Source organism: Achromobacter insuavis, from assembly GCF_902859645.1.
Lineage (GTDB): Bacteria > Pseudomonadota > Gammaproteobacteria > Burkholderiales > Burkholderiaceae_B > Achromobacter > Achromobacter insuavis.
This window is the reverse complement of sequence record NZ_CADIJR010000046.1, coordinates 1-50977: the sequence shown is the minus strand read 5'-3', so window position 1 is coordinate 50977 and position 50977 is coordinate 1. Positions and strand designations below refer to the sequence as shown.

Genomic DNA, 50977 nt, shown 5'->3' with positions numbered 1-50977 from the left:
CGCGCTGGCGCCGCTGGCCTGGCTGCTGCTGGCCGCGGCCGCGCTGGCCGGGCTGGCCTGGGGCCATCGGCTGCCGGCCATCGTGTTCGGGGCGATGCTGCTGATCCTGCTGGCCTGGTGGATCTGGGGCATGCGGCCATCCAACGACCGCGACTGGATGCCCGAGGTGGCCCGCACCACCTATGGCGAAGTGGACGGCGACCGCCTGACGCTGCACAACGTGCGCAACTTCGACTGGCGCTCGCGCAGCGACTTCGACGCGCGCTGGGAGACGCGCCGTTACGATCTGTCGAAGCTGGCCTCGGTGGACCTGGCGCTGTCGTATTGGGGACGGCCGGCGATCGCGCATGCGCTGGTGTCGTTCGGCTTCACCGACGGCCAATACGTGGTGTTCTCGGTGGAGATCCGGCGCAAGCGCAACGACACCTTCTCGGAGATCGGCGGTTTCTTCCGCCAGTACGAATTGTCGGTGCTGGCCTCGGCCGAGGAAGACAGCCTGCGGGTGCGCACCAATGTGCGCGGCGAGGACGGCTACCTGTACCGCATCCACATGCCGGCCGGCGCGCCGCGCAAGCTGCTGCTGTCGTACGTGGACACGGCCACGCGCCTGCGGCGCCAGCCGCGCTTCTACAACACGCTGACGGCCAACTGCATCACCATCGTGTACCGGCTGGCCGACAGGATCGTGCCGGGACTGCCGCTGGATTACCGCCTGCTGTTGTCGGGCTATCTGCCGGACTACCTGTACCGGCTCGGCGCCCTGGAGGGCGCCGCCAGCGTGCAGGCCTACCGCGACGCCGGCCGCTACACCGAACGGGCCCGCGCCACCCGGGACGCGGCGCAGTACTCGCGCAACATTCGGCGCGGCGTGCCGGGCGTGACGCCGCCGCCCGGCGCCGATGCGTGACCGCTCTGGGCGAGGCGCCTTGTCGTGCGAACAGGCCCTAGGTCAGGTTCAGGCCGCCGTCCGACAGCAGGATCTCGCCCGTCAGGTAGTCGGACTGCGCCAGCCACGCCACCGCCTGGGCGATGTCGTCCGGCTGCGCGGCGCGGCGCATCGGCGCGCGTTCGCGCCACAGTTGCTGCGCCTGGGTCCAGTCCTGCGTCAGCGGCGTGTCCACCAGCCCCGGCGCCACCGCGTTGACGCGGATATCCGGCGCCAGCGACACCGCCAGCAGGCGCGTCACATGGTTCAGCGCCGCCTTGGCGGCCGCGTACGGAATCGACGCGCCCTTGGGCCGCACGCCCGCATGCGAGCTGACGTTGACCACGCAGCCCGGCCGGCCGCGCGCCGCCGCCGCCGACAGCGCCGCCTGCGCCTCGGCCACCAGGCGGAACGGCGCGACCACGTTGACCTCGTGCATCTCGTGCCAGACCGCGGGCGTGGCCGCGGCCAGGTCGGCGTGCGCAATCACGCGGCTGATGCCGGCGTTGTTGACCAGCACGTCCAGCCGCCCCCACGCCGCCACCGCTTCGCGCACCAGGCGGACGCGGTCGGCATCGACCGCCAGATCGGCCTGCACATACACCGCCGAGCCCAGCTCGGCGGCCAGCGCCCGGCCCGCCTCGGCCGACTGGCGCGAATGCAGGACCACGGCATAGCCATCGCGCGACAGGCGCCGGGCGATGGCGGCGCCGATGCCGGAGGTGGAACCGGTCACCAGCGCAACGGGAAGGGAATCAGGCATGGAATCAGGCAATCCAGGAGAAAGGCGTCAGGGGGAAGGCGTGGCGGACGACTTGCGGGCCCGCCGGCGCGTCGCCTCGGGGCCGCCCGCCAGGCTGTCGAGATAGGCGCACAGCATGTCGGCCAGCGCGTCCGCGTAGGCCTCGATCTCGGCCTCGGTGCGCGGGCTTTCCGAGAACTGCTTGCCGACGGCGCTGAGCGTGTGGGTGATGAGATCGCCGGCCAGCGCGCGGGTGGCGTCGGACGCGTTGGGCAAGGCCTCGCCGAGGAAGGCGAGCACGATGCGGCCGCCCTCTTCTTTGGTGGCGCGCGCCTCGGGCGCATCGCGGTAGAGCGGCGCGGCGTCGTTCAGGGCCACGCGCATCACGGCTTCTTCGCATTCCGAGCGCACGAAGGCGTGCACCAGGTTGCGCAGCCGCCGGGGCGGCGTGTGGCGGGTGTCTTCGAGCAGACGCCGCAGCAGGTCGGACGTCTGCTGCCATTCCTGCGTCTGCAGCCGGTACAGGATGGCGGCCTTGTTGGGGAAGTACTGGTAGAGCGAACCGATGCTGACGCCGGCCTTCTCGGCGACCCGGGCGGTGGTGAAGCGCGTGGCGCCTTCCTGGGCCAAAACCTGAGCCCCGGCCTGCAGGATGGCCGCGACCAGCTCGGCCGAACGGCTCTGCTGCGGCTGTTTTCTCTCGGAAAGCCGGGTGCTGCGGCGTGTGGTCATGGCGGCTCGGGAAATGCGAATAGAGAAATGCGACGAATCCGTCGTATTCTAAACCCACAATTGCTACTGGAAAACCGCCTCATGGCCAATACCCTGACTTCCCCTCCCCTGGTCGCCCTGCTCGACCGCCTGTTCACCCACGCCGACGCCTCGTGGTCCCGGGCCGACCCGGCGCTGGCCAACATGTCCGACGCCGAACAGGCGCGGCTGATGCGCAGCAAGACCGACTACCGCGACTTCTACGGCCGCATGAAAGACCTGCCGCTGGCCGTGTCGCCCGAGACCGGCACGCTGCTCTACATGCTGGCGCGCAGCACGCAGGCGCGGTCCATCATCGAGTTCGGCACCTCGTTCGGCATCTCGACGCTGCACCTGGCGGCGGCGCTGCGCGACAACGGCGGCGGCCGGCTGATCACCACCGAGTTCGAACCGTCCAAGGTGGCGCGGGCCAGCGAAAACCTGGCCGAGGCCGGGCTGGCCGATCTGGTGGAACTGCGCCAGGGCGACGCCTTGCAGACGCTGGCGGCCGGCCTGCCCGAGCGCATCGACCTGGTGCTGCTCGATGGCGCCAAGGCGCTGTATTCGGACGTGCTGGCCCTGCTGGAAAGCCGCCTGCGCCCCGGCGCGCTGATCGTGGCGGACAACGCCGACTATTGCCCCGAATACCTGGCGCGGGTGCGCTCGCCGGCCTCGGGCTACCTGTCGACGCCGTTCGGCGACGATGTGGAACTGTCGATGCGGCTGGGCTAGAAAGCGCCCCGGGCCTCAGGCCCGCGCCGCCGTCGCCGGGGCCGCCGCGCGCGTCTCGGGCCGGCCCAGGAACAGGCACACCACCAGCGCGGTCAGCAGCGTGATCGCCGCCAGGATCCACAACAGCGTGGCGAAGGCGCCCGCGGAGGCCTGCGCAAGAGCCGCGCGGCCAACGCCGGGCAGGATCGCCGCCACCGCGTCGACATCGCCCGCGACCAGCCGCTGCGCGGCCTGCCCCGCCTGGGGCGCGGCGCCCGGCAGCGCCGTGGCCAGATGGCGGGTGGTCAATGCCGTCAGCAGCGCGCTGACCACGGCCAGCGCCACGCCCTCGCCCGCCACCCGGGTGGTGCTGAAGATGCCGGTGGCCATGCCGGCGCGTTCCACCGGCACCACGCTGACGGCCAGGCCGTCCATCAGGCCCCAGGGCAGGCTGATGCCGACGCCGATCAGCAGCATCGGGCCGACCAGCGCCGCCACCGGCCCCGCCGTCATCGCCAGACTGAGCCAGGCCAGGCCGGCGGCCGCCAGCAGCAGCCCGGCGCCGCAGATCCACGCCGGCGCCAGCCAGCGCGTCAGCTGGCCGGCCACGATCGGCAACAGCAGCAGGGGCGCGGACAGCGCGATCATCATGCGGCCGGCCTCGATCTCGCCCAGGCCGTCGACGGCGATGAAGCGCACCGGCAGCAGGATCAACAGCACCACGAAGGCATAGGCCGGCGCGGCCGCCAGCAGTTGCACGCCCAGGAAGCGCGGATAGCGGAACAGCGTCAGGTCCAGCATCGGCCGCGCCGCGCGCAATTCGATCAGGCCGAACACGGCGAACAGCGCCACCGCCGCCGCCAGCATCGCCAGCGTGGACGGATCGCCCCAGCCGCCTTGCGGCGCCCGCATGATGCCCCAGGTCAGCAACGCCAGGGCGGCGCTGAAGGTGGCCGCACCCGGCCAGTCCAGGCGCCCGGCCGCGGGGTCGCGCGATTCGCGCAGGCCGCGCGCGCCCAGCGCGAACGCGAGGACCGCCAGCGCGATCGCCAGCAGGAAGATGCTGCGCCAGCCGAAGCGCTCGATCAGCAGCGCCGAGGCGATCGGCCCGAACGACAGGCCGGCGCCGAAGCTGGCGCCCAGCAGGCTGAAGGCGCGCATGCGGCCGGCGCCGTCGAACTCCTGCGCCAGCGCGGCCGCGCCGCCCGAGAAGATCGCCGCGCCTCCCAGGCCCTGCGCCGCGCGCAGCAGGTCGAAGGCGACGATGCCGGGCGCGTAGACCAGGCCGATGGAGGCGGCGATGAAGATCGCGGCCCCCGCCAGGAACACGCGGCGGCGGCCGTAGCGGTCGGCCAGCGCGCCAGCCACCAGCAGCGTGCTGCCGAACACCAGCATGAAGGCGTTGGTGATCCAGTTCAGCGCCTCGGGGCTGCCGCCCAGGTCGCGCGCGATCGACGGCAGTGCGATGGCCGGGCCGGTGAAGGTGAACGGCATGGCCGCGCACGCCAGGCACACGGCGATCAGGATCAGGATCTTGCGGGCCGCGGCGGGCGGCGGGGTAACGGACGATGGCATGGACGGCATCACAAGGGAACGGGAACGGGAACGGTATTGAAGATACCGAGGCTCGCCTGGTGGATAAATAGGTTAAAAATCCACACATCACGGAATTAATTTCTTCAATGGAACCGCCATGGACCGCCTGAGCGGCTTGTTGCCCTTTGTCCGCAGCGCCGAGCTGGGCGGCTTTGCCGCCGCCGGCCGCGACCTGGACCTGTCGCCCTCGGCCGTCGGCAAGGCCGTGGCGCGGCTGGAGCAGGACCTGCACGTGCGGCTGTTCCAGCGCAGCACGCGCCGCATGCAATTGACCGAGGAAGGCCGGCTGTTCTACGAGCGCTGCAAGCGCATCCTGGAAGACCTGGACGAGGCGCACGACATGCTGTCGCAGACGCTGCGCGAACCGCGCGGCCGGCTGCGCGTCAGCGCGCCGCTGGTGAGCTACCACTTCCTGCTGCCGGTGCTGCCGGCCTTCGCCGCGCGCTATCCGGGCATCGAGCTGGACATGGATTTCAACGACCGCATCGTCGACCTGATCGGCGAGCGCGTGGACGTGGCGATCCGCAGCGGCGACCTGCCCGATTCGCGGCTGACGGCGCGGCCGCTGGGCACCTTCCGGCTGCTGCTGTGCGCCGCGCCGGACTACCTGGCGCGTCACGGCGCGCCGCAACGGCCGCGCGACCTGGAACGGCACCGGGCGGTGCGGTTCCGCTACCCCAACGCCGGCACGCTGCAGGCGTGGCCGCTGGCGCTGGCCTCTGGCGAAGCCGAGCCGCGGCTGACCGCCGCGTTCACCTGCAACAACATGGAAGCCCTGCTGGGCGCGACCATCCAGGGGTTCGGCATCGGCTGCATGCCCGATTTCCTGGCGCGCGACGCGCTCGCGGCCGGCACGCTGCGCACGGTGCTGGACGCACAAGTGCGCGGCGCGGGCCGCTTCCAGGCGTTGTGGCCGTCGAACCGCAACCTGTCGCCCAAGGTGCGCGTGTTCGTGGACTTCCTGGGCGAGCGGCTGTTCCGCGACGGCGACCGCGCCTAGCCCGGCGCAGGCCCTGGCGCCGCTCGGATCACGCCACCGGCATCCGCTCGCACAGCAGGCCGATCGCCGCCAGGTCGCCCTGCCGCGCCAGACGCTGCACTTGCTCGCTGAAATCCTTGAAGGCCGGATCGCGCGCCTGGATCGCGCGCGCCCAGTCCATCAGGTCCGAGATCCCGCCGATGTCCAGCAAGCGTTGCACCTGCTCCAGCTCGGCGCGCGACAGGCGCGGCAGCGACGCCGACGCGGGCGCCGCCTCGCTGGCGGGCTGTTGCGTCGACAGATGCAGCAGCCGGCCCAGCACGTGCCGCAGTTCGACCAGGTTGATGGGCTTGAGCAGGCTGGCGTCGTAACCGCCGCCATCCAGCGTGGGCGCCTCCTGCGGCGTCGCGGACACCGCCACCACCGGCAGGTCCGGCCAGCGCGCGCGGGCGGCCGCGAGCACCGCCGAGCCGTCGGCGCCTTCCATGCGATGGTCGGTCAGGATCAGGTCGGGGCGGCTCGCATCATCGGCCTGGATGCGCGCCAGCATGCGCAGGCCGTCGGCCTCGCTGTCGACCTGGAAGCCCAGGCTGGCCAGTTCCTCGACCAGGAATTCGCGGATTTCCGGCGTATCCTCGGCCAGCCAGATGCGCCGCCCGGTGCCGTCCAGCAGCGGCAGGACGTGCGCCGCGGCCGCGATGTAGTGATGCGACACGCGCGACTCGTCCACCTCCCTGACCGGCAGCGCCACACGGATCGTGGTGCCCTGGCCCACTTCGCTGTAGACGTGGATGCGGCCGTGCATGCGCTGCACCCATTGCTGCACGATGGCCAGGCCGAGCCCGACGCCGGGCTGGCTCTCGGCGGCCGACAGCCGCTGGAAGGGCTCGAAGATGTGCTGCCGGTCTTCCAGCGCGATGCCGCAGCCGGTATCGGCCACCGACAAGGTCAGCCAGCCGGCGCTCTCGCCCGGGGCGGGCGCGGCGTAGTCGGCGGTCAGGGTCAGCACGCCGTCGCGGGTGAACTTGGCGGCGTTATCGATGAGATTGGACAGCACCTGCCGCACGCGCTTGCCATCCATCTCCAGCACGGCCGGCACCGCGTCCGCCACCCGCAGTTCGAAGCGGTTGTCCTGCCGGGCCGCGATCGGCGCGGACTCCTTGGCGACGGTATCGAGCAAGGCATGCGCATACTCGGGCGCCAGGCGCAGGGCCTGGCCGCCGGCGCCCGCGGCGTAGTCGATCAGGTCGTTCACCATGCCCAGCATGTGGTCGGCGCTGCGGCGGATGACGGCGCCGCGCGGCGCGTCGTCGCGGCCGCCGGCCTGGATCAGGTCGGCGAAGCCGATGATCGAGGTCAGCGGCGTGCGCAGGTCGTGGCTGATGCGCGCCAGGAAGTCCTGGCGCACCCGGCCGGCTTCGTCGGCCAGGATCAGCGCCGCCTGCAGCGCCTGGGTGCGCTCGGTGACGGCCTGGTCCAGCCGCTGGTGTTCGCGTTCGCGCGCCTGCGCCAGCTCGCGCTGGGCCGCCAGCCGCTCCTGGCGATGCTGGCGCGACCGGCCATACAGCAGCACGGCCAGCATCAGCGAAATCGACAGCAGGTCCCAGGCCACTTCCGGCCCGCCCTCCCAGCGGCCCGGCAGCAGTCCGTGGATATAGGCCACCCGCAGGAACAGGCAGGCGCAATAGACGGCGAAGGACAACAGGAAGGTGCGGGCGTTGGCGTGGCCGCGGCGCCAGCCGTCGGCCATGGAGACGAGCCAGACCAGCGCCCACAGGAAGATCAGGCCGATCAGCGCCTGCGCGGCCTCGCGGTAGTCGCCCAGCGCCGCCCAGGCCGTGCCGGCGACGCCGGCGGCGATCAGCGACAGGTACACCCGGCGCCACAGCGGCACCCGGTGCAGGTCCGCGAACAGCATCGCCATGAAGGCGAACAGCGACGCCGCCAGCGTCGCCAGGACGCTGGGCGCGCGCAGCGCCATCTCGCCGCCGCCGGTCAGCACGTAGCGGTACAGCAGCCCCTGGAACGACAGGCTGTAGAGAATCTCGACAAAGATGGCGGCCGACAGCAGCAGGAACACCGGATCGCGCTGGACCACGCCGAGCAACCCGGCGCAGATGCCGACCATCGCCAGCGCGCCGACCAGCAGCGCCACGAGCAGGGTGTTGCGCTGTGTCTGGCTCACGAACGCCGCCGGCGTGCGCAAGGTGGGCTCCATGCTGATGGCCGAGCGGCTCTGCACCCGCACCAGCACCGTCATCCGCTCGCCCGGCCCGAGCCGCAGCGGCGCCACCGACACGCTGGCGGGGACCGCGCGCTGGGCCAGCGGCTCGCGGTTGCCCTGCAGCAGCACGCTGGCCGGCGTCGCACTGCCCGCCGGGAACAGGTAGAAGCGCACGTCTTCCAGGCGCGGCACGCCGAACGACAGCCAGCGTTCCTGGGTGCTGCCGGAGGTGTTACGCACTTCCAGCCGCAGCCAGAACGCCGAGGTGGAATAACCGCGGTTGAGCCAGCCGGCGGACACGGGTTGCCAGGCGTCATCCAGGATCTGGCTGGCGTCCCGGCTGGCGGTTTTGTCCTCGATGCCGCGCAGCTCGCTGTCGAGCGGCAGGCTGCCGCTCACCGCGCTCAGGTCGATGACGGGTTGGACGGCCTGCGCGCGCACGGGCAGGATCAGGCAGGACAGCACCAGCCACAGCAACCAGGCCAACACGCCCGGACGGACACTACGCATGCGGATCCCGTTCCTGGCGCAAGGCGGTCGGCGCCATGCCGAAACGCTCGCGGAAAGCGGTGGAGAAATTGCCACGGTTGCCAAAGCCCACCGCCTGCGAAATCGCCTGGATGTCCAGGCCGGTCTCGCACAGCAGGCGGCGCGCCTCGCGCATGCGCTCTTCGCGCAGGAACTCGAACACGGTGGTGCCGGCGCAGCGCCGGAAGGCCTGGTTCAGGCGCCGCGCGTTGGTGCCCAGCGCCTGGGCCAGGGCCACCAGCTCGGGCGTGTGGTCGAGCCGTTCGCGCAGCAGCTTGCGCGCGGCGCGGAACAGCACCCCGTCGAGCGAGGTGCCGGCGGCGACCGCCGAGGTGCCGTCCCCGGGCGCCGCCTCGACCGGCGCCGGCGCGGGCGCCGGGACCGGCGCCACCCGCAGGTGGATCAGCAGGCGCAGGCGCACTTCCTCGAAATCGAACGGCTTGGCGACATAGTCGACCGCGCCCGCCGACAGCCCCGCCACCCGCTCGGTGGGCAAGGCGGCGGCGGTCAGGAAGATGATGGGAATGGCGCGCGTGGCCTGGTCGGCTTTCAGCAGCCGGCAGGCCGCCAGGCCGTCGCAGACCGGCATGTTCACGTCCATCAGGATGATGTCCGGCTGCACCAGTTGCGCCTTGCGGTAGCCGTCGTTGCCATCCTCGGCCACATAGACCCGGCAGTCCTGGCTGGTCAGGAAATCCACCAGCAGCATGCGGTCCTCGGGCCGGTCCTCGACGACCAGCACGCGCAGGCCCGCAAGCTGGCCAGGAAGGAGCGGATGGGAGGCGGCGTCGTTCATGCCGCGCATTCTTTCATGCCGGTGGGGGCGCGCGTTGGTAACACGCGACGAAACCGTCGCGGGTTTATGAATATTTTTCCTTGTGGCAAACGTGCCCTGCATTCCGGCAAACCTCGCAAGCGCAATCATTGTTCACACATGATAGTGTTTGTTACATAGGGCAACTTGCCGGAAAAGGTAGCGCTTCGTCGACCCGGACCGCCGCAGCGTCTCCCGATCACAACATCCCGCAGATACCGGGACGGCACGTCCGGCAAGCCCTCTCCGTGAAGCATCCGAAAAGATGCCATTGCCCAGGCAAGAATCCCGCAGTGCCGGATAGTTGTAAAGAACTTTAGAAACTTTGTTTATTGATGTTTACGAAATATATCGAATAGTTTCGTTTAATTCTGATTGTAACGAATTATCACTTACGTATCCATGCGCCGCCTAGCCCACTCCCGCCGCCCCGCCGTTCTCCGCCAGCCTCCCTTCTCCTTGCGCGCCGGCTTTGCCGCCGTGGTGTTGGCGCTCGCCGCCGGACCAGTGGCCGCGCAGAACGTGCAGTTGCGCCTGCCGTCAGGCGCCGAACCTGGCCGCCAGCTGCCGCAACCCGTCTTGCCGGAAAGCACCCCGGCCGCGCCGTCCGTGACCGTGGAGCAAGGCGGCGCGACCGAAGCGCCCGCCGGCGCCGACAAGCTGACCTTCACGCTGACCGACATGCGCGTGGAAGGCGTGACCCGCTACCCGGCCGATTCGCTGCGCCCGCTCTACCAGGGGCTGGTCGGCAAGACCATCACCGTCGCGGACGCCTTCAAGGTGGCCAACGAGATCGAGCTGCGCTACCGCAATGACGGCTACGTCACCACGCGCGTGATCGTGCCGGCGCAGACCATCGATGATGGCCATTTCCGCATCATGGTGGTCGAGGGCTACATCGCCGACGTGAAGTACGACGGCGATATCGGCCCGGCCCAGGCGGCGGTCGAGAAGCTGGTGCAGCGCCTGCGCGGCGTGCGCCCCATCAACGTGGCGGAAGTCGAGCGCCAGCTGCTGCTGGCCAACGACCTGAACGGCCTGACCGTGCGCGCCACGCTGGAGGCCTCGCCCAAGGAAGTGGGCGGCTCGGTGCTGGTGGTGCACAGCGAACGCAAGGCGGTCGACGCGCGCCTGGGCATCGACAACCGCGCCTCGCCCTACCTGGGCTGGAGCGAAATGACCGGCCAGATCACGCTCAATTCGTTCGGCGGCCGCGCCGACAGCCTGACCCTGACCGGCCGCATGGGCTTCCCGGCCTACCGCAGCAAGGCCGTGGGCGCCAACTACAACATGCTGGTGTCCGACAGCGGCGCCACCGTCGACGTGGCCGCCAGCTACGCCAAGAGCGAGCCGGGCCGCGAACTGGCGCCGCTGAACGTCGCCAGCGACGTGCAGGCCTATTCGGCCACCGTCACCTATCCGCTGATCCGGTCGCGCCTGGAGAACCTGCGCGCCTTCGGCATGCTGGACGTGCGCAACGTCGCCACCGACATCATCGACATTCCCTTCACGCGCGACCGCCTGCGCGTGCTGCGCGCCGGCCTGAGCTATGACCGCACCGACAGTTGGAACGGCATCACCGCCGTGCGCGGCACGGTGCACCAGGGCCTGGACGCGATGGGCGCTTCCAAGGAAGGCAACGAGCTGGCCTCGCGCGCCAAGGGCCGCCCGGACTTCCTGAAACTCACCGCCGAACTGACCCGCCTGCAGCAGCTGTCCGACCGCTTCAGCCTGGTGGCCACCTTCGCCGGCCAATATAGCGCCCGCCCGCTGCTGGCCAGCGAGGAATTCGCGCTGGGCGGCCCCAACTTCGGCCGCGGCTACGACGACGGCGAAATGTCCGCCGACTCGGGCGTGGCCGCGTCGCTGGAACTGCGCTACGCCGTGTCCACCGACCGCTTCCTGCCCAGCGGCGCGCACGTCTACACGTTCGTGGACGGCGGCCACATCTGGTCGCGCAGCGAAAGCGCGCTGCTGACCCGCGCCAAGCTGTCCTCCTACGGCGCCGGCATGCGCGCCAACCTGACCAAGAACCTGTACGCCACGATCGAAGTGGCCAAGCCCATGAGCTCCGATGTCCTGACCCAGGGCAACAAAGATCCCCGCGTGTTCTTCAGCCTCTCGGCCCAGTACTAATCCGCGACAGAAAAGCGACCGACCATGAATCGTCAATCCCGCATCCTCGCCCAATCCGCCCGCCGCCCGTCCCTGAAGGCCCCGCCCCTGCCCGCGCTGACCACCATGGCCATGGTGATCGGCTCGCTGGTCTCCGGCGGCGCCCACGCCAACCCCACCGGCGGCAACGTCGTGGCCGGCGGAGCGACCATCAATGACCGCGGCAACGGCACGCTGGACATCAACCAGTCGACCGGCAAGGCGATCATCAACTGGAAGGACTTCAGCATCGGCGCCAACGAGACGGTCAATTTCCGTCAGCCGGGCAGCAACAGCATCACGCTGAACCGCGTGGTCGGCAATGATCCGTCGGCCATCTTCGGCCGCCTCAACGCCAACGGCAACGTGATCCTGGTCAACCCGAACGGCGTCCTGTTCGGTAAGGGCTCGCGCGTGGACGTGGGCGGCCTGGTCGCCACCACCGCCAACATCAGCGACAAGGACTTCCTGGCGGGCAAGTACAAGTTCGACCAGGCTTCGCCCAAGGCGAACGCCATGATCGTCAATGAGGGCACGATCAGCATCAAGGACAGCGGCCTGGCCGTGCTGGTGGCGCCCGCGGTGCGCAACTCGGGCGTGATCGAGGCCAAGCTGGGCCGCGTGGCCCTGGCCGGCGCCAAGACCGTCACGGTCGACTTCCATGGCGACGGCCTGTTGAGCTTCGACGCCACCTCGACCGTCAACGAACTGCCCAAGGACGCCGACGGCAAGCCGGTCTCGGCCCTGGTGACCAACGCCGGCGTGATCCGCGCCGACGGCGGCACGGTGCTGCTGACGGCGCGCGCCGTCAAGGGCGTGATCGACAACGTGGTCAACACCGACGGCATCATCAGCGCCAAGGCGGTGGGCACGAAGAACGGCAAGATCGTGCTGTCCGGCGGCGACGCCGGCACGGTCAATGTGGCCGGCACCGTCGACGCCACCGGCGCCGGCGCCGGCGAGCGCGGCGGCAAGGTCGTGGTGACGGGCGAACACGTCAACGTGGCGCGCGGCGCCGCGATCGACGTGTCCGGCGCGGCGGGCGGCGGCGAGATCGCGCTGGGCAGCCTGGGCGTCGCGCCCGACGACGGCTCGGCCGCGTTCAGCGGCAAGTCGTCCACCGTCAAGGTGGCGGCGGGCGCCACGCTCAAGGCCGACGCGCTCATCAATGGCAACGGCGGCAGCGTCACGATGTGGTCCAACGACGCCACCGCGTTCGCCGGCAGCCTGTCGGCGCGCGGCGGCGCCCAGGGCGGCGACGGCGGCTTCGCCGAAGTCTCCAGCAACAAGAACATCGGCCTGACCGGCTCGGCCGACCTGCGCGCGCCCAAGGGCAAGACCGGCCTGCTGCTGATCGACCCGACCGACCTGCGCATCGTCGACTCCGCCAGCGGCAGCGGCTCGCAGGACGGCAACGCCGGCGACGGCACCGTCAACGGCGGCGACGCCAACACCGCCAACAACACCGTGTCGCGCGGCCTGCTCGAAAGCCTGGCCGGCACCACCAACATCAAGCTGGAAGCCACCGGCCAGATCACCGTCGCGGACATGGCCGCGATCAATCTGAAGACCACCAGCGGCCACAGCTTCACGATGCGCTCGACCCAGACGGGCGGCATCCGCTTCGAGAATTCGAACACCGAGATCAGCACCCAGGGCGGCTCCATCACGCTGGAAGCGCTGGGCGTGGGCAGCACGCTGGACAACATCGGCAAGCTGACCAGCCGCGGCGGCGCGATCACGCTGAACGCCACCGGCGACATCAACCTGGCCAACGTCATCAACGCCGGCACCGGCGCGGCGCAAATCCGCACCAGCGCGGGCTCGATCCGCAACACCGGCGGCGCCAACCAGGTGGTGGCGGGCAACACCGTCAAGCTGGACGCCAGCGGCGGCAGCATCGGCGACCTGGCCGCCCCGGTCAACACCCAGACGGCGCTGCTGTCGCTGGCGACCGGCGGCAACCTGGCGGTGGCCAACCGTCAGACCCTGACCTCGCTGGACATCGCCAGCCGCCACGCGCAACCGGGCGCCAACAACAGCTTCCTGCTGACCTCGCCGGGCCTGGCCTTCGCGCTGCAGGACAACGGCGGCTACCAGCTGAACACGGTCAACCAGTCGGGCCTGAACTTCTCGTTCACCGGCGACCGCACCATCACCGTCGGCGACATCGGCCTGGGCGCCGGCACGCTGGCCCTGACGTCGACGGCCGGCCACATCCTCGGCACCCCGACCGGACAATTGACCGCCAGCCAGATCACCCTGAGCGCCGCCGGCGGCGACGGCCGCACGGGCGCCATCGGTTCGTCGGCGCAGGCGCTGCGCACGCAGACGGCCGCCCTGATCGCGACCAGCGGCAGCGGCGGCATCTACGTCAATAACAGCGGCACGTTGAACCTGAAGGCGATCGACACCACCGGCAGCCTGGTCGCGCAGACCTCCGCCCACCTGACGCTGGGCGACATCAAGGCGGGCTCGGCCACGCTGACCTCGCTCCTCGGCACCATCGTCGACGACGGCAACGACGCCACCAGCATCTCCACCGCCTCGCTGACGCTGTCGGCCGAGCTAGGCATCATCGGCGGCCCCGCGCGCGCCATCAAGACCAACGCCAGCACCGTGTCCGCCAACGCCGGCCTCGGCGGCGTGTACCTGGACAGCACCAGCACCAACCTGAACATCACGCAGGCGCAGGCCAACGGCGGTCCGATCGTGATCACCGGCGCGGGCAGCGTCTCGGCCAACAACGTCGGCTCCGGCGGCGGCGCCATCAACCTGACCGGCAACAGCATCGCCGCCGGCCAGATCAACGCGGGTTCGGGCAACGTCACGCTCACCGCGCGCGCCGGCAGCATCACCGGCAACGCCGCCTCGCTCATTACCGGCAACGTCGTCACCCTGCTGGCCCCGGCCTCCAACACCGCCTACACGGTGGGCACCGCCGGGATCTACCTGCGCACGGCCGCCAACGAACTGCACGCCACCGGCGGCAGCATTTACCTGAACCAGGCCCAGGGCTCCGTGCTGCTGGACGACCTGAAGGCCAGCAACGGCATCTACGTCACCGGCGTGGCCAACCTGACCGCCAACATGCTGGACGCCGGCAACGGCACGCTGTCGCTCAACGCCCAGGGCGGCAATATCCTGCGCGCCAACGCCAACAGCGCACTGGCGGGCAGCAGCATCAACCTGCAGGCCAAACAGCACATTGGCACGGCCAGCGACCACATCAATACCGCGACCACCAGCCTGACGCTGGGCAGCGGCGGCGACATCTATGTCGACAATCCCGCCAAGACGCTGACCTACCTGGCGATCAACAACTGGCACGCCGACCCCGCCCGCCGCAACACGCTGCAGGTGGCCGCGCCGTTCCTGAATTTCGACGTCAACGACGACCTGGGCAACGCCTACGAGCTCAAGCAGGTCTACAGCTCGCTGCTGAACCAGTTCTCGTTCACCGGCGACCAGAGCCTGAAGCTGGGCAATATCCGCGCCGGCAGCAACATCACGCTGACCTCCACCCAGGGCAGCATCCTGGATGACGGCATCGCCGACATGCGCGTCACCGCCAACAACGTCAGCCTGACGGCCGCCCAGGACATCGGCACCAGCGCCAATTACGTCGCGATCAACGCGCCGGGCCTGACGCTAGACACCCGTGGCAACCTCTATGCCACCGACATCGCGGACCTCAACTCGCTGACGGTATACGCGCGCCACAAGGCCGCGGACGACCGCTACACGCTGGACGTGCGCGCGCCGTCGCTGCTGTTCAACATCACCGACGACGTCGGCGGCCACACGATCCGTGAAGTGCGCGACAGCAACTGGATCAACTTCAGCTTCAACAGCGACCGCGACATCACGGTCGGCAGCATCGACGCCGGCTACAGCGGCAGCATCACGCTGAACGCCGCGGGCGACCTGCGCGACGACGGCAACAAGCAGACCCGCCTGCTGGCCAACTCGGTCAACCTGATCGCCGGCAAGGCCGTCGGCGCCACCGGCACGGGCTATCTGGACGTGCTGACCGGCTACCTGAGCGGCACGGCGAGCAATGGCGGCTTCTATGTGCAGCTGCCCAATCCGACCGGCGCCAACAATTACACCGGCATCGTCACGCTGAACAACATCACCGCCAGCGACGCCGTGCAGATCGACCTGCGCCAGGGCGACGCGCTGCTGGCCAACACGGTGCGCAGCAACAACGGCAGCGTGACGCTGAACGTGGCCAACGGCTCGCTGTACGGCAACGGCAGCGGCAGCATCTATGCGGGCGGCAACGACATCACGCTGTCGGCGGCGGGCGCGATCGGCGGCATGTACAACGGCGCCGTGCGCTACGTCGGCGTGGGCGCCGCGGGCCAGGCCAACGTGCAGGCCACCGCCGGCACCGACATCTATCTGAACGGCACCACCGGCAACATCAAGCTGACGCGCCTGGAGGCCGGCACCGGCCAGATCGGCTACACCCAGTCTTCCGGCAACACCACCCTCGGCAGCCTGCGCGCCGGCGGCGCGGCCACGCTGGCCAATACCGGCGGCTCGCTGCTGGACGACGGCGATGCCGCCACCCTGATCCGCGCCAGCAACATCGCCCTGACGGCGAGCGGTGCGATCGGCGCGGCCGGCGCGGCATTGACGCTGCAGGCGCCCGACGTCAGCCTGACCAGCGGCGGCAACATCGCCGTGGACAGCCTGACTGGCCTGACTCGGCTGAACGTCACGCGCAATGGCTCGGCCAATGGCGTGTACAGCATCACCGCGCCCAACCTGACGGCCTTCACCGTCACCGACGACGGCCTCGGCATCCACCTGGCGGACATCGCCAGCTCGACCAATCTGGACTTCGGCTTCACCGCCAACAACAAGAATCTGCTGGTCGGCAACATCGACGCGGGCGCCAACGGCAAGGTCAGCCTGGTGTCGGGCCTGAACATCGCCAACGACAATCCGGCCAGCCCCGGCGCCATCCGCGCCGCGACCGTCGCGCTGACGGCCGGCTCGAACGGCTCCATCGGCACGTCCGCCACGGGCGGCGCACTGGCGCTGACCGGCGCCTCGGCGCTCAGCCTGACGGCCGGCAACAACATGTACGTCGGCAGCGACACCGTGCTGCGCAGCCTGGCCATCAACAGCCTGAAGAACGCGGGCAGCGCCAGCACCTTCGCCATCAGCGGCGGCGCCGGCCAGGTCATCACCATCAGCGACGACGGCACCACGCAGTACCTGCAACAGGTCACGGGCGGCCTGACCGACTTCAGCTTCAGCGGCCGCAAGAACATCCAGGTCGGCACCCTCACGGCCAGCAACACGATCAGCCTGACGACCACCGGCGGCGGCGTCAATTCCAGCATCACCAGCGACGGCACCGCCGGCCGCATCACGGCCGGCAGCGTCACGCTGTCCGCCACCGGCTCGGACAGCTACACCGCGCGCGACGCCAATACCGGCGCCATCGGCACCAGCGGCCGCGCCCTGCGCCTGAGCACCAGCAACCTGGCCATCACCAACAACGGCGACATCAACCTGAACAACGGCGGGCTGGCGCTGAACAGCCTGAACCTGTACCTGTCGCGCCGCGACGCCGGCAGCGTCAACTTCGACACCAACAGCTACGCCTTCGGCGGCCTGGGCAGCCAGGTAATGAGCATCTCCGGCGGCACGAACCTGGCGATCGGCGCCAACATGAGCGGCGCCGCGCTGACGGTCAATACCGACACCTCCATCACGCTGAACACCATCAACACCGGCAGCGGTTCGGTGTCGCTGACGTCGCGCTACGCCAACAGCGACCTGGCCCCGACCATCGGCGGCTCGGGCATGGTCACCGCCAACAACGTCAGCCTGAGCGCGCTAGGCACCAACGGCAGCGTATCGGCCCAGACCAACACCGCCAACCTGGCGGTCGCCTCGGCCGGCAATGTATCCATCGCCAACAGCAAGCAGTTCGATTCGCTGTCGCTGACCGCCAACCACAGCAGCAGCAGCGGCTCGGTCAACAACACGTACAACATCAGCGCCACCGGCATGACGGCGTTCTCGTTGAGCGACTCGACCGGCACCGCGGGCCTGACGCTCAACAACATCACCAACAGCGGCAACCTGGCGCTGTCGATCTCGTCGGACCGCTCGCTGACCGTCAACAACGTCACCACCGCCGCCGGCGGCTCGGTGACGCTGGCCAGCAATGGCACCATCTACGGCAACAGCTCCAGCGCCAGCCTGCCCAACATCACCACCAGCGCGCTGACCCTGAACGCCGGTTCGGTCACGGGCACCTACGCCACCAACCAGCCGCTGTTCGTCAGCGTCGATTCGCTCTCGTCCAACATCCGCGGCAGCCTGTGGGTGTCGAACAACAAGAGCCTGACGCTGCGGGACAACAGCGCCACCAGCTCGGCCCAGGTCAACGTGACCAACGGCTCGATCACCCAGGGCGCCGGCCGCTTCGTCACGCCGGTGCTGACGCTCACGGCCACCCAGTCGATCGGCGTCGCCGGCAACGAGATCCTGACCGACACCCGCCAGCTGACCACGCAGTCGGGCCGCAACCTGTACCTCGACAACGCCAGCGACCTGTTCTCGCTGAACATCACCGCCAACCACGCCAACAGCGCCCTGGACAACGTGCTGCAGGTGGCGGCCAAGGGCCTGACGTTCAACGTCACGGACGCCGGCTCCTATGTCATGACCCAGGTCAGCGACCTGACCGGCCTGAACTTCTCGTTCAACGGCGACCGCACGCTGTACGTCGGCAACGTCGACGTCGGCCCGGCCAACACCGTGAGCCTGGGCGCCTATGGCTCAGGCGCCCACATCCTGAACCTGACGCCGACCTCGCACATCACCGGCGACGTGGTCACGCTGGGCACGAGCGGCCAGATCGGCGTGGCGTCGGGCGACAATTCGGGCTCGATCCACACCACCACCGGCGAGCTCTACCTGACGGCCGGCAGCCACGTCTACCTGGACAACGACCGCGACCTGGCCAGCCTGTCGCTGTACGCCACCGGCTCGTCGGCGGCCACCTACCAGATCCTGTCGAACGAACTGCTGTTCGATGTGGCCCATAACGGCAGCCGCCTGCAGGTCAACGAGGTGCGCGACAACACCGGGCTGAACCTGATGCTGTCGAGCAACGTCGGCCAGGACATCGGCATCATCGACACCACGCAGAACGGCACGGTGCGCCTGTCCAGCAACAACAGCATCCTGGGCAGCGCCGACGACAGCCAGCGCGTCACCGCGGCGTCGGTGCAGATCACCACCCAGGGCTCGGGCGCCATCGGCGCCGTGGGCCGCGAGATCAACCTGTCGGCGCCGCTGGTGAACATCCAGAACGTCGGCGACGTGTACATCGACTCCAACCGCCACATCGACGCGCTGACGCTGTATTCCACCGGCAACGGCGCGCGCAGCTACAGCATCAACTCGCCCACGCGCGACGGCGGCAGCATCGTGTTCCAGGCCGCGGACGGCGGCAGCGGCAGCAGCGCCGGCCTGGTCCTGACCAAGGTCGAGGACAAGGGCGGCCTGAACCTGAGCGTGACCAGCGACCGCACCATCACCGTCGGCGCGATCAACGTCGGCTACGACAGCGTGGTGCTGAACTCGCGCGGCGGCTCGCTGCTGGGCGACGGCGACGCCAACACCAAGATCGACGCGGCCGGCCTGACCCTGACGGCGGCCAACGCCATCGGCGCGGCCGGCGCCGGCAATGCCATCGACACCCGCGTTAGCACGCTGAGCGGCCGCGCCGACAACGGCGGCGCCTTCATCACGGTGGAGGGCAACACCAGCCTGCCGAGCCTGACCTCGACCGGCGCCAGCTCGGTCAGCAACACCACCGGCGACATCGAGCTGGGCACGGTCAACACCAACGGCAACACCTTCACGGTCAACAACACCGGCGGTTCGATCCTCAGCGGCACGATCAACAACGCCACCAGCGTCAACCTGACGGCCAACGGCTCGATCGGCAACAAGAGCGCCATCCGCACCAATGCCCTGAACGGCGGCACCACCACCGTCACCCTCAGCGCCACCAAGACCGACCGCGCCGATGGCAGCATCGCGCTGACCGAGACCTACGGCCTGCAGGCGACCTCGGTCACCGCGCCGGGCGACATCACCCTGACCGCCGACACCGGCAACAACGGCCGCAACCTCACCGTGGGCACCGTCACGTCCACCGACGGCGCGGTCACGCTGTCGACCGCGCGCGGCAGCATCATCGGCATCGACAACAGCAACCTGGTCACCGGCAAGAGCGTCAGCCTGACGGCCAACTACGGCACGGCCTCGAAGATCGGCACGTCCAACGCGGCTCTCCTGCATCTGAACACCGAGAAGCTGACGATGGCCACGCCCGGCAGCATCTACGTCGACAACCTGGCCGACCTGTCCGACCTGACCATCATCCGCAACAACGCGCAGGGCTCGAACCTGGGCAGCGCCGGCTTCCTGACCATCGGCGCCAAGAACCTGCTATTCAGCGGCGGCGACAGCAGCAATGCCACCGCGCTGACCATCGTGCGCGACACGACCGGCCTGAACTTCACCTACCAGGCCATCGGCGCAATCAACGTACACGACATCGACGTCACCCAGAACGGTTCGGTCAACCTGTCGACCAACCCGTACTACACCACGGGCGGCTCGATCCAGGGCATGAACGCGTCCTCGAAGATCGTCGCTGGCGACCTGACGCTGTCCACCGCCACGGGCAACACGCCCAACACCATCGGCTCTGCCGGCCTGGCCCTGAACACCCAGGTCAAGAACATCGCCGCCACCGCCTCGGGCGGCATCTGGCTCAAGCAGAACGGCTCGATCAACCTGGGCAACCTGCGCGCCGGCGGCGACCTGTCGGTCACCACCACCACCGGCGACATCCTGGTCGGCACCGTCAGCTACGGCACCGGCAACGCCCTGACCTTGAACGCCCAGACCGGCAGCATCCTGTACGGCGGCGGCACGCTCTCGGGCGCGGGCACCGGCGCCATCACGCTGACGGCGCAGAACGGCATCGGCACGCGCGACGCGGCGATCAAGATCGCCGCGCCGAACAGCCCGGTGTCGGCCACCGTCACCGGCGACGGCTCGCTCTACCTGGACAGCAGCGGCAACCTGCTGGGCGGCCTGACGACCTCGGTCGCCAACGGCGAGACCCGCATCACCGGCAACGGCAGCCTGGCGCTGACCAGCGTCACGTCGGGCACCGACGCGGCCGGCAACGACATCTCGGTCAAGACCACCTCCGGCAACATCACGGTCAAGAACGTGCAGGCCGGCGCCAACCACGGCCAGGTCACGCTCAACGCCGAGAACGGCTCGATCCTGGCCGACGCCGCCGGCGCCACCGTCAAGGCCTACGGCGTCGCCCTGAACGGCGCCAACGCCGTCGGCGCCGTCAACGGCCGCATCAACGCCACCGGCCAGCGCGTCGAAGTCACCACCAACGGCGGCATGTACCTGGCGGCGGACAACAATTCCGTCTACTCGTACCTGTCGGGCAACACCATCGACATCGCGGCCGCCGGCAATCTGCAGATCGCCAACGCCATCGCCAGCAACGGCACCATCAAGATCGTCGGCAACGGCAACAACAGCCAGCTGGTCGCGGGCAACATCGACGCCGGCGCCGGCACCGTCAACATCGACTTCAGCAAGACCGGCAGCACCATCGTCGACGACCGCGAGGAATCCACCCGCATCATCGGCAACACCGTCACGCTCAAGGCCGGCGCGGGCATCGGCGGCGCGGCCGGCTCGCCCGACAACCTGCAGACGACCGCCGCCAACATCATCGCCGAAGTCACCGGCAGCGGCTCGCTCTACCTGAACGACAACCGCGCGGCCGGCACCACGCTGGCCTCGGTCATCACCCAGGACGGCGCCATCGGCATCACCACCGCCGGCCCGACCCTGGTCACCAGCGCGGTCAGCAAGACCAGCTCGGCCAACAACGGCATCTCGATCGCCACCACCAGCGGCGACCTGTCGATCAACACGATCGACGCCAAACAGGCCGGCGACGTCACGCTGCAGGCGGCCGGTTCGATCAAGGGCGCGCTGGTGGGCAACCTGATCACGGGCAACAGCCTGACCGCCATCGCCGGCGGCAGCATCGGCTCGGCCGCCTACCTGGCCAACGGCACCGGCGGCATCGCGCTGCGCACCAACCTCGGCGCGCTGGGCAATCTGTCGACCGCCGCCGACGGCGCCGTCATCGTGCTCAACAACGTCGGCACGCGGGCGCTCACCGCCAACAGCGGCAACATCCAGCAGGCCGGCGCCAACAGCTCCGTCTACCTGACCAGCGCCGGCGACCTGGACGCCAGCGGCGGCATGTCGAATACCGCCGACAACCTGCTGCTGTCCTCGGGCGGCACGCTCAAGCTGGCCGCCGCCGGCGTGCAGGCCAACGGCACCGTCACGCTCAAGGGCACGCAAGACGTGGTCGCGGCCGGCGCCGCGCCGCGCACGATCAACGTCAAGGGCACCACGGTCAGCTTCAGCAGCGGCGCCGCGGGCGGCAACACCAATCTGGTGACCGAAGCCAGCTCCGTCGCGGCCAGCCTGACCGGCACCACCACGCCGGCCAACCTGACGCTGACCAACACCGGCGCGCTCGACGCGTCGCTGAGCACCGCCAACGGCGACATCAACGCCACGGCCACCGGCACGCTGACCGCCGCGGCCACGGCCGCCGGCAGCAACCGCACCATCACGCTGACCTCGCAGCACGGCAACGTCGAGATCGACACCGTCAACGCCGGCGCCGCCAACGGCACCGTGGTCCTGAGCGCCGCCGAAGGCTCGCTGCTGGGCCTGGGCAACAGCCTGATCGCCAACAGCCTGGACCTGACCAGCAAGACCGGCATCGGCACCTCGGCCGACCACGTCACCACGACGGCACGCAACCTCAAGGCCAACGTCCTGGGCAGCGGCGACATCTACGTGGACGGCAGCGGCCCGCTGACGCTGGGCCGCGTGGCCACGGCCGACGGCAACATCGGCATCGGCGCCACCGGCAATCTGGTCAGCGCGGTCGGCCTGTCGGCCGGCAACAGCGGCGATGTCACGCTGGCCTCCAGCGCCGGCAACGTCACCGTCAGCCACGACATCGCCAGCACCGACGTGCATGACCTGTCCGTGAGCGGCGCGGCCATCGCCATGGCCGCCGCCAACACCAGCGGCAGCCAGGCCTACAGCGGCAACGTCACCCTGAACGGCGACCTGACCGGCAGCGCCATCGGCATCACCGGCAGCGCCACGCTGGCCGGCGCCAAGCGCACCCTGACGGCCAACGGCGCCAACGGCGGCGTCGCCCTCTCGGGCACGCTGAACGGCGGCGCGCAGCAGGCGGTGATCGTCGCCAGCGACGGCGACGTCACGCTGGGCGGCAATGCCTCCAACCTGGCCAGCCTGACCATCACCGGCAACAACATCGACCTGCGCCAGGTCACCAGCACCGGCGCCCAGCAGTACAACGGCGCCACCACGCTGCGCGGCGCCTACACGACCACCAACGGCGCCTTCGGCGTCGACGGCGCGACCACGCTGGCCAGCGCCGTCAGCGTGTCCACCGGCAGCGGCGCGGTCGCCTTCACGGGCGGCGTGTCGGGCGCCAACGCGCTGACCGTCACCAGCAGCGGCACCACCACCTATGGCGGCGCGGTCGACATCGCCTCGCTCAACCAGGCGGGCACCGGCGGCACGGCCATCAACGGCGGCAGCGTCACCACCAGCGGTGCGCAGACCTACGCCGGCCACGTGGAGCTGGGCGACGATGCGGTGCTGACCGGCGCCACCGTCACCCTGGCCAACGGCGTCGACGGCGCCCATGCGCTGGAGATCGACGGCGCGGCCTCGCTGACCGGCGCCATCGGCGCCACCACCAAGCTGGCCAGCCTGACCCTGGACGGCAGCGCCACGCTCAACGCCGGCACCATCGCCACCACCGGCAACCAGCGCTACAAGGGCGCCGTCACGCTGGGCCGCGACCACACGCTGAGCACCACCTCGGGCAACGTGGCGTTCGACAGCACGCTGAACGGCTCGCGCGACCTGCACGTGGCCTCGACGGCCGGCGGCAACGTCAGCTTCGACGCCGTGGGCGGCGCCACGCAACGCCTGGGCAACCTGAGCATCGACACCGCCGGCACGACCGCGTTCAACGGCTCGGTCTATGCCGCGTCGCTGCAGACCGACGACCCGGGCGCCGTGACGATCAAGGGCGAACGCATCGACACCACCGGCGTCCTGCGCTTCGGCGAACTGGTCACCCTGGCCAGCAACGTCACGCTCAAGGGCAGCAGCATCACCCTGGCCCAGGGCGCGAATTCGACCGACGAACAGCAGGGCCTGACCCTGCAGGGCCCGGCCGTGATCGGCGGCCCGGTCGGCGCCGGCGCCAATGGCCGCCTGGCCTACCTGACCGTCGAGAACGACGTGGAACTGGGCGGCGGCCCGATCAAGACGGTGGGCGAGCAGTCCTACCAGGGCAAGGTCTGGCTGACCGACGCCACGCAGATGAGCACCAGTAATGCCAAGGTGACCTTCAGCGACACCGTCGCCAGCCGCGGCGCCACCGCGAACGGCCTGACGGTCAGCAGCGGCAGCGGCGACGTGCGCTTCACCCAGCAGGTCGGCGACGCCACCACCGGCCGCCTGGGCGCGCTGGCCATCAACAGCAACGGCGCCACCACCTTCGACAAGGCGGTGTACGCAGCGTCGGTCAACACCGACGTCGGCGGCACCGTGGCCATCAACGGCGGCCTGGTCGACACCACCGGCACGCAGTCCTACGGCGAACGCGCCGTGTTCAGCACCGACACCGTGCTCAAGGGCAGCACCGTCAGCCTGCTGGGCGGCGGCGACGGCGGGCATGACCTGACCATCGACGGCGACGCCGTGCTCAAGGGACCGCTGGGCGCCAACGACCCGCTGGCCAACCTGACGGTCAAGGGCAACGCCACGCTGGGCGCGGGCACCATCACTACCGTGGGCGAACAGTCGTACCAGGGCAACGTCACGCTCGGCGGCAACGTCACCGTGACCAGCCGCCAGGGCGACATCGGCTTTGACCGCGCGGTCGATGGCGGCGGCGGCCTGACGGTCGTCGCCAGCCAGGGCGACGTGACGTTCTCCGGCCCGGTCGGCCAGGGTACGCGCCTGGGCGACCTGAAGGTCAGCGCCGCCGGCGACATCGTGCTGGACGGCCCCGTCCGCGCCGCCTCGGTGCAGACCGGCGGCAACGGCGACGTGCTGATCAACGGCGGCTCGATCGACACCACCGGCGCGCAGCAGTATGGCCAGCACGTCATCCTGAGCGGCGTGGACACCACCCTGACCGGCGCCAACGTGCAGCTCAAGGCCGGCGTCGACGGCACCCAGCCGGGCCAGCAAGGCCTGGTCATCGTCGGCAACGCCGATATCCAGGGCGACGTCGGCGCCACCACGCCGCTGCGCACCGTGGCCGTCACCGGCGCCACCACCCTGAGCGGCGGCAAGACGCACACCACGGGCGACCAGGTCTACAACGGCGCCGTGACCCTGAAGGGCGACCGTGACCTGACCAGCGACACCGGCTCGGTGATCCTGGGCAGCAAGCTGGACGGCGGCAACGGCAACAACCTGAACGTCAACGCCGCCAAGAACATCCAGGTCGCGGGCGACGCCACCGGCCTGGGTTCGCTGACGCTGCGCGCCGTCGACACCATCGTGTTCAACGGCGACGTCAGCGCCTACCGCGTGCAGCAGCTGGAGGCCAAGACCGCCAGCTACAACGGCGCGGTGCGCGCCTCGGGCCCGGACGGCATCGACATCTCCGGCGGCACCGTGTCGTTTGGCAAGGATGTCACCGCCGACACCGGCGCGATCCGCATCGCCAACACCAGCCCCACCGGCACCACGTCGTTTGGCGGCGGCAGCACGGTCAAGGCCGCCACCGGCTTCACCCAGACCGGCGGCGCCGGCCTCACGCTGCCGGCCCAGCTGCTGGTGACGCAGGGCCCGATCAACCTGGGCGCGCCGGCCAAGCTGCAGGGCGGCAACGCGGTCATCCAGACCAACGGCGACATCACCGCCATTGGCCTGACCGGCCCGCAGACGTCCCTGACGCTGGCTTCGGGCTCGGGCGCGCTGCGCATCGGCCTGAACGACGCGGACCCGAGCCACAAGCTGGACGTGGCCGGCCTGACCGTGCCGAACGCCGGCTCGGCCGACATGTGGGGCACGATCGGCGGCAAGACCGGCTCCATGGCCGCCACCACGATCCGCAGCTCGCTGACCGGCGCGCCGTACTACATGAACGGCGCCACCTGGGGCCAGACGGACGTGATCGACCGCCTGGCGGCGGTCACGGCCCCGCGCTCGGTGATCCCCAGCACGCCCACCGCCAACCCGCTGTTCCAGGGCACCGTGCCGTCCAAGGGCTTCGGCCCCGACGTGCTGGGCGCCTTCGCCGATCCGCAGGTGCTAACGGTGGCTTCCGCCTTTTCCTGGCAGCTGCCTTCCGGCGACAATGCCGTGCTGACCGTGCCGAACGGCAATGGCCCGGTGCTGCACACGCCCGCCGGCAACCCGCAGCGCCCCGCCGTCGAAGGCATCCCCCCCGCCGACGACGCGCGCCGCGAACTCGACATTCAATCCCGCACTCTCTGATCCGACATCATGACTACGCAGACTTCGCTTCCCCTGTTCTACGAACAACCCCGTCCGCTCGCCGCCGGCGTGCATGACAACCTGTCGCTGGCCAGCAATACGGGCTTCGGCTACGCCGCCAAGACCAACGCCGTGCCGCTGGTGGCCACCGAGCTGCCGACCGCGTGCCGCCACTTCCCCATCGTCTTCACCGATGGCGAGCAGCCCACGCCGGTCGCGGTGCTGGGCGTGCGCGGCCAGGAAAACCTGTTCGTCGACGCGCAGGGCCAATGGCGCCCCGGCACCTACATCCCGGCCTACGTGCGCCGCTATCCCTTCATCTTCATGGAGAACGAAGACCGCAGCCAGTACACGCTGTGCGTCGACGAGAAGGCCGCCGCGGTGGTCGAGGGCCGTGACAACCCGTTCTTCGACGAGGCCGGCGAGCCGACCGCGCTGGCGCGCAGCGCGCTGGAGTTCTGCCGCGACTACCAGAACCAGCACGCCTACACGCTGGAGTTCGCGCGCGCGCTGGCCGACGCCGACCTGCTGATCGAGAACCGCGCCGACATCACCCTGGCCGACGGTCAGCGCCTGGCCATGTCCGGTTTCAAGGTGATCGACGAAGCCAAGTTCAACAAGCTGCCGGAAGCGGAATTCCTGCGCTGGCGCGCCAACGGCTGGCTGCCGCTGGTCTATTGCCACCTGCTGTCGATCAACACCTGGCCCAGCCTGATCGATCAGGTGCAGCCGGTCGCCGCGACCGAGGAAGCCGCCGCCGAGGCGTGATCCTCTGAAACGCCCGCGGGCCGGCGCATGCGCCGGCCCGCGCCCCCACGGCCCCGCCGGCCTCGCCGGTCGGGGCCGTGTGCGTTATGACGCTTGCCCGGCCGCGCGCGCCAGGAAGGCCAGCACCGCGCGATAGGACGCCTCGTTGCCGGCCGCGTTGGCCGGCGGCGTGCCGCCCGCGTCCAGCAACAGGCCCGACATGGCGTGCGGCTTGCTGATCAGCGTGGCCGGCAGGCACGGATAGTGCACGTGGTGCCCCGCGCCATGGCAGACATGGTGCAAGGTCGGCAGCCCATGCGCCTGGCGCTGGCGCACGACGATCTCGGAATACGCGGTGCTGGGCCAGAAACCGTCGTCCGACGCGCTGACCAGCATGACCGGGCCGGGATAGCGTTCCACCGGAATGCGGGCGCGCTCGAACGCGGCGGCATCGCGGCTGGCGCTGAGAAACGCGTGGGTCTGCCGGTATGGCGGATCCGAGGCGTAGGCCGCCTCCCAATCGGCGCTGGCGTTGTCCTGCCACAGGTGCGGCAAGGGCTCGCCGGCCTTGCGCCAGACCTGCGCGTTGCGTCCGGTGCCCGGCTCGCCGGCGCTGACCACGCCATGCGTGACGGGCGACGGCACGTAGGCCACCACCGCGCTCACCAGGTCGGGATAGTGCGACGCCACCAGCAATGAGGTCTCGCCGCCGCGGCTGATGCCGGACAGCGCCACGAAGCCGTCGCGCGGCTTGAGTTCGGCGCGGGCCCAGCGCAGCGCATGCTCGAAATACTCCAGCGGCATGTCGTTCAGGTACTTGGGCCGGCCGTCGTAGTTGAAGATGGCCAGCGCCAGGCACTGGTAGCCGCGGGCGGCGAACAGCGCGGCCCGCGGCGCGTTGACGCCGCCGGACGAGCCGTTCATGTAGATCACCAGCGGATGCGGGCCGGGCCCGGCGGGCGTGTAGAGCTCGCCCGACAGCGTCATGCCGCCGACCTGCTCGCGTACGGCGCGGTGCGTGACGCCCTCGGCCGCGAAGGTCTGCACCAGCCGCGCCGTGGCCTCGTGCCGGCCGTCGGTGGCGTGCAGGTCGGTCACCAGCGGCTCGGTGCGATCGGGCGGGAACACCACCCGGTCCATCTGCTCGCAGGTCATCGACCACACCAGTCCCATGGCGGACGGCTCGGCATAGCTGCCGGACACCGGGCAATCGCGCGCCAGGTCCAGGCTGCCGTCGTGGCCAGCCATGAACACCGCCTGCGAACGCCACGGCACGCTGCTCATCGACATGCGGGCCGTGACGGTGACGAAGGCGTAGGCGGGAAAGCCGTCGATGCGGATCTCGCGCGGCACGTCGATCAGCGCGGATTCGGGGCTGACGGTGATGCGGGCTTGTTCGGTCATGGCGCGTCCTCAGCCTTTCAGGTCGGTCTTGGGCACGTTGTTGGCGCGGATCACGCCGGCCCACATGGCGGACTCTTCGGCGATGACCCGGTCCAGGTCGGCCGACGAGGTGAACTCCACGGTCACGCCCTGCTCGGCAAACTGCTTGACCAGGCTGGGGTCGCGCGTGCCTTCGCGCACCGCGTTCTCCAGCGTCGCGGCGACCGCCGCCGGCATCGCCGCCGGGCCCGAGATCATCATGCGGGTGTACAGCTCGAAGCCATCGACGCCGGCCTCTTTCATGGTCGGCACGTCGGGCAGGCTCGACAGGCGCTGGTCGGCCGTCACCGCCAGCACCTGCAGCTTGCCGGACTGGATGTTGGCCAGCGCCGAGGTCGGGAAATCAAACGTGCTCTGCACCGTGCCGGCCATCAGGTCCAGCAGCGCCGGGCCGCTGCCCTTGTACGGCACGTCCTGGAACTGGGTGCCGGTCCTGGACTGGAAGTGCAGCAGCGCCAGGTGGTTGATGACGCCGCGCCCGGCATGGGCGCAGGTGATGTCGCCGGGCTTCTTTTTCGCCAGCGCGATGAACTCCTGCACGTTCTTGACGCCCAGCGCCGGATGCACGATCAGCAGCATCGGCGACTTGCCCATCGAGCCGAGCTGCTTGAAGTCCGAGGCCTGGTACGGCAGGTTGTTGTAGAGCAAGGGGTTGAGGATCATGCCGTTGGTGCCGGCAAAGCCCAGCGTATAGCCGTCGGGCTCGGCCCGCGCCACCGCCACGGTGGCGATGATGGCCTGGCCGCCCGGCCGGTTCTCGACCACCACGTTGCCCTTGAGGATCTTGCCCATGCGCTCGGCCAGCGCGCGGGCGGCGATGTCGGTCAGGCCGCCGGGCGCGAAGCCGACCAGCAGGCGCACGGGGCGGGTGGGGAAATTGGCCTGGGCAAGCGCCAGGCGAGGCAGCAACGGCAGCGCGGCAAGCGCGCCCAGGGCGTGGCGACGGGTGAACGGCATAAGGCTCTCTCCAGACAGGCGCGCACGGCGACCGCGCGACAGGCGGCCGCGCGAGCCATGCGATGAACAAGGGGGGAAGGAAGCACAGGCCGCCCGCCGAACGGCGGGGGGTCTCAATGACGGTATCTTGTATGCAATATGGCGCGGGGGCTATCTAGGGATATCCCGGTGCGCGCCGGATGCCGTCAGAATTGCCAGCGCATTTCAATGCGGCCCGTATGGTCGCGGGCGGCGCTGGCGTACTGGCCCGCATAGGCCAGGCCGAGGGTGGCGCCGCGGCCGACGGCCAGGTCGGCCCCCACCTCCACCAGGGCGGCGTCGCGACTGATCGGCGCGCCGGTGACGGTGAAGGCCTGGCCAGCGTCGAAGGCCACGCGCGAGACCGGCGTCAGGTCGCCGAACGCATGGCGCCAGCCCAGGCCGGCCGACACCGAGCCGGCCAGCGTGCCCAGCGCCACGGTCTGCCTGCCCCGCAGGCCGAGCGTGGTCGTGGTGGTGTCGTTGCGGCTCGCGGCGCCCGACAGGGCCGCACTGCCGCCCGACTCGCTGAAACCGCGCACGCGCTGCCCGGCCCAGGCGACGCCGGCATAAGGTTCCAGCGTCAGGCCATCGGCGACGCCCAGGGCGTAACCCAGCTCGCTGAAGACCTGGGTGGTGTTGCCGCCGTAGTCCGCCGTCAGCGTCTGGTCCAGGCCCCCCGCGCCGATCTGGCGCCGGGTGTGGATGTCGTGCCAGGAATAGGCGGCGCCGGCCATCAGGTTGAGCTTGCCCGCGCCGACCGCGAAGGCCTTGCCGCCATACACGATCGCGCTGTAGCTGGAGATATCGGCGCGCGACGCCAGGTCGTCCACCGACAGGCGCGAATCCGTATACCCGAACGCGCCGCCCATGCGCCAGCCCCCTCCGACGGCGCCATCGGCGCCCGCGAACACGCCGCCGGTGCGCTGGCGCGCCGCCGCGTTGCCGCCGCTGGCGCCAATGCTCTGCCAGTTGCCCACGAGCTGCGCCCAGGCCGGACGCGCCTGCGACACGGGCATGGCCGAGGGCAATGGCGAGGCGTCGCTGACGCCGGCCGCGGCGGTCGGCGCGCCGGGCGCGCTGCCGGCGGCCAGGTTGCCGCGCAGCTGGTCCAGCGGCGTGTTGCGCACGGCGCTGGACAGATTGTTCAGGCCGGCCGCCACCGTGGCATGCGCCTCGCCCGACAGGCCCGAGAAGAAGCCTTGCGGCGCGCCGGCCGGCAGCGAAATGGCCGCGCCGTACACGCTGTGCGAGGCGGGCATCGATTCGACCGCGTTGGCCGCGGCGCGGGCATTGCGTCCCGACACCAGGTCGGCGAAGCGCAGCGGCGTGCCGCCCGTGCCCGGATCCACCGGCGTGACGGGGTCGACCGGGTCGACGGGGTCCACCGGCGGGACCCGCGCGCGCGTCAACGTCAGCGTCACCTGCTTGTCGTCGGCCGAGTAGGTAAGCGTCGGGGTCAGGTAGGCCAGGTCGGAAGTCACCCCGGCAAAGCGCGAGCCGACGAAGGTGCCGCTGGCGCTCAGCACGACCTGGCTGAAGTGTTCGCTGTACGCGCCGGGTTGCGCGGTCACCTCGACCGTGGCGCCGCCCAGCGCCGCCCGGCCGGTGACGTCGAGCCGGTCGAACGCGGCGGGCGTGGCGCGCACGGTGTAGATGCCGCCCGCGCCGAACGTCACATTGCCGGTGACCGCAACGGCGGCGGTCGCCCCGCCCGCCAGTTTGAGCCGATTGCCGCCCGCCGGGCTGAGCAGCACATCGCCAAGCGTGGTCGACCCCTGCGCCAGCGCCAGGGTATTGCCAGCGCCCGACAGCCAGATCGCCGTGCCGCGCGCATTGCGCGAGTCGAGGCCGGCGATGATCGTGCCCTGCTGAGTGACGATGGTGCCGTTGCCGGACACCCGCACGCCGACGCCGCCCAGGCCAAAATCGTACGCGCCGCTGGCCCCGGCGTTGCCGCCACGGATTTCACCAATGTTGAGCAGGCGCTGGTTGTCGGCAGCCAGGGCCACGCCCACGCCGCCGTCGCCGCCGCGGCCGATCCGGGGGACCGAGCTGCCGCCCTCGAGGCTGGTCACCTGGCCCCCGCCGCCCCCGCCGCCGCCCCATATCTGCCCGCTGTTCACCAGCACCGCGCCCGCGCCCTCGGCGACCACGCCCGCGCCGCCCTGGCCGCCGGCGACGCTGGACAGCGTCAGGGGCGGATTGACCCAGCCGCCCCAGTCGATCACTCCCCCGCCCCCGCCGCCGCCGCCGACGATCAGCCCCTGGTTGTCCAATTGGGTCGCGCCGGCGCCGAACAGCCGCACCCCGCTGCCGCCGGCGCCGCCCGCCGCGGCGGGATGCGGGTCGGACCACACGATCAGCAGCCCCCCGCCGCCCCCGCCGCCGCCGATCATGGAGGCAGAGGAATTCAAGGAGACAGAGGGCGCTTCATTGCCCGGCAGCCCCGCGCCGCCGGAAGCCGGCACATCGCTACCGTCGCTGCCCCCGCCGCCGCCGCTCCCGCCTGGCCCGAGCCCATTCTGCCCCGGCTGGCCGATCGCCTGGCCGCCATTGCCGTTGCCTGCCGGCCCGCCAAAGGCGCCGCCGCCGGGTATCCCCACCGCGCCCGCGCCGCCCGAGCCCGCGGCGAAAGCGGCAGGCGCGCCGTGCAGCATGACACCGGCAAGGACCAGCATCAGTGGCAAGGGACGGCAACGATATTTCTTCATGGGGAACTCCTGACAGCCCGAAAACGCCATTCAGTAACCCCAGGACGGGAAAGGTTCCATCGCAACCCCTAGCGCAAGGGGTCCAGGATCATGCCCATGCGCGCGGGCGGCGCTGTCGGTCAGGCCGCCGCGCGCGCCTGCGCCAGCCGCCATAGCTGTTCAGCTACCGCGGCCATGTCGGTCGGCTGGCGGTACAGGCAGATCTCCACCGGGATATCCCATTCGGCGCCGCCCGCGCGCACCAGCCTGCCCTGCGCCAGATCGTCCTGCACCAGCATGCCGGGCAGCCAGGCGACGCCGCGGCCCTGCACCGCCATGGTCCGCAGCAGCGTGGCGTGCGGCCCGACAAAATTGGCGCGGATGCGTTCCTCGCCCAGATCCTTCTTGCGCAGTTGGCTGGCCACGATGCGCCCCAGGCCCGAGGCCGGCCCATAGGCCAGGAAGTCCACGGCGGCGTCGCCCGCCAGGCGGTGCGCCGGCTCGCCATCACGGCCGGACGCGGCCGGTGCGCTGACCGGCACCAGCGTGTCCGAGCCCAGCCGCACCATGGGATAGGCGGTTTCATCCAGGCGGCTGGCCACGCCCGGATGCCGGTGGCACAGCAGGAACTGCACGCGGCGCTGCGCCATCAGGTCTTCGCAGGCCTGGAAGCTGTCGGACATCATCTGGATCGCGCCGACTTCCATGTCCGCTTCCAGGCCGGCCAGCCATTTCGGAAAGAAGGTCAGCGACAGCAGATGGGTCGCCGCGAAGCGCAGGCTGGCGGCATCCTGCGCGTGGGCCGCGACCGCCTTGATGCGCGCCGCCTCCAGGTCGGCCAGCACCTGCTTGAGCAGCGGCAGGAAGCGGCGGCCGGCGGCGGTCAGCTCGGTGGGGTGCGAGCTGCGATCGCACAGATCGGCGCCCACCCATTCCTCCAGCGCGCGGATGTGGCGGCTGAACGCGGGTTGCGCGATGGCGCGCGCTTCCGCCGCGCGCGAGAAACTTCCGGTGTCGGCCAGCGCGAGGAAATCCTCCAGCCAATTCATGTCCAGAGGTCGGTTTCCAGGTCCCATGATTGTTTGCAGCGCAGCATAGATAATTCTATGCAATTCGAGTATTGGACGGCCCAAAGGGGATGCCGCAATCATAGCGGCCATTCCCCCACCCACAGGACCTGGAAAACACCCATGCCTTCCATCCCGAATTACCGTGGCATCATCCCCGCGATCGCCTGCCCGTTCACCGCCGACCGCCGCATCGACGAGCCCGCGCTGCGCCGCCTGGCCAGCTGGCTGGCGGGCCACGACGGCGTGGTCGCCGTCATGACCAACGGCCACACCGGCGAGGTGTTTTCGCTGACGCCCGCCGAACGTGCGCAGGTCACCCGCATCGTGGCCGACGAGCTGCGCGGCAGGCTGCCCGTGATTTCCTCGATCGTGTGCGAAGGCATCGCCGAGGCCGCCGAACACGCCCGCGCCGCGCGCGCCGCCGGCGCCGCCGCGCTGGATGTGATGCCGCCCCACCACTGGTTGCGTTTCGGCTTCACGCCCGGCCACGCGCTGGAATACTTCCAGGCCATCCACGAGGCCGCGCCCGATCTCGACCTGGTCTGCCACGTCTATCCGGCGTGGACGCGCGCGTCCTATTCGTCGAGCTTGCTGGCCGACCTGGCGCGGCTGCCCTACGTGCAGGCCTTCAAGGTCGGCCAGCGCGACATGAACAAGTATGCCCGCGACATCCAGGCGCTGCGCGACGCCGATGCCTCCAAGGCCATTCTCACCTGCCACGACGAATACCTGCTGGCCTCGATGGTGCAGGACGTGGACGGCGCGCTGGTCGGCTTCGCCACCTTCATCCCGCAGCTCATCATCGACCTGTGGGAGGCGGTGAAGGCCGGCGATCTGAAGCGCGCGCAGGCGGTGCAGGCGCTGATCACCCCGCTCAAGGACGCGGTGTATGGCGCCGGCGAGCCCACTGGCGAAGCGCATGCCCGCATGAAGGCCGGCATGTATCTGGCCGGCGTGCTGGAGAGCGCCGCGGTGCGTCCGCCCACCGAGGCCCCCGGCCCGGTCGAGATGGACGCGCTGCGCGCCGCGCTGGCCAAGGCGGAACTGCTGGCGCGCTGAAGCCGCATCGCGCGGCGGCCAAGGGGCGGGACAGCCCCGGCCACGCCGCGACGACATCAAAACCCGAGGAGACACATCATGCGAAAAACCATTCTGTTGCGCGCCGTGCTGGCCCTGTGCACGGCGCTGGGCGGCGGCGCGGCGCAGGCCGAGGCGGCCTATCCCGCACGCCAGGTGCGGTTCGTGATTCCCTTTCCGCCGGGCGGCACGCTGGACATGCTGGGCCGCGACGTGGCCCAGAAACTGAGCGAGCAGACCGGCCAGAGCTTCGTGGTGGAAAACCGTTCGGGCGGCAACGGCATCATCGGCGCCGACGTGGTGGCCCGGTCGCCGGCCGACGGCTACACCCTGCTCTTTAACGCCTCGACCTTCACCACGGCGCCGATGACGATGAAGTCGGTGCCCTTCGACGTCGACAAGAACTTCGTGCCCGTCGCCATGGCCGGCAAGGCGCCGCTGTCGGTCTCGGTCAAGAAGGACCTGCCGGTGTCGGACCTGGCCGGCCTGCTGGCCTACGCCAAGCAGAACCCGGGCCGGCTCACCTTCGCCGTCGGCTCGATCGGATCGGCCGGGCATCTGGCCACCGAACTGCTCAAGCGCCAGGGCGGCCTGGACTACATGGTCATTCCCTACCGCGGCACCTCGCCCGCGCTGCAGGACCTGGTGGGCGGACGCATCGACGGATTCATCGACCCGGTGCTGGGCGCCCTGTCGTACTACAAGGGCGGCATGCTGAAGATCCTCGCCGTCACCTCGGAAGCGCGCCTGCCCAACCTGCCCGACGTGCCCACGGTGGGCGAAGTGCTGCCCGGCTACCAGTACTACAGCTGGTACGGCCTGTGGGCGCCGGCCGGCACCCCCGCGCCGATCGTCGAGAAGCTCAACGCCGAGGTCAACAAGGCCCTGTCCTCGGGCATGGCGGCCAAGTACGAACAGCTGGGCGTGACGATCACGCCGATCACCACGGCCGAGTTCACGCGTTTCCAGAAGGACGACATGGCGCGCTCGCGCAAGATCATCGAAGAGGGGCACATCCATGTCGACTGATCCCACGCCAGGCCACGCCGTCGTCACCGGCGCCACCGGCGGCATCGGCCAGGCGATCGTGCAGCGGCTGCTGGACGGCGGCTGGCGCGTGACCGGGCTGGACCTCGGGCCCGCCGTGGCCCGGCATGCCGCCTACCGGCATGTCGAGGTCGACCTGTGCGACGACGCCGCCACCCGCCAGGCCTCGCAGGCCCTGGACGACGTCACGGCCCTGGTACATGCGGCGGGGCTGTTGCGGGTAGCGCCGCTGGCGCAATCGGACCCCGCCGACGGCGAACGCATGTGGAAGCTGCACGTGGATGCCGCGGTCCGCCTGACCCGGGACCTGGCGCCGGCGATGGTGGCGCGGGGCGCAGGCCGCGTGGTGCTGGTCGGCAGCCGCGTCGCGCAGGGCATGCCCGGCCGCGGCCAATACGCCGCGTCCAAGGCCGCCTTGGTGGCGCTGGCGCGCAGCTGGGGCGCCGAACTGGCGGGCAACGGCGTGACGGTGAACGTGGTGTCCCCCGCCGCGACGCAGACGGGCATGCTGGACGACCCCGCGCGGGCCGCCAGTCCGGCGCGCCTGCCGCCCATCGGCCGGCTAATACAGCCAGCCGAGATCGCGGCCCTGGTGGCGTTCCTGCTGTCGGCCGAGGCGGCCGCCATCACCGGCCAGGACATCGCCATCTGCGGTGGAGCATCGTTGCCCCGCTGAACTCACGTTCGCGCGCGGCCGACCGTGCCCGCGCGGTCGCGCCCCGATGCGGCGGCGTCCCGACAGATGCGACAACGGCGCCGACGGCCTTCGCCGCCGGCCGCGCCCGGCATCAGGCGGGCTTGCGCATCAGCCGCTGCCAGCCTTCCAGGCCCAGCCGCGTCAGCGTGTCGATGTTCTTCTCGTAGATCTCGGCGGCGTCGGGAAAGGACTCGACCGCGCGGTCGATGCTGTCCTCGCGCAGCAGATGCAGGATCGGGTACGGCGAACGGTTGGTGTAGTTCTCGATGTCGTCCGGCTGCGTGTCGGCGAACTGGAACTGCGGGTGGAACGTGGCCACCTGCAGCTCGCCCACCAGGCGCATGCGCTTGAGCAGGCGGTCCGACAGGTCCTCGAAGTCGTTGAACTCGAGGAAATCGTCGAGCGCGTCGGGAATGATCAACAACGTGGTGTCGATCTTTTCCGGATCGGCCTCGGCCAGCAGGGCCAGCTCGTCCTGCAGGTCGGTCAGGACGCCTTCGGCGTCGGTCGCATCGCTGACGGCAAAGCGGATCTGGTCCTTGACCTGAACCGCTTTGGCGAACGGACAGAGATTCAGGCCGATCACGGCCTGGGTGAGCCAATGGCGGGTTTCGGCAACCACGTTGGCGTAGGCGTCGGAAGTGGAAATCATGGCGGGTAATCCTGGCAAAACGCGAGTATAGGCGACCGACCTGGGCTAAAATGGCCGGCAATGGGAATGGAGCTTCCCAAAACCGCCGATCTCGGCTGATGGCTCCTGCTGACCGGGCAACATGCCCGCAGCGGGTGTCGTCCGGACAAACACCCGCCGCGGCGGGTATCTTGTTTTCGGGCCGCGACCTCGCTGGAGGCCGCCCGCGCTGCCCCACCGCGCGGCCCGTGGGCAAGCCCCGGCTGTTGCTCTCCATCGTTTGATCTGGAGAGACATCTTGAATCTACTGCTGGTATTCGTCGGCGGCGGCCTGGGTTCCGCCGCGCGCTACGGCATGAGCCTGGCCGCGCTGCGGCTGGGCTGGATCGCCTTCCCCTACGCCACCCTGGCCACCAACGTGATCGGCTGCTTCGTCATGGGGCTGATCACCGAACTGCTGGCGCTGAAGTTCTCGGTGTCGCAGCCGACCCGGCTGTTCCTGACCACCGGCATCGTCGGCGGCTTCACCACCTTCTCGACCTTCGCGCTGGAAACGGCGCTGCATGTGGAACAGGGCCGCGCCGGCCTGGCGCTGCTGTACGCCGGCCTGTCGCTCGGCCTGGGGCTGGCGGCGCTGTTCGGCGGGATGGCGCTGGTGCGGACGCTGTGACGGCGGCGGCCGGGGCGCCGTTGACGGCCGCGCTCGCCATTCGCCATCCGTCCGACATTGCCGGAGCCTGTGGCGCCGCGCGACGGGGCCGCGCTAGAGTGGCGCCACGACTACGACAAGAGAAACGGATGGCCATCGCGCTCACCTATTTCGCCAACCGCCTGTCCGACGATGAATTGGTGATGCTGCTGCGGCAACGCGAGAACTTCTACGTCGAGAACATCAGCGCCATGGATATGCTGACACAGCGCATGCAGGCGCTGCTGGCGACGGACGGCTTGCACAGCGTGGTACAGATCGCGCCCCAAAATGCGGCCCCCCTCTCATTCATTCCCAACCCGATCACGGACACCGTCTTCATCCTGAGCGGCCTGTGGGCATTACTGCGGCGGATCGCGCAACGATTCACCCGTCCCCGCTGCGACGTACTCCTGCGAGTGACCTCCGAGACAGCCATGCGCGTCGTGTTCCGCCCATCGGCACGCCCCTCGGCAGCGCCTCCGACGCCATGAAAAAAGCCCGGCCAGGCCGGGCTTTTTTCATCCGCCAACGCCGATCAGGCCGTCGGCATCGCCGCCATGGTCTGCGCGACCGCGGCGGTCAGCTTCTTGCCGTAGGGCACGTGCAGGAATTCATTCGGGCCGTGGGCGTTGGACTTGGGGCCCAGCACGCCGCAGACCATGAACTGGGCCTTGGGGAAGCCCTTCTGCAGCATGCTCATCAGCGGAATGGTGCCGCCCTGGCCGATGTAGCCGCAGGGCGCGCCATAGTATTGCTGCGAGGCGGCATCCAGCGCCTGGGTCAGCCACGGCGCCGAGGCCGGCGCGTTCCAGCCGGTGGCGGCGCCTTCGTTGGCCTTGAAGAGGACCTTGGCGTTGTAGGGCGCGTCGGCTTCCAGCAGGGCCTTGATCTCTTCGGACGCGGCGACGGCGTCGATCAGCGGCGGCAGGCGCAGCGACAGCTTGAAGGCGGTGCGCGGGCGCAGCACGTTGCCGGCGCTGGACAGCGGCGGCAGGCCTTCGGCGCCGGTCACCGACAGGGTCGGGCGCCAGGTGCGGTTCAGCAGGGCCTGTTCCGGCTCGGTGGTCATGGGCAGCACGAAGCCGCCCTCGGCGCCGCAGCTCCAGGGGAAACGGCGCCACACTTCATCGCCCAGGATGCGGGCGGTGGCGTGCACCTGTTCGATGCGGTCGGCGGGGATTTCGCAGTGCAGGCTCTGCGGCAGCAGGCGGCCGGTGCCGCTGTCTTCCAGGCGGTCCAGCAGGTGGCGCAGGATGCGGAACGACGACGGCACCACGCCGCTGGAGTCGCCCGAGTGCACGCCTTCATCCAGCACCTGCACTTCCAGCGTGCCCGAGACCATGCCGCGCAGCGAGGTCGTCATCCACAGCTGGTCGTAGTTGCCGGCGCCCGAATCCAGGCACACCACCAGGGCCACGTTGCCCAGGCGGTCGCGCAGCGCGTCGACGTAGGGCAGCAGGTCGTAGCTGCCGGATTCTTCACAGGTCTCGACGATGCCGACGCAGCGCGGGCGCGGGATGCCCTGCTTGTCCAGCGCCATGATGGCGGTGAGCGAGGCATACACGGCATAGCCGTCGTCGGCGCCGCCGCGGCCGTAGAGCTTGCCGTCCTCGTACTTCGGGGTCCAGGGGCCGAGGCCGGCGCGCCAGCCCGAGAATTCAGGCTGCTTGTCCAGGTGGCCGTACAGCAGCACGGTGTCGCCGTTGTCGCTGCGGGTGGCGGGCGCGTCGAAGAAGATCACCGGCGTGCGGCCCGGCAGGCGCACCACTTCCAGCTTCAGGCCCGAGACCTTCTGGGCTTCGACCCACTGCGCCGCGTCACGCACCACGCGCTCGATGAACGCGTTCTTTTCCCAGTCGGCATCGAACGCCGGGCTCTTGGCCGGGATGGCGATGTAGTCGGTCAGCGCGGGGATGATCTCGTTGTCCCACTTGTCGTCCACAAAAGCCTGCAGAGCCTTCGGATCGAGGGTAGGAGGAAGTGCGTCGTCGGGGATGCGTGCGTTCATGGCGCGGGATCCTGTGGTCGGATGGCAGAAGAATCCGCCATTTTATGCCTGCCGGGCGCGCTCGGCATCTTTTGTCCCTGTTTCCTGCCCGGCCACCGGAAAACGGTGCCGGCTGGCGCGCCGCCCCGCCCTCCCCCTAGCGCGCCGCGTAGGCCTCGATCCGGCTCCACACCTGGCGCGCCAGCGGCTTGGCGTTGTCCACCGACTGGTACAGCCGGATCTCCATGTGGATGTCGTTGCGCGCGCTGTCGGCCCGCGCCAGGACGCCGGCGCGCAGGTCGGCTTCGACCAGCGTATGCGGCAGCCATGCCAGGCCGAAGCCCTGCCGCGCCATGGCATGCAGCGCGTCCGCCAGGTCCGATTCGTACATGGTCTGCAACTGCGCCGGCACGCACAGGCCGCGCAGGCGGTCGCGCAGGATGCGGCCCAGCGACATGCTGTCGGCGTAGGCCAAGAACGGCACGGCCGGATCCGAGGCCAGCTTGGGCACCGCGTGGCGCGGGTGGCGGCTGCCCGGCGCCAGCGGCGCGCTGACGGCCACCAGCTTGTCGGCGCCGACCCGGCGAAAGCGGTAGTTGGGGTTGTCGATCTGCGCGTACAGCGGCTCGTGCGCGTGGCACAGCAGGAAATCGACCTCGCCGTCGGCCAGCATGTCGATGCCAAAGTTGAGCGTGGTGGTGACCACCTTCAGCTGGAACGGCTGCATGCCCTGCTGCACCTTGGCCATCAGCCCCGGCAGCACCGAATGCGCCAGCGTCTTGCCGGAGGCGATGGCGATGCGGCGGGTGCGTTCCAGTTCGGGCTTCTGCAGGCCCTGGCGCGTCTCGCGCAGGATGTCGAGCACATCGATGGCGGCCGCCAGCATGCTGCGCCCGGCCGCGTTCAGGGTCGAGACCTGATGCCCGCGCTCGACCAGCGGCACGCCGGCCCAGTCCTCCAGCGCCTTGATGCGGCGCCCGAAGGCCGGATGCGTGACGTTGCGCGCCTCGGCCGCCTGGAACAGGTTGCGCGCCTTCGACAGGGCCACGAAGTCCTCGAGCCACTTGATATCCATCCCGTCTCCACCTTCTTCTTGTGTCGCTGTGCCGTATCGGCACAAGCCCTGCACATTTTGCACAAACCCCGCGCTTGTTACAACTAGTATTACGGCGTCTTCTGGAGATGCCGATGTCCGACGCCCCCGTCCTGCTGAAATCCCTGCGCAGCCACTTCCTGGGCGGCCGCGAGGTCGCGGCCGGCGGACTGCCGGTGCTGCAGAAGCAGGTGGTGGGCAACGGCGCCGCGCGCGCCATCGACATGAACGGCAGCTACTGCGCCGGCCAGCTCTACGTGCAGGAATACCGCCTGGCCGAGCCGCGCCACCCGCACCCGGTGCTGCTGTGGCATGGCGGCGGCATGACCGGCGCGCAATGGGAGAGCACCCCCGACGGCCGCCAGGGCTGGCTCTGGCGGCTGCTGCAATCCGGCTATGACGTGTTCGTGGCCGACGCGCCCGAGCGCGGCCGCGCCTCATGGGCGATGTATCCGCAGATCTATGACGCGGCGCCCATCTTCCGTTCCAAGGAAGAGGCCTGGCAGCTGTTCCGCATCGGTCCGGCCGACGGCTACGCGCCCGCCGGCCAGCCGCGCCGCGCTTATCCGGCGCAGCAATTTCCCGACGATGCCTTCGACGCCTTCGCCAAGCAGTTCGTGCCACGCTGGCTGGCGCATGACGCCATGGCGCTGGACGCCTACCGACAACTGCTCGATCTGGCCGGCCCCTGCATCGTCATCGGCCACAGCCAGGGCGGCGGCTACGCCACCCAGCTGGCGCGCGAATGTCCCGGCCCGATCCGCGCCGTGGTGGCGCTGGAGCCGACCGGCACGCCCGAGCGCGTCGACGGCCCCCTGCCCCCGCAACTGCTGGTCTGGGGCGACCACTTCGACCACAACGACACCTGGCGGCGCTACCGCGCCCAGACGGACGCCTACTGGGACGCCCTGCGGCGGGCCGGCCGGCGCGCCGACGTGCTGGACCTGCCCGCCGCCGGCATCGCCGGCAATTCCCATTTCTGCATGCTGGACCGCAACAGCGACCGCATCGCCGAACTGATCGTCGACTGGCTCAACGGCCTCGACTAACCTTCGCCTGGAGACACCATGAAACTGACCAAAACCGCAATCGCCGTGGCGTTGCTGAGCGGCGCCTCGCTGATCGCGGGCGCGGCCTCGGCGCAGCAGGCCGACTATCCCAACAAGCCCGTGCGCCTGATCGTGCCGTTCGCCCCCGGCGGCACCGCCGACATCATCGGCCGCGTGTTCGCGGCGCAGCTGGGCACCGAACTGGGCGCCACCGTGGTGGTCGAGAACAAGGCCGGCGCGGGCGGCTCGATCGGCACCCGCTTCGTGGCCGACGCCGCACCGGACGGCTACATCCTGCTGCTGGCCTCGTCCAGCACCCACGGCACCAACCCGGCGGTCTACAAGAACCTGACCTACGACGCGGTGCAGGACTTCACCGCCATCACCCAGCTGGTGACCGTGCCGGGCGTGCTGAGCGTGACCAAGGACTTCCCCGCCACCGACCTGAACGGCCTGATCGCCAGCGCCAAGGCCAACCCGGACAAGTACACCTACGCCTCGTCGGGCGCGGGCGGCCTGGGCAACCTGGCGATGGAACTGCTGAAGTCGATGACCGGCGCCAAGCTCATGCACATCGCCTACCGCGGCGCGGGCCCGGCCTTCACCGACGTCATCAGCGGCCAGGTCTCGATGATCTGGGAGCCGGTGCCGGCCTCGCTGCCGTACATCAAGGGCGGCCAGATCCGTCCCATCGCCATCGCCGCCGACACCCGTTCGCCGGAACTGCCCGACACGCCGACCTTCAAGGAAGCCGGCCTGCCGCGCTATGAAGCCAACGCCTGGAACGGCCTGCTGGCGCCCAAGGGCCTGCCGGCCGACGTGACGCAGAAGCTGCACGACGCCTCGGTCAAGGCGCTCAACAACCCCGAGGTCAAGGCCAAGATGGCCAGCCTGGGCGGCACGGTGGTGGCCGGCACGTCGGAAGCGTTCAAGAACGTGATCGCCAACGACGTGAAGAAGTGGAAGAACGTGGCGGCCGACGCCAAGATCCAGCTGGATCAGTAAGGCTGTCAGGCCCCAGCGGTCTCGCGCCCGCCCCGCCGCGCTACAGGCGGCCGAGCGGGCGCGGTCCCTGCGCTTACTTGAACCGCGTCAGGTGGATCAGCATCGTCCGATCTGAATTGGCGCGCAGCAAGTCGGTCAGGCCCTGGGCGTAGTCAGGCATGGTCAGGTTCAGGAATGCCGTGCTGCCGCCGCCAACGCGCATTTCGAAATTGGCGGTCGTGTCGCCCACCTGCAGGGTGGGAACGCCCACGTCGCCGCCCGTTCGCTGCGGCACGATCGCGGCAATGATCGCATCCCGGCCGACCCTGGCCACCGAGCATTCCGTACTGACCGTCGGATCGAGCAGCAGGCCGCCAAGGCCCTCCTGATCCTGTTGGTCGAGCTTCTTCGGATCGATGATGAGGATCGCGGTGTTGAACATGCGAGCCGACAATATCTGGTCAGAGGGCGCGGTCAGCTCTCCCTGCCGTTCCGCGGCGACCGAAAAGCAGCCCCGGGCGGGATTGTGGGTGAGTGATTGGACCACCCGCTCGAGGCGAGCGGGATCCTCGAGATCCTGCGCCGAAACACGCACCAGGTTGTTGCAGACCACCTGGCTGCTCGACTCGTCGGCACTGACGATGGCGCGCGAGCCCAACGCGCTGCCAGGCTGCAACCCCTCCTCGATACGACTGCTCACCGCGTACGAGGTCGGCACGGGGAACGCCGAGGTGGATGGCGCCACCATGCCGCCCACGGGAATCTGGATATCCCCTTCCGTCCGCATATTGTCCAAGGCCTGCCGGGGATCCCGCACCGGCGGCGGCACGTTCGGCGCCTCGGCCTTCAACTGGCCAATCATTTCCATCAACGCGGCATTGGCCTGGAGCATCATCTGATGACGGTCGGCCATGGCGGAAACGTCGTCGCGCACCTCCTGCAGATGGCTGCGCAGCCGGGTCGCATCCTCGACCGAAGGCGTATGACCATGCCGGACCAGCGCCAAGGCGTCGTGCAGGCGCTCGTTGACGCGATTGAGCTGTTCGCCGTGGACCTGCTCTTCTTCGCTCAACGCTCCCACCAGGGACAGGCATTCGTGGACCAATCGCTGCTGCTGCAGGATTTCGTCGGCGCCCTTGGCGACCGCCTCGCCATTCCTGGCATCGGGCTGGAACGCCGTGGGGTATTGCGCCTCAAGATTGGTCCGGTGTTCCTGCTTCGAGGCGGCGATGCCGTCCAGCAGTTGGGCCAGCCGGGAGTAATTGTTGGCCGTCTTGATATGGTCTTCCTGCAAATCGGTAACTTCATGCTGCAGGTAATTCGCGCCTGACCGCAAGGCCGCAATGTCGTTCATGGAACGCCTCCGCGCATCGTTGTCCACGGGCAGGGAGCTGCCCGCATCCCGGTGAGTAACGAAGCAGCCGGCGAGGTTCCCTCGCCCGGTGCATGGCGGCCAAGCGTCAGGCCGGCGTGAAGTTGCCGGGGAACGTGACCGTCAAGCCCACGCCGCGCCCGTTCAGGCCTGGCGCGAACGCCACGACCGCGCCATGGCGCGCGGCGATCTGCGCCACCAGCGACAGGCCGATGCCGCTGCCGCCGGCGTTGGCGCCCGGGGCCCGATAGAAGCGGTCGAACACCCGCGCCCGTTCGCGCGGCGCGATGCCGGGGCCATCGTCGGCGACCCGCAACCAGGCCGCGCCGCCCTCGCCCGCGCCGCAGGCCACGGCGATCTGCCCGCCCTCGGGGGTGTAGCGCAGCGCGTTGTCGAGCAGGTTGCGCACCAGCACCCCCAGCGTGTCCATGTCGCCACGCGCGCCGCAGGCCTGCACGTCCAGCTGGATGCGCTGGCGCTTGCGCGCCGCGGCCGCCTCGCAGTCGCGCACCAGCAGCACCACCAGCGCGTCCAGCGCCACCGGTCCGGGACCGGCGTCGGATTCGCTGGCCGCGTCCATGCGGGCCTGGTCCAGCAATTGCTCGGCCAGGCGCGCGGTGCGCTGCGCCACCGCGCGCAGTTGCAGGGCGGCGTCGGCGGCCGGCGTGTCGGCGATGCGTTGCAGCAGCACTTCGGTCTGGGCGCTGAGCGCCGCCAGCGGCGTGCGCAGTTCGTGCGCGGCGTCGGCCAGGAAGCGGCGCTCGTGGTCCATGGCGGCCTGCAGGCGCAGCAACAGCGCATTGATGGATTGCACGTAGGGATGCAATTCCCCCGGCAGGCGGTCCAGCGGCAGGGGCGCCAGATCGAACGGCGCGCGCCGCAGGATCGCCTCGCCGGCCTGGTTGACCGGCCGGAAGGCCTGGCGCACCACGATCCAGGTGGCCGCCGCCAGCAGCAGGAACAAGGCGGTGACGATGACCAGCCCGCGCTTGAACGCGGCCACCGCCTCGGCCCGCAGCACGCTGTCGGCGCGGGCCAGCTGCACCTGCACCTGGCCGGAGGCGTCGCTGAGCGAATACACGCGCCAGCTCTCGCCATTGATCACGCTGTCGCGGAAACCATCGTCGAAATGCGGATTGAGCGGCTGGGCCGGCGATTCCGGCGAGCGCAGCGCCAGGCGCCGGTCCGCCAGCGACCAGATCTGCACCGAGGCGCGCTCGCCGCGGAAATGGCTGGACGGCGGCAGCTCGAAACGCTCGTCCGGCCGTTCTTCGAGCAGGCTGCGGCGCAGCGACAGGATGGTCTGGTTGGCCGAGTCCACCAGCGCCTGGTCGCGGATGCCGGTGCGGGCCTCGGTCATGGCGTGCTGCTGGCACAGGAACACCGCCGCCCAGGTCAGCAGCAGGGTCAGCAACAACGTGACGGTCAGGCGCTTGCGCAGCGTCTTCATGGCGCGTCCCCCGCGGCGATGCGATAGCCCAGCCCGTGCACGGTGGCGACCAGGTCCTCGCCCAGCTTGCGCCGCAATTGGTGCACGTAGACCGCCACGGTATTGCTTTCGATGGTGCCGCTGCCGCCATAGACCGCGGATTCCAGCTGCTCGCGGCTGACGGTCTGGCCGGCGCGCTCCATCAGCGCCAGCAGGGTGCGGTATTCGCTGGCGCTGAGCACCACCTCGGCGCCCGCGCGGGTCACCACCCGGCGCACCGGGTCCAGCAGCACGTCGCGGCAGCGCAGGACCGACACCACCGAATTGCTGCTGCGGCGCACGACTGCGCGCAGCCGGGCCAGCAGTTCGTCCAGCTGGAACGGCTTGACGATATAGTCGTCGGCGCCCGCATCCAGCCCCTGCACCCGCTCGCTCAGGCGGTCGCGCGCGGTGATGATGAGGACCGGCGTGGCGTCATAGCGCCCGCGCAGATGCTTGAGCACGGCCAGGCCGCTGCCGCCGGGCAGCCCCAGGTCGAGCAGCACGGCGCCATAACCATGGTCGACCAGCGCCAGCCGGGCCTCGGGCACGTCCCGCACCCAGTCCACGCGCATGCCCGCCTGCGCCATGCTGGCGCGCAAGGCGTCGCCCAGCATCGCATCGTCTTCCACCAGCAGAACTTGCAAGAACGCTCCCTGACTCTCCATGGCGCCGCATTGTGCCGCCCTGGATTTAAAGAATTTTTAAAAGCCGGCTCCGACAATGGCGCCTTGTCGCGCTCCGGCCGCCGCCGGGCACCTGCCCCACGAGAAAGGAAAGTTCCCGCAATGAAGCTGGCTATGTTAGCAACTGGCGCCGCCACGGCCGCCGCCCTGGCCTGCGCCGCCGCCCCGGCCCTGGCCGATCAACCTGGCACCAATTTCATCGGACTGGGCGTCGGCTACGTGCCGGTCTACGAAGGCTCGCGCGAATACCGGGCCCTGCCGGTGCCGCTGATCAACTACCATTCCGGCAACTTCTTCATCTCGCCGCGCGCCGGGCTGCCGGCAGCGGGCCTGCAGACCACGCTGGCGCCCGACTGGAAGGCGGGCGTGTTCGTCGGCATGGGCCTGGGCCGAGACTCCAGCGACGCCGACCGCACCAAGGGCCTGGACGACATCGATTTCCACGGCACCTACGGCGCCTTCGTCGAATGGGCGCCCGGCCCGTTCTCGCTGGGGGCCGCCTACCGCCAGGCCGCGCGCAGCGGCTACGGCGGCACGCTCGAACTGCGCGCCACCTACGCCGCCTGGCAGGACGGCGCCAACCGCGTCAACGTCGGCGCCAGCACGCAGTGGGCCAGCCACGACGCCATGCAGACCTGGTACGGCGTCACGTCCTCGCAGGCCGCCAGCAGCCGCGCCGGGCTGTCGACCTACTCGCCGTCCTCCGGCTTCAAGTCGGCGGCGCTGTTCACCAGCTGGTCGTACCGCATCAACCCCAGCTGGAGCACCATCACCACGCTGGGCGTGAACACGCTGCTGGGCGACGCGCGCGACAGCCCGCTGACCGAGCGCCGCGCCAACCTGTTCGGCAGCGTCGGCGTGGTCTACGCCTTCTGAGCGGCCCCGGCCGCGCCCTCCCAGGAAACCAGCGCCATGAAACCGCTGCCCAGGATGGAAGTGTTCGCCAAGGTCACCAGCGTCGATGCTTTCGGCCGCGCCGCCGCGGCGCTGGGCATTCCGCTGTCGCCGTTGCCGCGCCAGGCGGCCACGGCGGGCCGCGATGCCGGGCTGCTGCGCGTGGACCTGCCCGACGCCCGCACCCGGCAGGCGCTGGCGCCCGCGCTGGCGGCCTTCGCGGCGCGCCATCCCGGCTTGCGGTTCCAATTGAGCGTGACGCGGGCCGCGCCCGCGGCGCCGGACCGTCCCGATCTGACGATCCGGCTGGAACCGCCCACCGACCCATCCTGGCTGGCGCATCGCCTGGGCGCCCTGCGCGCCCGGCTCTATGCCGCCCCCGACTACCTGGCGCGGCGGCCCGCGCCCGAATGCCCGGCGGACCTGGCCGCGCACGACTGCATTGGCGTGCATGCCGACGACAACGGCGCGCCCGCGCGCTGGCAGCTGCGGCGCGGGCAGGACCGCGCCGTCGTCATGACGCGCGAACGCTATTGCGTGGATGATCCCGAGATGGCGCGGCAGCTGGCCGCGCGCGGCGCCGGCATCGCGCCGCTGCGCGACGGCGCGCCGGGGCTGGTGGCGGTGCTGCCGGAATGGGAACTGGAGCCGGTGACGCTGTATGCGTTGACAGGCGCGCCCCGGCTGTCGGCGCGCGCCCGCGCCTTGATCGCGCACCTGACCGAAGCGCTGGCGGGCTGACGGCGGCGCGGCGCCCCCTTATCGACAAGACGCGGAACGCGCAAGCGTCCCGCGTCCGGAACGGCGGCGGCTCAGGCGCCGAGCAGCGCCGGCTCGGCGCCGTGGCCCAGGGCCGGCGCCTCGGCGTCGATCACCCGGCCGGTCTGCAGCTTGAACACCGCCACCGCTTCGCGCAGGCGTTGCGCCTGGGCTTCGAGCGAGGCGGCCGACGCGGCGGCCTGTTCGACCAGCGCGGCGTTCTGCTGCGTCACGCTGTCCATCTGCGACACCGCCTGGTTCACCTGCTCGATGCCCTGCGACTGCTCTTCGGAGGCGCTGGAGATCTCGTTGATGATGTCCGTCACGCGGCGCACCGAGGTCACGATCTCCTGCATGGTGGCGCCGGCGGCTTCGACCTGGTCGGAACCGATCGAGACCTTCTGCACCGAGTCATCGATCAGGCCCTTGATCTCCTTGGCGGCCTGGCCGCTGCGCTGCGCCAGCGCGCGCACTTCGCTGGCCACCACCGCGAAGCCCTTGCCCTGCTCGCCGGCGCGGGCCGCTTCCACCGCCGCGTTCAACGCCAGGATGTTGGTCTGGAAGGCGATGCCATCGATCACGCCGACGATGTCGGCGATGCGGTTGGAGCTGTCGGCGATGGCGCGCATGGTGCCCACCACATCACCCACCGCCTGGCCGCCGCGGGTGGCCACATTGGACGCCGCCGTCGCCAGCTGCGAGGCGTTGCGCGAGCTGTCGGCGTTGTTCTTCACGGTGGACGACAGTTCGTCCATGCTGGCGGCGGTTTCCTCCAGCGAGGCGGCCTGCTGCTCGGTGCGCGAGGACAGGTCGATGTTGCCGGCCGCGATCTCGCGCGAACCGGTGTGGATCTCTTCCACGCCCTGGCGCACGGCGGCCACGGTGCGCGCCAGGCTGTCCTGCATGCGCTTGACGGCGGCGTAGAGCACGCCGATTTCATTGTTGCCGCGCTGTTCGATGCGGTTGGTCAGGTCGCCGCCGGCGATGCGGTCGAACAGGCGGCCGGCCTCGTGCAGCGGCCGGAACACCGAACGCGCGAACACCGCGTACAGGCCCACCACCAGCACCGCCACCACCACCAGCAGGCCGATCAGGAAAGCGATCGCGCCATTGATGCGGGTGTTGGCCTCGCGCGCCACGCGCTGGCCGACTTCATCGGCGTAATCGACGTACTTCTGGATCGCCTGGGTGAAGGCGATGCCCAGCGGCGTGACCTTCTCCAGGTTCAGGCGGCTGGCGTCCTGCGCCTTGCCGGCGCGGATCGCGGCGATCATCGGCGTGATCGCGTCGCGCTGGTAGACCTCATAGGCGGCCAGCGCCTCGTCGAACAGCGGCTTGCCCACCGGCGAGGTCTCGGGCGTCTGGCGCGCCGTCTGGATCAGGTCGGCGGCCTTCTTGGTGTAGCCATCCAGGCGCTGCATGCTGGCCAGGTTGTCGATGCTCTTGCCTTCCAGCAGCGTGGTCTGCGCGGCCAGCAGCACCAGGCGCGCGCGCAGCAACTCGGCGCCGGCGGAGTCGACGGCGTTGGCGCGCACCAGGTTGGTATCCAGCATCACCTCGATCGACGTGCGGTTGGAGGTCAGCTGCTGGTAGACGGCGATGCCGGTCACCAGGAAAAGGGCGAAAAAAATACAGAGCGCGGTCGTCAGGACGGCGCGGATACTCAGATTCTTGAACATGGGGAGGGCCACTCGGGGTTTGCAGGAGGCCGCCGCGGGCGGCTGTCCCCCTGTTTACGGCTTATTGCAATGAAAAGTTAAATATCTCATTGGGTTACACCCCCTTGCCGCGCGGGCCGGCTTGCCGGACAGAATTAACAACGATTATCATTTCCGGTCTTTGACATCGGCGAGAGAGATTCCATTGTGACGGCGGCCAACCAGCCCACGGCGCATCCCACCCTGAGCGCGCTTTACCGCGACCACCACGGCTGGCTGGCCGGATGGCTGCGGCGGCGGCTGGGCAGCGCGCACGACGCCGCCGATCTGTCGCACGACACCTACGAGCGCCTGATGGTGTCCGGCCGCCTGCCCGAGGCCGGTCAGGCGCGCGCCTTCCTGACCCAGATCGCCAAGGGCCTGGTGATCGACCTGTTCCGCCGCCGCACCCTCGAAACCGCCTATCTCGACGCGCTGGCGCAACTGCCCGAACCCCACATGCCCTCGGCCGAGACCCGCGCGCTGGCGCTGGAAACGCTGATGGCGGTGGACGCCGCGCTCGACGCCCTGCCCGCCCGCGCCCGCCAGGTCTTCATCCTGTCGCGCTTCGAGGGCCTGACCTATTCCGAGATCGCCGCGCGGCTGGGCGTCTCGGTGGCGCTGGTGCGCAAGCATATGCTGCGCGCCGCCCAGGCCTGCCTGGCGGCGCTATGAAGGCCGGCGCCGCGGGCATCCCCGAACCCATCCTGGCGCAGGGCCTGGAATGGCTGGTGGTCATGTGGTCGGGCGAAGCCACCGCCGACGAGCGCGCCGCCTGGCAGCGCTGGCGCAACGCCCATCCCGACCACGAGCGCGCCTGGCAGCAGGTGCAGCGGCTGGACGCGCGGCTGCTGGGCGTGTCGCCCGAGGCCTCGGCCCAGGCGCTGGCGCAGTCCGGCCGCCAGGCCGGCCGGCGCAAGGCGCTGCGGCTGATGGGCTGGGGCCTGATGGGCGGCGGCGCGGCCCTGGCGGCCGGCCGGCTGCCCTGGGCCGTCTACGCCGCCGACTACCGCACCGCCGTCGGCGAACGGCGCGAGGTGGTGCTGGAAGACGGCACCCGCTTCACCCTCAACAGCGACAGCGCCGTCGACGTGCAATACAGCGCCGGCGCGCGCCGCCTGGCATTGCGCCGGGGCGAGCTGTACGTGGCCACCGGCCACGGCGCGCTGGCCGCCGGCCGCCCCTTCTCGGTGGCCACCGACCACGGCAGCGTGCTGGCGCTGGGCACGCGCTACAGCGTCGAGATCCAGCGCGACCGCATGCGGGTGGCCGTATACGAAGGCGCGGTCGAGATCCGGCCGCGGCAAGGCGCCGCCTTGCGGCTGCAGGCGGGCCAGGCCGCCGGCGTCACCCCGGACGCCGCCGGGCTGCTGCCGGCGGCCCCCGCCGCCGCGCCCGCCTGGCTGCAGGGCCAGCTGGTGGCCGACCGCCTGCGGCTGGCCGACTTCCTCGACCAGGTCGGGCGCTACCGCCACGGCGTGATCCGCTGCGACCCGCGGGTGGCCGACCTGATCGTCTCGGGCGTCTATCCGCTGGCCGACACCGACCGCATCCTGGCCTCGCTGGCGGCGGCATTGCCGGTACAGGTGTCGCGCTACACCGGCTACTGGGTGGTGGTGGAACCCAAAAATCCGGGCCGGCCGTAGCACTTTTTCTTTCTCGTTCGGGAACCCTGCATAACCGCAGTATTCACGCCCGCAACGAGGATCCTTTTCCATGCCTGTCCGCACTCCCCTGAACGCCGTCCGCGGCACCCTGGCGCTGGCCCTGGCCGCCCTGGCCCTGGGCGCGCCGCCCGCCGCCCGCGCCGCCGACGCG

The 50977-nt window shown here is 70.1% G+C and carries 33 protein-coding genes and 1 riboswitch; of the genes, 17 read left to right on the top strand and 16 right to left on the bottom strand.

Annotated elements, in window-relative coordinates; genetic code table 11:
• Positions 1–907: Lnb N-terminal periplasmic domain-containing protein (locus tag H0523_RS21090; RefSeq protein WP_180180135.1), on the top strand; the 907-nt coding region annotated here is incomplete at its 5' end.
• Positions 908–944: 37 nt separating this feature from the next.
• On the opposite strand, the gene H0523_RS21085 is transcribed toward H0523_RS21090, so the two are convergent.
• Both H0523_RS21085 and H0523_RS21080 read right to left on the bottom strand, forming a co-directional pair.
• Positions 945–1688 (bottom strand): SDR family NAD(P)-dependent oxidoreductase, encoded by a 744-nt coding sequence (locus tag H0523_RS21085; protein WP_054429788.1) that lies wholly within the window; start codon positions 1686–1688, stop codon positions 945–947.
• A 27-nt stretch (positions 1689–1715) separates the two neighbouring features.
• The gene (locus tag H0523_RS21080) at positions 1716–2399 is read right to left on the bottom strand and encodes a TetR/AcrR family transcriptional regulator (protein WP_054429789.1); all 684 of its coding nucleotides are present in this window, start codon (positions 2397–2399) and stop codon (positions 1716–1718) included.
• An 81-nt stretch (positions 2400–2480) separates the two neighbouring features.
• Here H0523_RS21080 and H0523_RS21075 point away from each other — a divergent pair, with 81 nt between their 5' ends.
• The gene (locus H0523_RS21075) at positions 2481–3149 is read left to right on the top strand and encodes an O-methyltransferase (RefSeq protein WP_054429790.1); all 669 of its coding nucleotides are present in this window, start codon (positions 2481–2483) and stop codon (positions 3147–3149) included.
• Between the two features lie 15 nt (positions 3150–3164).
• Here H0523_RS21075 and H0523_RS21070 read toward each other — a convergent pair whose 3' ends face one another.
• The gene (locus H0523_RS21070; RefSeq protein WP_054430321.1) at positions 3165–4703 is read right to left on the bottom strand and encodes an MFS transporter; all 1539 of its coding nucleotides are present in this window, start codon (positions 4701–4703) and stop codon (positions 3165–3167) included.
• A 118-nt stretch (positions 4704–4821) separates the two neighbouring features.
• On the opposite strand from H0523_RS21070, the gene H0523_RS21065 reads away from it, so the two are divergent.
• Positions 4822–5724, top strand: a complete 903-nt coding sequence (locus H0523_RS21065) for a LysR family transcriptional regulator (RefSeq protein ID WP_054429791.1) — start codon at positions 4822–4824, stop codon at positions 5722–5724.
• Positions 5725–5752: 28 nt separating this feature from the next.
• Here H0523_RS21065 and H0523_RS21060 read toward each other — a convergent pair whose 3' ends face one another.
• On the bottom strand, positions 5753–8437 hold the full coding sequence (locus H0523_RS21060; protein ID WP_054429792.1) for a hybrid sensor histidine kinase/response regulator: 2685 nt from the start codon (positions 8435–8437) through the stop codon (positions 5753–5755).
• Complete coding sequence (locus tag H0523_RS21055) at positions 8430–9260, bottom strand: response regulator transcription factor (protein ID WP_082404387.1); 831 nt, start codon at positions 9258–9260, stop codon at positions 8430–8432. Before H0523_RS21055 ends, H0523_RS21060 begins: the two co-directional genes overlap by 8 nt.
• Positions 9261–9728: 468 nt before the next feature.
• On the opposite strand from H0523_RS21055, the gene H0523_RS21050 reads away from it, so the two are divergent.
• Genes H0523_RS21050 through H0523_RS21040 form a run of 3 tightly spaced genes read left to right on the top strand, consistent with a single transcriptional unit; the run spans position 9729 to position 26867 of the window.
• On the top strand, positions 9729–11405 hold the full coding sequence (locus H0523_RS21050; protein WP_054429793.1) for a ShlB/FhaC/HecB family hemolysin secretion/activation protein: 1677 nt from the start codon (positions 9729–9731) through the stop codon (positions 11403–11405).
• Positions 11406–11429: 24 nt separating this feature from the next.
• The gene (locus H0523_RS21045) at positions 11430–26099 is read left to right on the top strand and encodes a filamentous hemagglutinin N-terminal domain-containing protein (RefSeq protein WP_054429794.1); all 14670 of its coding nucleotides are present in this window, start codon (positions 11430–11432) and stop codon (positions 26097–26099) included.
• A gap of 9 nt (positions 26100–26108) precedes the next feature.
• Positions 26109–26867: a SapC family protein gene (locus tag H0523_RS21040; protein ID WP_054429795.1), complete on the top strand. Its 759-nt coding sequence runs from the start codon at positions 26109–26111 to the stop codon at positions 26865–26867.
• An 84-nt stretch (positions 26868–26951) separates the two neighbouring features.
• Here H0523_RS21040 and H0523_RS21035 read toward each other — a convergent pair whose 3' ends face one another.
• The 4 genes from H0523_RS21035 to H0523_RS21020 form a co-directional block, all read right to left on the bottom strand.
• A complete protein-coding gene (locus tag H0523_RS21035) occupies positions 26952–28250 on the bottom strand; it encodes an alpha/beta fold hydrolase (protein WP_054429796.1) in 1299 nt (432 codons plus the stop codon).
• Between the two features lie 9 nt (positions 28251–28259).
• On the bottom strand, positions 28260–29246 hold the full coding sequence (locus H0523_RS21030) for a Bug family tripartite tricarboxylate transporter substrate binding protein (RefSeq protein ID WP_054429797.1): 987 nt from the start codon (positions 29244–29246) through the stop codon (positions 28260–28262).
• Between the two features lie 185 nt (positions 29247–29431).
• Positions 29432–31978 carry an autotransporter family protein gene (locus H0523_RS21025; RefSeq protein ID WP_231691884.1) on the bottom strand — a complete coding sequence of 849 codons (2547 nt, stop codon included), beginning with the start codon at positions 31976–31978 and terminating at the stop codon, positions 29432–29434.
• A gap of 119 nt (positions 31979–32097) precedes the next feature.
• Complete coding sequence (locus H0523_RS21020; protein ID WP_231689753.1) at positions 32098–33006, bottom strand: LysR family transcriptional regulator; 909 nt, start codon at positions 33004–33006, stop codon at positions 32098–32100.
• 141 nt (positions 33007–33147) lie between these two features.
• Between H0523_RS21020 and H0523_RS21015 the strand changes: the two genes are divergently transcribed.
• The 3 genes from H0523_RS21015 to H0523_RS21005 all read left to right on the top strand — a co-directional run bounded on the left by H0523_RS21015 (position 33148) and on the right by H0523_RS21005 (position 35827).
• Positions 33148–34086 carry a dihydrodipicolinate synthase family protein gene (locus H0523_RS21015; protein ID WP_054429799.1) on the top strand — a complete coding sequence of 313 codons (939 nt, stop codon included), beginning with the start codon at positions 33148–33150 and terminating at the stop codon, positions 34084–34086.
• A gap of 78 nt (positions 34087–34164) precedes the next feature.
• Positions 34165–35133: a Bug family tripartite tricarboxylate transporter substrate binding protein gene (locus tag H0523_RS21010; RefSeq protein ID WP_054429800.1), complete on the top strand. Its 969-nt coding sequence runs from the start codon at positions 34165–34167 to the stop codon at positions 35131–35133.
• The gene (locus tag H0523_RS21005) at positions 35123–35827 is read left to right on the top strand and encodes an SDR family NAD(P)-dependent oxidoreductase (protein WP_054429801.1); all 705 of its coding nucleotides are present in this window, start codon (positions 35123–35125) and stop codon (positions 35825–35827) included. The genes H0523_RS21010 and H0523_RS21005 overlap by 11 nt, the downstream gene beginning before the upstream one ends.
• A 112-nt stretch (positions 35828–35939) precedes the next feature.
• On the opposite strand, the gene H0523_RS21000 is transcribed toward H0523_RS21005, so the two are convergent.
• Positions 35940–36500 (bottom strand): DUF1415 domain-containing protein, encoded by a 561-nt coding sequence (locus H0523_RS21000; protein ID WP_054429802.1) that lies wholly within the window; start codon positions 36498–36500, stop codon positions 35940–35942.
• 53 nt (positions 36501–36553) lie between these two features.
• A riboswitch (Fluoride riboswitch) is annotated at positions 36554–36615 on the top strand.
• Between the two features lie 162 nt (positions 36616–36777).
• Here H0523_RS21000 and crcB point away from each other — a divergent pair.
• Both crcB and H0523_RS20990 read left to right on the top strand, forming a co-directional pair.
• Positions 36778–37149 carry a fluoride efflux transporter CrcB gene (crcB, locus tag H0523_RS20995; RefSeq protein ID WP_054429803.1) on the top strand — a complete coding sequence of 124 codons (372 nt, stop codon included), beginning with the start codon at positions 36778–36780 and terminating at the stop codon, positions 37147–37149.
• Between the two features lie 128 nt (positions 37150–37277).
• A complete protein-coding gene (locus tag H0523_RS20990) occupies positions 37278–37661 on the top strand; it encodes a hypothetical protein (RefSeq protein WP_054429804.1) in 384 nt (127 codons plus the stop codon).
• 44 nt (positions 37662–37705) lie between these two features.
• Here H0523_RS20990 and H0523_RS20985 read toward each other — a convergent pair whose 3' ends face one another.
• On the bottom strand, positions 37706–39178 hold the full coding sequence (locus tag H0523_RS20985) for a M20 family metallopeptidase (protein WP_054429805.1): 1473 nt from the start codon (positions 39176–39178) through the stop codon (positions 37706–37708).
• A gap of 136 nt (positions 39179–39314) precedes the next feature.
• Positions 39315–40232, bottom strand: coding sequence for a LysR family transcriptional regulator (locus tag H0523_RS20980; RefSeq protein ID WP_054429806.1), 918 nt, complete (start codon positions 40230–40232; stop codon positions 39315–39317).
• Between the two features lie 113 nt (positions 40233–40345).
• On the opposite strand from H0523_RS20980, the gene H0523_RS20975 reads away from it, so the two are divergent.
• Together H0523_RS20975 and H0523_RS20970 are read left to right on the top strand one after the other, a co-directional pair.
• Positions 40346–41299: an alpha/beta hydrolase gene (locus H0523_RS20975; protein ID WP_054429807.1), complete on the top strand. Its 954-nt coding sequence runs from the start codon at positions 40346–40348 to the stop codon at positions 41297–41299.
• 18 nt (positions 41300–41317) lie between these two features.
• Entirely contained in the window at positions 41318–42304 is a 987-nt protein-coding gene (locus H0523_RS20970; RefSeq protein WP_054429808.1) for a Bug family tripartite tricarboxylate transporter substrate binding protein, read from the top strand.
• Positions 42305–42377: 73 nt separating this feature from the next.
• Here the strand turns inward: H0523_RS20970 and H0523_RS20965 are convergent, their stop codons facing one another.
• The 3 genes from H0523_RS20965 to H0523_RS20955 form a co-directional block, all read right to left on the bottom strand.
• Positions 42378–43637 (bottom strand): hypothetical protein, encoded by a 1260-nt coding sequence (locus H0523_RS20965; RefSeq protein WP_054429809.1) that lies wholly within the window; start codon positions 43635–43637, stop codon positions 42378–42380.
• A 106-nt stretch (positions 43638–43743) separates the two neighbouring features.
• On the bottom strand, positions 43744–45105 hold the full coding sequence (locus H0523_RS20960) for an ATP-binding protein (protein ID WP_054429810.1): 1362 nt from the start codon (positions 45103–45105) through the stop codon (positions 43744–43746).
• Positions 45102–45770, bottom strand: a complete 669-nt coding sequence (locus tag H0523_RS20955) for a response regulator transcription factor (RefSeq protein WP_054429811.1) — start codon at positions 45768–45770, stop codon at positions 45102–45104. Before H0523_RS20955 ends, H0523_RS20960 begins: the two co-directional genes overlap by 4 nt.
• Before the next feature lie 141 nt (positions 45771–45911).
• Between H0523_RS20955 and H0523_RS20950 the strand changes: the two genes are divergently transcribed.
• On the top strand, positions 45912–46685 hold the full coding sequence (locus tag H0523_RS20950; protein WP_054429812.1) for a MipA/OmpV family protein: 774 nt from the start codon (positions 45912–45914) through the stop codon (positions 46683–46685).
• Between the two features lie 36 nt (positions 46686–46721).
• Entirely contained in the window at positions 46722–47444 is a 723-nt protein-coding gene (locus H0523_RS20945) for a substrate binding domain-containing protein (RefSeq protein ID WP_054429813.1), read from the top strand.
• A 71-nt stretch (positions 47445–47515) separates the two neighbouring features.
• On the opposite strand, the gene H0523_RS20940 is transcribed toward H0523_RS20945, so the two are convergent.
• Entirely contained in the window at positions 47516–49141 is a 1626-nt protein-coding gene (locus H0523_RS20940) for a methyl-accepting chemotaxis protein (RefSeq protein ID WP_054429814.1), read from the bottom strand.
• Between the two features lie 186 nt (positions 49142–49327).
• Here H0523_RS20940 and H0523_RS20935 point away from each other — a divergent pair, with 186 nt between their 5' ends.
• On the top strand, positions 49328–49834 hold the full coding sequence (locus tag H0523_RS20935) for a sigma-70 family RNA polymerase sigma factor (protein WP_054429815.1): 507 nt from the start codon (positions 49328–49330) through the stop codon (positions 49832–49834).
• Complete coding sequence (locus H0523_RS20930) at positions 49831–50805, top strand: FecR domain-containing protein (RefSeq protein ID WP_054460473.1); 975 nt, start codon at positions 49831–49833, stop codon at positions 50803–50805. The genes H0523_RS20935 and H0523_RS20930 overlap by 4 nt, the downstream gene beginning before the upstream one ends.
• Positions 50806–50977 lie beyond the last annotated feature (172 nt).

What these genes read in the sequence shown, in the direction of transcription:
- H0523_RS21085 (WP_054429788.1), bottom strand. Translation starts at nt 1,688, where the DNA reads ATGCCTGATTCCCTTCCCGTTGCGCTGGTGACCGGTTCCACCTCCGGC.
- H0523_RS21080 (WP_054429789.1), bottom strand. Translation starts at nt 2,399, where the DNA reads ATGACCACACGCCGCAGCACCCGGCTTTCCGAGAGAAAACAGCCGCAG.
- H0523_RS21075 (WP_054429790.1), top strand. Translation starts at nt 2,481, where the DNA reads ATGGCCAATACCCTGACTTCCCCTCCCCTGGTCGCCCTGCTCGACCGC.
- H0523_RS21070 (WP_054430321.1), bottom strand. Translation starts at nt 4,703, where the DNA reads ATGCCATCGTCCGTTACCCCGCCGCCCGCCGCGGCCCGCAAGATCCTG.
- H0523_RS21065 (WP_054429791.1), top strand. Translation starts at nt 4,822, where the DNA reads ATGGACCGCCTGAGCGGCTTGTTGCCCTTTGTCCGCAGCGCCGAGCTG.
- H0523_RS21060 (WP_054429792.1), bottom strand. Translation starts at nt 8,437, where the DNA reads ATGCGTAGTGTCCGTCCGGGCGTGTTGGCCTGGTTGCTGTGGCTGGTG.
- H0523_RS21055 (WP_082404387.1), bottom strand. Translation starts at nt 9,260, where the DNA reads ATGCGCGGCATGAACGACGCCGCCTCCCATCCGCTCCTTCCTGGCCAG.
- H0523_RS21045 (WP_054429794.1), top strand. Translation starts at nt 11,430, where the DNA reads ATGAATCGTCAATCCCGCATCCTCGCCCAATCCGCCCGCCGCCCGTCC.
- H0523_RS21040 (WP_054429795.1), top strand. Translation starts at nt 26,109, where the DNA reads ATGACTACGCAGACTTCGCTTCCCCTGTTCTACGAACAACCCCGTCCG.
- H0523_RS21035 (WP_054429796.1), bottom strand. Translation starts at nt 28,250, where the DNA reads ATGACCGAACAAGCCCGCATCACCGTCAGCCCCGAATCCGCGCTGATC.
- H0523_RS21030 (WP_054429797.1), bottom strand. Translation starts at nt 29,246, where the DNA reads ATGCCGTTCACCCGTCGCCACGCCCTGGGCGCGCTTGCCGCGCTGCCG.
- H0523_RS21025 (WP_231691884.1), bottom strand. Translation starts at nt 31,978, where the DNA reads ATGAAGAAATATCGTTGCCGTCCCTTGCCACTGATGCTGGTCCTTGCC.
- H0523_RS21020 (WP_231689753.1), bottom strand. Translation starts at nt 33,006, where the DNA reads ATGAATTGGCTGGAGGATTTCCTCGCGCTGGCCGACACCGGAAGTTTC.
- H0523_RS21015 (WP_054429799.1), top strand. Translation starts at nt 33,148, where the DNA reads ATGCCTTCCATCCCGAATTACCGTGGCATCATCCCCGCGATCGCCTGC.
- H0523_RS21010 (WP_054429800.1), top strand. Translation starts at nt 34,165, where the DNA reads ATGCGAAAAACCATTCTGTTGCGCGCCGTGCTGGCCCTGTGCACGGCG.
- H0523_RS21005 (WP_054429801.1), top strand. Translation starts at nt 35,123, where the DNA reads ATGTCGACTGATCCCACGCCAGGCCACGCCGTCGTCACCGGCGCCACC.
- H0523_RS21000 (WP_054429802.1), bottom strand. Translation starts at nt 36,500, where the DNA reads ATGATTTCCACTTCCGACGCCTACGCCAACGTGGTTGCCGAAACCCGC.
- H0523_RS20990 (WP_054429804.1), top strand. Translation starts at nt 37,278, where the DNA reads ATGGCCATCGCGCTCACCTATTTCGCCAACCGCCTGTCCGACGATGAA.
- H0523_RS20985 (WP_054429805.1), bottom strand. Translation starts at nt 39,178, where the DNA reads ATGAACGCACGCATCCCCGACGACGCACTTCCTCCTACCCTCGATCCG.
- H0523_RS20980 (WP_054429806.1), bottom strand. Translation starts at nt 40,232, where the DNA reads ATGGATATCAAGTGGCTCGAGGACTTCGTGGCCCTGTCGAAGGCGCGC.
- H0523_RS20975 (WP_054429807.1), top strand. Translation starts at nt 40,346, where the DNA reads ATGTCCGACGCCCCCGTCCTGCTGAAATCCCTGCGCAGCCACTTCCTG.
- H0523_RS20970 (WP_054429808.1), top strand. Translation starts at nt 41,318, where the DNA reads ATGAAACTGACCAAAACCGCAATCGCCGTGGCGTTGCTGAGCGGCGCC.
- H0523_RS20965 (WP_054429809.1), bottom strand. Translation starts at nt 43,637, where the DNA reads ATGAACGACATTGCGGCCTTGCGGTCAGGCGCGAATTACCTGCAGCAT.
- H0523_RS20960 (WP_054429810.1), bottom strand. Translation starts at nt 45,105, where the DNA reads ATGAAGACGCTGCGCAAGCGCCTGACCGTCACGTTGTTGCTGACCCTG.
- H0523_RS20950 (WP_054429812.1), top strand. Translation starts at nt 45,912, where the DNA reads ATGAAGCTGGCTATGTTAGCAACTGGCGCCGCCACGGCCGCCGCCCTG.
- H0523_RS20945 (WP_054429813.1), top strand. Translation starts at nt 46,722, where the DNA reads ATGAAACCGCTGCCCAGGATGGAAGTGTTCGCCAAGGTCACCAGCGTC.
- H0523_RS20940 (WP_054429814.1), bottom strand. Translation starts at nt 49,141, where the DNA reads ATGTTCAAGAATCTGAGTATCCGCGCCGTCCTGACGACCGCGCTCTGT.
- H0523_RS20930 (WP_054460473.1), top strand. Translation starts at nt 49,831, where the DNA reads ATGAAGGCCGGCGCCGCGGGCATCCCCGAACCCATCCTGGCGCAGGGC.